The following is a 55,779-nucleotide window of genomic DNA, read 5'->3' on the forward strand; positions in this document are numbered from 1 at the left end:
TCGGCCTCGCGCTGGGTTCCTACGCGCATTTCACCTCACCGATCCGCCGCTATGCCGACCTGATCGTCCACCGCGCGCTGGTCGACAGCTATCGCCTCGAAGTGCCCGGCAAGTCCAAGGGCCTTCCCGAACGAACCGGACTCGGCGACGCCGACCGCAAGGGCTTGTCGCGGATCGGCGAGGCGATCAGCGCACTCGAACGCCGCGCGATGGAGGCCGAGCGCGAGACGATCGACCGCTATGTTGCGGCCTATCTTGCGACCAAGACCGGCGAGATCGTGCCGGCGCGGATCACCGGGGTGCAGCCCTTCGGCTTCTTCGCGACCGTCGACGGCCTCGGCGGCGACGGGCTGGTACCGGTGTCGACGCTGGGCAGCGAGCGCTTCTTCTATGACGAGGCGGCGCGGACGCTCGACAGCGAGCATGGCCGAGTGAGCTATTCGATCGGGCAGCGGCTCGAACTGCGGTTGATGGAGGCGAACCCGATCAGCGGCGCCTTGCGCTTCGAGCTTCCCGACGCGCCCGAAGGCGGCTTCCGCAATCGTCCACCACGCCGCGACGGACTGAAGGGCAAAGGCCCCAAGAAAGACGGGGCCGGCAAGCATATGGTCGGCAAGCGCGGGCGGCCGGGGAACATCCGCCATCAGGGGCGCAAGCGCTAACTCGCAGCGAATTTCCGCAACAACGCCGCACTCTCCGCATCCGCCGGAAAGAACGCCTCGATCGCCAGCTCGGACAATGTGATATCCACCGGCGTCCCGAAGATTGTCACCGTCGACACGAAGCTGATCCGTCCCGCGGCCGTATCGAGCACCAGCGGCACCGCGATGCTGCTGACCGCGCCGACTTCATTGTCGTTCGCTTCGATCGCGTAACCCGCAATCTCCTCGCGCAACGCTGCAAGCAGCGGATCGGCGCTCGCCTCGATCTGCAGATCGAGCCGGTGCAGGATATGCGCGCGCCACATGCCGTAGTTCACGATGTGCGGCGCCAGCCCCTCGGGATGCAGCGCGATGCGCAGGACATTGACCGGCGGCGCGAGCAGGGCGGGTGACACCTGCTCGATCAGGATTGCGATCGCGTCGTTCGCTGCGATCATGTTCCAGTGGCGATCAACCGCGAGTGCGGGATAGGGCTCGTGCCCTTTCAGTACATGCTCGACGATCGCCCTCATCCCGGCCATTTCGGGGCTGTCGAGCGGGCGCTCCTGGAAATCGGGCGCATATCCCGCCGCGAGCAGCAGCGCATTGCGCGCGCGGTGCGGCACTTCGAGGCAGTCGGCGATCCGTTGCAGCATAGCGGCGCTCGGCTTCGAGCGCCCCGTCTCGATGAAGCTCAGATGCCGCGTCGATATTTCGGTATCGAGCGCCAGGTCCATCTGGCTCATTCGGCGGCGGGTTCGCCATTCGCGAAGCTGCTCGCCGAGGGGTGCGACTTGCATGGCCTTCTCCTTCGCAGTCCGGCCTAGCCGGGCGCCGTTCCGATTTCCATTACCTCCCGCGTAATCGACGCCATTCAATTCGGGGTTCATTTGGTCGGGGTCGAAAGGAGAACCGCCATGTCCTATTTCAATCTCAAGAACACTCTCATCATCGACGCGATCACGTGCGGGGCGCTGTTCCTGCTGTGCGTGTTCGCCACCGCGACGGTCGCCGCGCTGCTCGGCCTCCCCTCGGGCGTCGTGACCGTCGCGGGCTGGATCGGGCTGCCGTCGGCGGTGCTGATGCTGTTCGTCGCCAGCCAGACGGAGCCGAGCAAGGGACTCGCGAACCTGATCGCGATCGGCAATCTCGGCTGGGTTGCGGCGAGTGTTGCGGTCCTCGCGATCTTCGCCGGGCAGATGAGCTGGCTCGGCATCGCCATCGTCGCGGTGCAGGCGCTCGTCGTTCTCGATCTCGCCGTTCTGGAAGCAAAGGGCGCCGCCGCGCTGCCGCGCGCGGTCGCCGCCTAACTCAGCGCATCGAGCCGGGCGATATCGATCCCGCCCGGCACGATCATCACCGGGCAGGGGAGGGTTCCCGCATCCTGTCCGGTGAAGTGCGCCACCAGCGGCCCCGGTGCGCCGCTCGCCGCGGTCGCGAGCACCAGCGCCGCGACCTCGTCATTCTCGCCGATCGCGTCGCGCACGACCTCGACAGGCTTGCCCGAGCGGATCATCGTCTGCGCGACGATATTGCCTTCCTGCATCACCGCATCGGACGCCGCCGCCACAAGCTGCTCGGCATGTTCGCGCGCCTCGGCCTCGATCGTCGCCTGGACGCCGCCGAACGCCACGAAATCCTGCGGCGGGATGATTGCCAGCACCGCGACCCCGCCGCCCGTTCGCGCCGCGCGCCGCGCGGCAAAGCGCAGCGCCAGGCTGGCCTCGGGACTGTCGTCGATCACCACAAGATACGTCCGCATCGCCCGACCCCTCGCTATGCTTTTTGTGAGGCGAGAGTGCGTCACATTCGTATGAAAGGCAAGTTGCCCCGCTGGACCTTGACCCGAGCAAGTCTTATGGCGAGGAACAATCCGTAGCGGCAGGCACCGCCTGCAAGACTCACGCCTGTAAGATCGAGGACAAAAGCGACGATGCCGATCGAACTCAAAATGCCCGCCCTTTCGCCGACGATGGAGGAAGGGACGCTCGCCAAATGGCTAGTGAAAGAAGGGGACGCGGTCAAATCGGGTGACCTGCTCGCCGAGATCGAGACCGACAAGGCGACGATGGAGTTCGAGGCGATCGACGACGGCACGATCACGCAGATTCTGGTCGCTGAAGGCACCGACAATGTGAAGGTCGGCACCGTGATCGCGGTAATCGCGGGCGAGGGTGAGGATGCGTCGAGCGCCAAGGCCGCACCGGCACCGGCACCTGCTCCCGCCGCAGCACCGGCGCCCGCTGCGACGGCCGCACCTGCGCCAGTGCCCGCACCGGCTCCTGCGGTGACCGCTCTGGCTCCCGCCGCATCGGGCGATCGCATCAAGGCCAGTCCGCTCGCCAAGCGCATCGCCGCCGAGAAGGGCATCGACCTTTCGACGATCAAGGGCAGCGGCCCCGGCGGCCGCATCGTCAAGGACGATCTCGATGGTGCTCCCGCTGGTGCCGCCGCTCCTGCCACGGCAGCAGCGCCTGCAGTCGCCGCACCTGCTGCTGCTCCCGCAGCTGCGCCAGCCCCTGCAGCCGCCGGCCTGATCCCCGATTTCGGCATTCCGCACGAGGACGAGAAACTCAGCGGCATGCGCAAGACGATCGCGCGCCGCCTGACCCAGTCGATGCAGGAATCGCCGCACATCTACCTCACCGTCGACATCCGACTCGACGCGCTGCTGAAGCTCCGCGGCGAGCTCAACGCCAGCCTCGAAAGCCGCGGCGTCAAGCTCAGCGTCAACGACATGCTGATCAAGGCGCTGGCGGTTGCGCTCGAACGCGTGCCACAGTGCAACGTCAGCTTCGGCGGCGACGTGATGCGCTTCTACAAGCGCGCCGACATTTCGGTCGCGGTCAGCATCCCCGGCGGCCTGATCACGCCGATCATCACCGACGCGGGCGGCAAGTCGATGTCGAAAATCTCGACCGAAATGGCCGAGCTTGCGGCGAAGGCCAAGGAAGGCAAGCTCCAGCCCAGCGAATATCAGGGCGGCACCGCCAGCATCTCGAACATGGGGATGATGGGGATCAAGCAGTTCACCGCGGTGATCAACCCGCCGCAGGCGATGATCATGGCAATCGGCGCGGGCGAAAAGCGGCCTTATGTCGTCGACGACGCGCTCGCGATCGCGACGGTCATGTCGGCGACCGGCAGCTTCGACCACCGCGCGATCGACGGCGCGGATGGCGCGTTGCTTATGAAGACCTTCAAGGAACTGGTGGAGAACCCGCTGGGGCTGGTGGCGTAAAATGCCCGGGAGGGGCCAAAGCCCCTCTCCCCTTGCGGGAGAGGGGTTGGGGAGTGGGGTCCGCGCCGCGTCCGCGGCGCAGAAGACGCTCTCCGACGTTCTCGCCCGCCAAGCCATGTTGCTGGACCGCGCCCGCCGGATGCGATCGAACCCGACCGATGCCGAACGACGGCTATGGTCGATCCTCCGCGCCGGATGGCTCGAAGGCCTGAGATGGCGGCGTCAGGAGGTCATCGACGATCGCTACATCGCCGATTTCATCTGCTTCGAGCACCGCCTGATCGTCGAAGCCGACGGCGGCCAGCACGTTGAAAATGTTCATGACTTTGGACGCGACGCCTATCTGACGGAGCAAGGCTTCCACATCCTCCGCTTCTGGAACAACGACATCCTCGCCAACAGCGACGGTGTCGCCGCGAGCATATTGGATACCATCGAGTCTTCAGGCGCGCAGACGCGCGCCGCCCCCACACCCCAACCCCTCTCCCGCAAGGGGAGAGGGGCTTTCGAAGGAGCCCATAATGGCTGACACCAACTACGATCTCATCGTCCTCGGCTCGGGCCCCGGCGGCTATGTCGCGGCGATCCGCGCGGCGCAGCTCGGCCTCAAGACCGCGATCGTCGAGCGCGAGAATCTTGGTGGCATCTGCCTCAACTGGGGCTGCATCCCGACCAAGGCGCTGCTGCGTTCGGCCGAAATCTATCATTATATGCAGCATGCGGGCGATTATGGCCTGATCGCCCAGCAGATCAGCGCCGATATCGACGCGGTCGTGAAGCGCAGCCGCGGTGTCGCGAAGCAGCTGAGCCAGGGCGTCGCCTTCCTGATGAAGAAGCACAAGATCGCCGTCCATATGGGCGAGGGCAAGCTGACCGCGCCGGGCAAGCTGGAGGTGAAGGGCGAGAAGGGCACCGAAACCCTTTCGGCCAAGAACATCATCGTCGCGACCGGCGCGCGCGCGCGCGACCTGCCGTTCGCGCCCGCCGACGGCAAACGCATCTGGACCTATCGCCACGCGCTCGTTCCGCCCGAAATGCCCAAGAAATTGCTCGTCATCGGATCGGGCGCGATCGGGATCGAATTCGCGAGCTTCTACAGCGACATGGGTGCCGAAGTGACCGTCGTCGAAATGCTCGACCGGCTCGTCCCCGTCGAGGATGCCGATGTGTCGGCCTTCCTCGAAAAGGCGCTCAAGAAGCAGGGCATGACGATCTACACCGGCGCCGGGGTCGAGGAGCTCAAGGCGACCGCCACCGGCGTCACCGCGAAGATCAAGACAAAGGACGGCAAGACCGAAAGCGCCGAATTCAGCCACGCCATCGTCGCGATCGGCATCGTCCCGAACACCGAGAATATCGGGCTCGAAGCACTCGGCGTGAAGACGACCAAGGGCCATATCGACACCGACGCGATGTGCCGCACCAACGTCCCCGGAATCTGGGCGATTGGCGACGTCACCGCGCCGCCATGGCTCGCGCACAAGGCGATGCATGAATCGGTGATTTCGGTCGAAGCGATCGCGGGGGGCCATCCGCACGCGATGGATCCGCGCAACATCCCGGGCTGCACCTATTGCCGCCCGCAGATCGCCAGCGTCGGGCTGACCGAAGCCAAGGCGAAGGAGCTCGGTTACGAGGTCAAGGCCGGGACCTTCCCCTTCATCGGCAACGGCAAGGCGATCGCGCTTGGCGAATCCGAAGGTTTCACCAAGACCGTGTTCGACGCCAAGACCGGCGAACTGCTCGGCGCGCACATGATCGGCGCCGAAGTCACCGAGCTGATCCAGGGCTATACGATCGGCAAAACCGCCGAGCTGGTCGAGGATGATTTCATCGGCACCGTCTTCCCGCATCCGACGCTCAGCGAAACGATGCACGAGGGCGTGCTCGCGGCATTCGGACGGCCGCTGCACATCTGACATTGCTATCCTCCCCGTCGCGCAGCGATGGGGAGGGGGACCACCCGCGGGGTGGTGGAGGGGCTCGTCCGTCGGCCCCTGCGGGGCCGCCACCTCCCCATGGCTTCGCCACAGGGAGGATTGTCTGGACCGTCATTTGCGATTGCCGATCATCGCGGCGGGGCTGCTCCTCGCGGTTATCCTGCTCGGCCTTGCGGTCGGCGCGGGATGGACCGACGCGGCCGACTGGCGAATCTCGCAAGCGCTCTCGCTGCGCATCGACGAAAGCGACCCGGCCTTCATCTCCTTCATGCAGGGCGTAAGCTGGATCGGTGGCGGCACGCCGCGCTGGATCATCGTCATCCTGCTTTGCGGGCTCGTCTGGCGCTGGTGCGGCCCGCGCTGTGCTGCTGTGCTCGGCGGCGTCTCGCTGCTGTCGAACCTGGCGTCGAGTCTGCTCAAGCTCGGTTTCGGCCGCGCACGGCCCGATCTGATCGACCACCTCGATCATCAGACAAGCTTTTCTTATCCCAGCGGCCATGCAACGAGCGCCGCCGCGGTGTATCTGCTTATGGCCTCGCTCGCGCCGCCGCGCTGGCGAGCGCTCGCTTGGGCGCTTGCGTTCGCCATGATCATCCTCAACGGCTTTTCGCGCATCATGCTCGGCGTGCATTGGGCGAGCGATATCGTCGGCGGCACGATGCTCGGCGCCGCGTTCGCGCTGTTCGGCACATGGGCGGTCGCGCGGCGCGGCCTAAGACAATCGTAAGCATTCTGACCTAAACCGGCACGCATCGGCAGGGGAGTGGCTGCGATGCGTTTGATCGGCGGTGCGTTCAGTTGGGTCTTCGCGCTCATCCCGATCGTCTATATCGGCGCGATGCTCTGGTATTTCGCGGGCGTGGGCGGCAACAGCGCCAAGGGGATCGTCGGCATCGGCCTTGGTCCCACTGTGATCGGCCTCGCGATCGTCGGGCTGTTGCTGGCGTTGCCGCTCGTCATCAAGTTGTTGCGCGTCGTCAGCGGGACCAATCGCGTACCGGGCGCCGGCGCCGCGGCGGGCGAGCCGCTGGCCGATACGCAGGGCTTCGATCCCGATGCCGCCTTTGCCAACTATATGCGGGGCCGCGATTCGGCTCTCCCGCCGCCGATCGCGCCCGACGCCATCGGCGACGACCTGCGCCCCTTCACCCCGCGTCCCGGTGGCTTTGGGCGCAAAGGCGTCTGATCGCCTTCGAAAGCGGGCCATCACTTTCCGCTGTCCTACGGCCGCCGGTTTTGCCATCTAGGTAGCGGGCACCAACAACAGGCGGGTCGGACATGCAATCGCGGGTGAAGTTTGTCAGTTTTCTGCGGGGAATCGCTTGTGGTTCCGCCGCCCTCCTTTCGGCGTCGGCAATGGCGCAGGACGGGACGGGCCAGACGGTGATCACCGCCGCGCGCTATGTCGATGTGCTGGCCGGCAAGACGGTCGAGCATCCCGCGATCTTTGTCGGCGCCGATGGCCGTATCACCGGGATCGCCGACGCGCGTACCGTGCGCTGGGGCTCGAACGTCAAGCATATCGATCTTGGCGACAAGACCTTGCTGCCGGGGCTGATCGACATGCACGTCCACCTCGACGGCCCCGCCGATATCGGCGGCTATCGCGGGCTCGAATTCACCGACAGCTTCTGGGGCATGACCGCGGTCAAGAATGCCCACGACATGCTCGACGCGGGTTTCACGACCGTCCGCAACGTCGGCTCGGACAACCGCAACGATATCGGGCTCAAGGAAGCAATCGATGCGGGTTACGCCGTCGGGCCGCGGATCGTGCCTGCGGGCTATGCGCTCGGCGCGACGGGCGGGCATTGCGACAGCACCTTCCTGCCGCCCAGCCTCGAAAAGAAGGACGGCAAGGAAGAGGGGATCGGTGATACGCCCGACGAGCTGCGCTATCAGGTCCGCCGCCAGCGCAAATATGGCGCCGAGGTGATCAAGGTGTGCGCGACCGGCGGCGTCTTTTCGCGCAACACCGAACCGGGGCAGCAGCAGTTGACCGACGCCGAACTCAAGGCGATCGCCGACGAGGCGCATCAATGGGGCCTCCGCGTCGCCGCGCATGCGCATGGCGCGAGCGGCATTCGCGCCGCGATCGGTGCCGGGATCGACACGATCGAGCATGCAAGCCTTGTCGATGACGAAGGCATCCGGATGGCAGTCGCGCGCAAGCGGCCCGTCTGGTTCTCGATGGATATCTATAACACCGAATATACGCAGGCCGAAGGCGCGAAGAACGGGGTGCTTGAAGATAATCTCCGCAAGGATCGCGAGATTGCGCAGGCCCAGCGCGACAATTTCCGCAAGGCGCACAAGGCTGGCGTGCGGATGGTGTTCGGATCGGACGCCGGCGTGATGCCGCATGGCGAGGTCGGCAAGCAGTTCCGCGTGATGGTCGAGTATGGAATGACCCCGATCGAGGCGATCCAGGCCGCGACGCGCAACGCCGCACAGGCGCTCGACCGCGAAAAGGACGTCGGCGCGATTGCGGTGGGCCGTTACGCCGACATCATCGCGGTCGACGGCGATCCGCTCAGCGACGTTCGCCAGCTGGAAGACGTCGATGCGGTGGTGAAGGGCGGGGTACTGGTGAGGGGCGAGTGAGGCGCTAGGGTCAGGACCCTAGATTACCAGCCGGTCGATCATCGCCTCGCGCTTTTCCGGCGTCAGGTTCAGCACCGTTTCGGCATAGGTCGGGATGTCGCCATGATCGCGGCGCACGGTCGCGAGCGCGGCGTCGAGATAGGCGGGATTGACAGACATCAGCGCGCGGATCGCATCGTCCTTGATCTCGGCGCCATAGCGCATCCGGATATGCGCCGCGCCCTGTTCGATCCGTTCCTCGATCTTGCCGGCGGTGTTGGTGAGCAGATAATCCTGCATCAAATCGTCCTCATGGACGCCGAGGAGCCGGTGAACGACCGCGACGGCAAAGCCGGTGCGGTCCTTGCCAGCGACGCAGTGGACAAGGCTGGGCGCGTCCGTGTCCGCCAGCGCCGCGAGATAGAGCCGCAGCGTCGCGACCAGCGCGGGCCGGTACGGCATCCCGGCGTAGGTATCGATCATCCGCTCGCGCGCCGTCTCGGCATCGATCGCGCCGCCCGCCGCCTGCAAATGCGGCGCGAGGCCGGCGGTGATGCCGCCGGCGAACAGCACGCGCCCTGCGAAATTCGGCGACCGCCGACACGGGTGCAATTGGCGCTCGTCGTCGCCGCGCAGGTCGATCACCGTTTCGAGGCCGAGCGCATCGACCGCAGCAAGGTCGTCGTCGCTCGCTGATTCATGGTGCGCCGACCGCCACAGGAAATTGTCGCGCAGGCGGCCGTTCCCTTCGACGGCATAGCCGCCATAGTCGCGGAAATTGTGAATCCCCGACAGGGGCAGGACACGCTCGGCCAACATTTTCATTCTCCTGTGAACACCGGCTCCCTCTTTTCGACGAAGGCGTTGATCGCCTCTCGATTGTCGGCGGTTTCGTGGACGATCGCCTGATAGGCGGCGCTGAGTTCGAGGATGTCGCTCATCCGGCTGTGCTGCGCCTCGCGGAGCAGGCGTTTCGTCAGGCGCAACGCGCGGGGCGGGTTGCAGACTATGCGTTCGGCGATTGCGATCGCGCGGTCGAGCAATTGATCGTCGGGCACGACCTCGGTGACGAGGCCATAGTCCTTCGCGGTAGTGGCGTCGAAGCGGTCGCCGGTCAGGAAGAGTTCGGCGGCGCGCGGATAGCCGAGTATCTTCTGGAGCAGCCAGGCGCCCCCGTCGCCGGGAACGATCCCGACCTTGATGAAGCTGCACGCGAACTTCGCGCTCTCGGACGCGATGCGGATGTCGCAGGTGCAGGCGAGGTCGCAGCCGAGCCCTATCGCATGGCCGTTGACCGCGGCGATCATCGGCACCTCGCAGTCCATCAATGCACGGATCACCGCCTGGACGCCCTTGCGGTAATTAGCGCGGGTGGAATCGGGCTGGTCGAGGACGCCGATGCCGGTGCGGTCCTGCATCCCTTTGAGATTGCCACCGGCGCTGAAGGCCTTGCCGCTGCCGGTGAGGATGATCGCGCTGACGCCGCGGTCGTCGCCAAGCGCGCGAAGCGTGTCGATGATGTCCTGGCAATCCTCGTGCGTGCCGATCGCATTCATGCTTTCGGGCTTGATCATCGTCAGGATCGCGATCTTGCCCTGTCGCTCGACACTCAGAAACTCACCCATCAAGAACTCTCCTCGATCTCGAAGCAGGCTATGCCTCACAGGTCGGTGTTGCAAGCCAAGGTTGGCGCCCGGACGCGCGCCGGCGCCCGGCCGCCCAAAGCGTCAGCCGACGGCGCCGCTGTCGCGTAGCGCGGCTATGGCTGCTCCGTCATAGCCGAGCCCTGCAAGCAGGCCGTCGGCATCGGCGCCGCATTTGGGCGCCGCGCGTGGCGCATCGTTGACTGTCGCCGAATAGCGCGGGGCGGGGGCGGGCTGGACGACGCCACCGACGGTCAGGAAGGTTTCACGCTCGACATTGTGCGGATGCTGCGGTGCTTCGGCGAGCGAGAGCACCGGTGCGAAGCAGATGTCGGTCATTTCCATGATCGCGCACCATTCGTCGCGCGTTTTGGTCGCGAACAATGCGGCGAGCTTGTCCTTGAGCGGTCCCCACTGCGACGGGTCCATCTGTGCGTCGAACGCCGGATCCTTGTCGAGCCCGGTCTTCTCGCGCAGCAGCGCATAGAATTGCGGCTCGATCGAGCCGATGGAGATGAATTTGCCATCGGAGCAGGTGTAGGTGTCATAGAAATGCGCGCCGGTGTCGAGCATGTTGACGCCGGGCTCGTCCTTCAGGCGTCCGGCGCCGAAGAAACCCCAGGTCATCGCTGCGAGTACGGCCGACCCGTCGGTCATCGCGCAGTCGATCACCTGGCCTTCGCCGGTCTTCGCAGCATGAAGCAACGCGCTCGCCATGCCGAAGGCGAGCATCATGCCGCCGCCGCCGAAATCGCCGACATAATTGACCGGCGGCACCGGCTTCTCGCCCGCCCGCCCTACGGTATGCAGCACGCCCGACAGCGCGATATAATTGATATCGTGCCCTGCCGCCTGCGCGTATGGGCCGAACTGGCCCCAGCCGGTCATGCGGCCGTAAACGAGCTTTGGATTGTCGGCGAGCAGCACGTCGGGGCCAAGGCCGAGGCGTTCCATGACGCCAGGGCGGTAGCCCTCGATGAGGCCGTCGGCGCTCTTGCACAATTCCCGCGCGACTTTCAGCGCCTCGGGATTTTTCATATCGAGAACGATCGACGTCCGGTTACGCGACAGGGGATCGCGCGGATCGAGCGCGGCGCCGGGGCGGTCGATACGGATGACTTCGGCGCCATGGTCGGCGAGCATCATGCCGGCGAAGGGGCCGGGGCCCAGGCCGGCGAACTCGACGATCCTTATGCCTTTGAGGGGACCAGTCACATCATATTCCTTTCGAATGCTTTATCTGGAAGGCGTTGCCAGCCGATGGGCGGTCGGCTGGCAGGATGCCTCCCGTGGTTAAACGGGCACCAGGGTGACGAATTCAGAGTCGTTCGATGATGATCGCCGGCGCCATGCCCCCCGCGGCGCACATGGTGACGAGGCCGTACCGTCCGCCCGAGCGTTCGAGCTCGTCGAGCGCGGTGCCGATCAGGATCGACCCGGTAGCGCCGATCGGGTGGCCGAGCGCCATCGAACCGCCATTGATATTGACCTTCTCGCGGTCGAGATCGAGATCGCGGATGAATTTTTCGGCGACGACGGCGAACGCCTCATTGATTTCCCAGACATCGATGTCGTCCTTCCCGAGACCGGCCTTCTCGAGCACCTTCTTCGCCGCGGGAACCGGGGCGTTGAGCATCAACGTCGGATCGTCGCCGATATTGGCATAGGCGACGATGCGGGCGCGCGGCTTCAGGCCGTGCTTGTCGGCGTACTGCTTTGAAGTCAGCAGGATCGCGGCGGCACCGTCGACGACGCCCGACGAGTTGCCCGCATGATGGAAATGCTGGATGTCGACATCGGGATAGCGGCGGTTGATCTGCTTGCGAAAGGTCACGCCGCCGCCGAGGTCGAAGTCGGCGAGCGCTGCGAAGCTGGGCTTGAGCGCGGCCAGTCCTTCGGCGGTCGTTTCGGGACGCGGGAACTCCTCGTGGTCGAGCGCGACGCTGCCGTCGGGATTGAGCACCGGCACGACCGACTTGGCGAAGCGGCCCTCCTTGATGGCGCGGTCGGCGCGCTGCTGGCTGACGAGCGCAAGCGCGTCGAGATCCTCGCGGCTGATCCCTTCGATCGTCGCGATTGCGTCGCCGCACACGCCCTGGTTCGATTGCGGATGCAGGGCGTCGAGCGCCTCGTGACCCGAACCCATCATGCGCGGGGGTAGCCCGGCGTTCGCCTGTTCGGCCGCATAAGCAGCGGTGTAGCTCATCATTTCGGTGCCGCCGGCGATAACACAGTCTTCCATGCCGCTCATCACGCTGGCCGCGGCGAAGTTCACCGTGCTGATACCGCCGCCGCAGAAACGGTCGAGCGTGGTGCCGCTCGCCTTGATGTCATAACCCGCCGACAGCGCAGCCATGCGGCCAAGGTCGCCGCCTTGCTTGCCGTTCTGCGACGAGGTCGACCAGACGATGTCGTCGACCGTCGCGGTATCGAGATTGTTGCGGTCGCGAATCGCGGCGAGGACGGTCGCGGCGAGGTGCTGAGGGTGCAGGTGCGACAGCGCGCCCTTGCCGGGCTTGCCGATCCCGCGCGGGGTGCGGACGGCGTCGATGATGTAGGCGTCTGCCATGGGGAGTTCCTTTCTTGGGTAATTGTCCAGGTCGTCAGGGGATTGAAGAAGCGTCGTCGGCGTGATCAGCGGGGTGCCATGCGGATCGCGCCGTCGAGGCGCACAGCCTGGCCGTTGAAGTAGCTGTTGCGCGCCATCTCCATCGCGAGGCTGGCATATTCGCTCGCTTTGCCGAGGCGCTTGGGGAAGGGGACCGAGGCTTCAAGGCTCGCCTTGACCTTCGGGTTCATGTTGCCGAGCAGCGGCGTTTCGAACACCCCGGGCATGATCGAATTGACCCGGATGCCAAGGTCCATCAGGTCGCGCGCCATCGGCAGGACGAGCCCATTCACGCCCGCCTTGGCCGAGCCATAGATCACCTGTCCGATCTGCGCATCCTGCGCGGCGACCGAGGCGGTGAAGATGATCACACCGCGTTCGCCGTCCTCGAGTTCGGGCAGTCCCGCCATCCCCTCGGCGGCGATCGAGCCGATGCGGTAGCTCGCGGTCAGGATGCCCGCCACGCCATAGGCATAATCCTCGGTCGGGGTGCGGTGGAACTTGCCGGTCTCCTTGTCATAGGCGAGCGTCTTGCCGCGACGCGAGGTCATCGCGCAGTGAACGCAGATGCGCTCCTGCCCATGTGCCGCGCGGGCCTTGGCATAGCCATCGAGGACCGACTGCTCGTCGGTGATGTCGACATGGACGAACAGCCCGCCGATCGCCTTCGCGACCTCTTCGCCGAGCGCGTCGTTGATGTCGAAGATCGCGACCTTCACGCCCGCTGCGGCAAGTGCTTCGGCCGTCGCGCGGCCGAGGCCGGAGGCGCCGCCGGTTACGACGGCGGCGGTCGAGGAATCGATAATCATGAAGCAGGCTCCTTCAGGCCGGAATCTGGTTGAACGGGATGCCCTTGTCGGGGCGATGGTCCTGCGGCAGGCCAAGAATGCGTTCGGCGATGGTATTGAGCAAGGTCTCGTCCGACCCGCCCGCGATGCGCCCGGTCGGCGCGTTGATCCAGCTCGATGCCCAGTCATCTTTCGGCGAGGCATGTTCGTCGAACAGGAAGCCGTCGGTGCCCTGCAGGTCGAGCGCGAGCTCCGACAGCTTCTGGCGCGACCGCACCGCGACGAGCTTGTTGAGCGAGCCTTCGGGCCCCGGGGTCATCCCCGCCTGCATCATCAGCCGCGCGCGGCGGTTGATCGAGTCGAGCCCGGCGCGCATCGCATAGTTGCGCGCGATCTGATGGCGAATGCGGCCGTCCTCGATCGCCGGCTTGCCGTTGATCTTCACATCTTTGGCGAGGTCGACGAACAGGTCGAGGTGCGGGCCGAAACCGGCGCTGTCGGTGGCGACATATCGCTCGATCATCAGCGTCGTGAGCGCGACCGCGAAACCGCCACCGACCGGCGACATGCGGTGATCGTCGCTGATTCTTACATCGTCGAAGAAGACTTCGTTGACGTGGCTGTCGCCGCCCGCGAGCTTTATCGGGCGCACGGTGACGCCCGGCGCCTTCATGTCGACCCAAAAATAGGTGAGGCCCTTGTGCTTCGCGACCGTGGGATCGGTGCGGACGACGATGACGCCATAGTCCGAATATTGCGCCCAGCTGGTCCAGACCTTTTGACCGTTGATCTTCCAGCCGTTGCCGTCCGTTTCGGCGCGCGTGCGGAGGCCCGCGAGGTCGGTGCCGCCCGACGGCTCCGAGAAGAGCTGGCACCAGATTTCCTCGCCCTGCAGCGCCTTGACGACACGCTCCTTCACAAAATCCCTGTCGGCACCGAACTGCATCAGGACCGGGACGGGCATCCCCAGCGAAATGCCGAAATAGACGTTGGGGAAGCCATGCTTCATCTCTTCCCCTTCAAAGGTGATCTTCTCGATGTGGCCAAGCCCCTGGCCGCCATATTCGGTCGGCCAGTTGATGCCTGCAAAGCCCGCATCGAATTTCGCCTTCTGATAGCGGCGGCCGAGCGCGAGATCCTGTTCGACGCTCAGCCCCTTGCGCGCCGCCTTTCCGAAGGCGGGCACCATCGATTCGCACCACGCAGCGGCTTTCGCGCGGAAGGCTTCAAGATCGCTCATGCGGCTTCTCCTGCCAAGCGGTCGACGAGTATATCTTCCCAGAAGAGGCTGTTTCCCTGTTCGAGCGCGAGGCTGCGCGAACGGCGCATGTGAAGGTGCAGCCCGATCTCCCAGGTGACCCCGATGCCGCCATGGATCTGCACGCAGTCGCGCGCGGCGGTATCATAGGCTTTGGTTGCCGAAAGGCGCGCCGCGGCGGCGGCTGTGATGAAGTCTGCCTGATCCGTGCGTGCTGCGGCATGAATGCAGTTCGCGCGGGCGAGCTCGACCAGTCCGTACAGTTCGGCGATGCGATGCTTGATCGACTGGAAAGCGCCGATCGGCTGCCCGAACGCCTTGCGCGTAACGGCGTAATCGCGGGCGATTTCCATCAAGGCCTCGGCGCCGCCGGTCTGTTCGTGCGCGGTGACGACGGCCTGCAGCGCCAGAATTTGAAGCGCGGCGGCGCGTGCTGCCGGACCCGTCGCGATCACCTCGGCGGGCGTGGCAGCAAAGCGGAGGTCGGCGATCAGGCGGCTGTTGTCAAAGCTGTCGATCGCCGATCGTTCGACCCCGGCGAGATCGACGAGCGCCAGGACCGGCACGCCGGCCTGGTCGGCGAGAACGACGGCGACATCGGCGGCCAGCCCCGCAGTGACGCTTTTTGCGCGCCCCTCGATACAGCCGTTTGCAAAGGTGAGGCCCGGTATGGCGGGAAGCGGATCGGCGCCGGCGGCAAAGGCGACCGCGCCGACGGCTTCGCCGCTGGCGAGGCCAGGCAGCCAACGCTGTTTCAGCGAATCGGCGCCGAGGAGTTCGATCGCTTTCGCGGCGCCGAAACTCGAGGTCAGGAAGGGGGCGCCGCTCAGCGAGCGTCCGGCCTGATGCGCGATCAACCCAAGCTCGACGAGGCCGAGGTCGAGACCGCCATAGGCTTCAGGAAGGGCGAGGGCGGTCCAGCCCTGTTCCTTCGCCGTTTTCCAGAAGCCTTCGTGGTAACGACCGCTTGCCTGCAGCAGCGGCAGCAGGTCGTCCTTGCTGATCCGTGCTTCGAGAACACGGCGCGACTCGGTCGCGATCGCCTGCTGTCCTTCATCGTGCAATATCGACATCGGCCCGATTCCTCACCCTGCTCTGTTTGTGCCCATCATCTGTACGTTAACGTAAACGTCAAGTCTTTTGACGTTACGTTTCGGGCGCAGCGGAATCATTCCGCGCCAACAAATTTCGCGGCGCTCAGGCGTGGCCGGCTTTCCAGTCGCGCTTGATCTTCTTGGCGAGGCTCCATTTGTGAACCTCGGTCGGGCCATCGTAGATGCGGAAGGCGCGGACCTCGCGGAACACCTGTTCGACGATCGTCCGGTCGGTCACGCCGGTGCCGCCCATGACCTGAACACAGCGATCGGCGATGCGCATCAGAGCTTCCGACACCGCCACCTTCGCCATCGAGCTTTCGACGGTGCCGAGCGATCCGGTGTCGAGGACGCCTGCGCACCAGTCGATCATCAGTTCGGCCTGTTTGAGATCGATCATATTTTCCGCGAGCATGAAGCCGACGCCCTCATGCTCGATCAGCGGCTTCCCGAACGCCTCGCGGCGGTTGGCATAATCGGTCGCGATCTCATGCGCCCGGATACAGCAGCCGAGCCAGCGCATACAATGCGACAGGCGCGCCGGCGACAGGCGTATTTGCGCATAGCGAAAGCCTTCACCCGCCTGGCCCAGCATCTGGTCGGCGGGAATGCGCAGATTGTCGATTGTCAGCGTGGCGTGGCCGCCGGGCATCGAGCTGTCGATCGTATTCGGAATCTCGTCGATGCGGATCGCGGGGTCGGGCAAGTCGACCAGAAACATGCACGCTCCTTGCTCGGCCTTAGCCATGATGATGCCGACCCGCGCGCCTTGCGCGCCGGTGATGAAGGTCTTGCGACCGTTGACGACCCAGTGATTGCCGTCGGGGTGGCACGTCGTCTTCATCATCGACGGGTCGGAGCCCGCGCCACCATCTTCGGCAGGCTCGGTCATGAAGAAGGCCGAGCGCACATGGCCATCGACCATCGGCTTGAGGAAGCGGGCCTTGAGCTCGGGGCTTCCCTCCTTGCCGAGCAGATACATATTGCCCTCGTCGGGCGCCATCGTGTTGCAGGCGAGCGGGCCGAGCGGCGACAAGCCGCTGTTGATCAACACCACGGCGGTCTCGCGCTGGTTAAGGTGGCTGCCGTCTTGCAGGATGTGCGGCGTCAGCACGCCCGCAGCGCGTGCTTGCTCGCGCATTTCCATGACCAGCTCGTCGGTCGGAGCGCCATGATGGTCGCGGCGGGGATCGCGTTCATAGGGGATGACGGTTTCCCGGACGAAGGTCTCAACCTTTGCAGCAATCGCCAGCGCCCGATCCGATATGCCTTGGTTCGTCGTCATCCCGATTCCCTTCGCCGCTTCTGCAATCGCTCAACCCGACGTTGACGTAAGCGTCAAGTTAATTCATGTGCAAAGACGACGGTGCCGTAAGGGTAATAAAATTAGGGAAGGACGTGGCATGGCTTTCAAGACGCGTATCACCGAGATGCTGGGCATCGAACATCCGATCGTTCAGGGCGGTATGCAGAGCGTCGGCTATGCCGAGCTTGCGAGCGCGGTGTCGAATGCGGGGGGCCTCGGCATCCTGACCGCGCTGACCCAGCCGTCTCCCGACGCCCTGCGCGCCGAGATCGAGCGCTGCCGCGCGATGACCGGCAAGCCCTTCGGCGTGAACATGACGGTGTTTCCGACGATCAACGCGCCCGATTACAAAGCCTATGCGCAGGCGATCATCGACGGCGGGGTGAAGATCGTCGAAACCGCGGGCACGCAGGCGGTGCGGGAGATCTGGGAGATGCTGAAGCCCCATGGCGTCACGATCCTCCACAAATGCACGGCGGTCCGTCACGCGCTGTCGGCGGAGAAGGCGGGCTGCGATATCATCTCGATCGACGGCTTCGAATGCGCCGGCCATCCGGGCGAGGACGATATTCCGGGCCTGATCCTGATCCCCGCCGCCGCCGACAAGGTCAAGATTCCGATGCTCGCCTCGGGCGGCTTCGGCGACGGGCGCGGCCTCGTTGCCGCGCTGTCGCTCGGCGCCGAGGGCATCAACATGGGCACGCGCTTCTGCGCGACCGTCGAGGCGCCGATCCATGACAATGTGAAGCAGGCCTATATCGACAATGACGAGCGCGGCAGCTTTCTGATCTTTCGCAACTTCAAGAATACCGCGCGCGTCGGCCGCAGCCCGGTGAGCGAAGAGGTCGCGCGTCGCCTCGCCAATCCCGATGCGCAGTTCAGCGACGTGCAGGAGTTGGTGTCGGGCGCCGCAGGGCGCGAACTGCTCCAGACCGGCGACCTGTCGAAGGGCGTGTTCTGGGCCGGGATGGTGCAGGGGCTGATCCACGATATCCCGACCTGTCAGCAACTGATCGACCGGATTATCGGCGACGCCGAAGCGATCATCGACCAGCGGCTTGCCGGTTTCAGGAGCTGACGCCCGCCCATCCTTGCGCTCCGTCCTTGCGGTCCGGCAACGGGTGCCGCTATGCTGGCAGGGTCCAACCTGCCGGCCTCTTTACTCGCCGGCCCGTCGAGGGGGCTGCTTGGCTATCATCGAATATAAGGGATTTGGCGGCCTTCGTCTGTCCGCCGATGTTCTGGGCGACGAAAATGATCCCGCCGTCCTGCTGCTCCCCGAACCGGGGCAGGGGCGCGAGGTCTGGCGCGCAGCGGCCGAAGCGCTCGTCCTGTCCGGGCGACGCGTCGTCAATGTCGAACCACGTGCCTCTGCAATGGAAGCGGGCGATATCGCTGCGCATGTCGAGGATCTGCGCGCTATCCTGGCGCAGATGGGGTCGCGCCCCGTCGTCGCGACCGCGCGGCGAGGGGGATTGGTCGCGACGCAGGCGCTGGCCCCTGATGGCGCGCATCTCGCGGCGGGGTTGATTCTGGTCGACATGCCGGTGAGCGATGAGGCGGTCGCGGCGGCGCCGCGCCTCGCGCTTCCGACGCTGGTCGTTCGCGGCGGCTTTTCGCCCGCCGAATGCACCGCGGCGAGCGACGCTTTCACCGCGGCGCTGCCGATCGGCGAAAGCGCCGATATCGAGGACAGAGACCTGGCGTTCGCGGTCGATCGCAACGAGGCACTGCTCGGCCAGCTGCTCGAATTCCTCGAACGGCGCCAGCCGCGCGAAGCGATGGAGTTCAAGGCCGGATCGGACCCGCGCACGCTGCGCGATGCGATGGGCTGTTTCGCCACCGGCATCACGATCGTCACCGCGCTCGACGCGTCGGGGGCACCGGCGGGGCTGACGGCGAACAGCTTCACCTCGGTGTCGCTCGACCCGCCGTTGCTGCTCGTCTGCATCGCCAATACGTCGGGGACCGCGCCGATCCTGCGCGACGCGGTACATTTCGGCGTCAACGTCCTCCAGATCGGGCAGCAACCGGCGTCGAACCGTTTCGCGTCGAAGGGCGAGGACCGCTTCGCCAACCTGCCATGGGCGCCTGGCCAGACCGGCGTGCCGTTGCTCGGCGGCTCACTCGTTTCGTTCGAATGTCAGCGCGAGTCGCTGCATGAAGCGGGCGACCATTTTATCCTCGTCGGGCGAGTGGTGCGCGCGCAGTTCGAGCCGCACCGCGACCCGTTGCTCTATTTTCGCGGCAAGTACCGGCGGCTCCATTTCGCCTGACCGGGTGGCTCGCAGCTTCGAATCAGGCCGGAGAACCGAGCTTGCCAGCGCGAATTTCGCGCTTCAGTACCTTGCCGACTTTCGACCGCGGCAGGTCATCCCAGATTTCGAGTTCCTTCGGCGTCTTGACGCTGCCGATGGCCGCCTTGACGTGCGCGATGATCTCTTCGGGCGCTGCCTGCCGGCCCGCGCGAAGCTGCACGACCGCGCAGACTCGCTCGCCCCATTTGTCGTCGGGAAGCCCGAACACCGCGCCGTCCTGAATCGCCGGGTGCGACAGCAGCGCCGCCTCGACCTCGGCCGAATAGACGTTGAAGCCGCCGGTGATGATCATGTCCTTGGCGCGGTCGACGATGTAGAGGAAATTGTCGGCGTCGAGATAGCCGATGTCGCCGGTGCGGTGCCAGCCGTTCAGCGTCGCTTCGGCGGTCGCTTCGGGGTTCCTGTAATAACCGGCCATGACAAGCGAGCCCCTGACGACGATCTCGCCGCGCTCGCCCTGCGGTAGTTCGCTGCCGCTTTCATCGATGATGGCGACTTGCACGAGCGGGCCGGGCTTGCCCGCTGACGACAGGCGGTGGCGCGCAACCGACCCGTCCGGGTTGAAATGATCGTTCGGTGCCATCATCGAGATCATCATCGGTGCCTCGGTCTGACCGAAAAGCTGCGCCATGACCGGCCCGATCTTGTCGATCGCCTCTTCGAGCCGCGCGGGCGAGATGGGCGCCGCGCCGTACCAGAAGCACTGGAGCGACGAGAGGTCGGTGGCGCCGAGCGCTGGATGATCGAGCAGCATGTAGATCAGGGTCGGCGGCAGGAAGCTATGCGTAACGCGGTGCCGCGACACCAGCGCCAGGAACTCTCCGATATCAGGATAGGGCATGATCACGACCTCACCGCCATGCGCCATGATCGGGAAGGTCAGCACACCGGCGGCGTGCGTCAGCGGTGCCATCGCCAGATAGACCGGGCGTCCCTCGAACGGATAGCCCATCAGGGTCAGCGCGGTCATCGCCTCGAGATTGCGGCCCGTCAGCATGACAGCTTTCGGGTGGCCCGTCGTCCCGCCGGTGCCGGGGAGCATCGCGAGGTCGCTGACCGGTTCCGCCTGAAACGGGCCGTCGGGGACGCCCGCGAGCCACTGGTCGAGCGACGGCGCGAAAGGCTGCTCGGCATCGAGGCAGACGAGCAGCTCGAGTTTCGGCAACTGCCGGCGAAGTTCGTCGACCAGATCGGCGAACTTCGAATGAAAGAGCAATGCCGCACAATCGAAATTGTCGAGAATATAGGCGTTCTCGGCCGCCTCGTTGCGCGGATTGATCGGACACCAGACCGCCGCGGCGCGCGAGATCGCAAGGACGCAGGCAAAGGCGACGGGATCGTTGCCCGAGAGGATCGCGACATGCTTTCCCGGCGTGATCCCCGCGCCGTTCAGCCTGCGCGCGACGCGGTGCGTCAGGGTCTGGACCTCGGCATAGGACAGGCTCTTGCCGTCCATCGTCAGGCAGGGGGCGCCGGCGCCCAGCGACGCCCCCTTGTCGAGCCAGTCGACCAGCCGCATCCGCCGCCTCCTCAGTCGTGAACCGTGACGACCGGTTTCAGCACCAGCCCGAACTGGCGCAGCGCGCCGAATATCTCGCGATGCCCGAACGCATGGCACGCTGACGCAAAGCCGACGCGGCGCGGCGATTGCTGGAGCAGGTTCATCGCTGCCCACGCCTGCATCAGGCCGGTCTGCTTATAGTTGCAATTGCCGTGAAGCAGCACATGCACGCGGCCGAGCGGGCCCGAGGCGTAAACCGAATCGATGCTGGTGTTGAGCCGTGGATTTTCGCGCGGCGGCATGTCGCCCTGAACCGATTCCGCCATCTTGGCGAGCGCCGCCTCCTGTTCCTTGAAGGGGAGCGGCTTGATGTCGGTATCGATCATCTTGGTCATGTTCACGACATTGTCCATCACCTCGCGCGCGAAAACGCCGCCATAGACCTTGACCGTCGAGACGCGCGGGTCGTCCTTGAACCAGAGCGGGTGCGATGTCCCGCCCCACGGCAGGGTCAGCGCGGTCGCGTGCTGGCCAGGGACATGGCATTCGGTGGTCGTCAGCGTCGGCCATTGGACATACTGATTGTTCTCCAGATAATACCAGTCGGCCTTCAGGATCGTGAAGATCGTCTGGACCGAGGCATAGGTCGGGAAGCCCTTCCACAGCACGAGCATGTCGAGCGTATCGAGCCCCGGCATGGTTTCGAGCGCGATGTTCGCCGCGATCTCGCCCGTCGTGTACATATGCGCGACGCACGGTGAGAGCAGCAGGCCCTTTTTCGCGAAACCCTCGCCCCATTTTTCCTGCGCCAGCATCATCCAGTCCTGCTCGCCGGTGGTGTCGAGGTAATGGCATCCCGCTGCGAGGCTCGCCTCGACGGTTTCAGGGCCATATTTGATGAAGGGGCCGACCATGTTGCACACGACCTTCGCGCCCTTGAATAGCTTCGTCAGCGCTTCGGCGCTATGCTCGACCTCGGCGACCTCATAGTCGGCGGTCTCGATGCCGGGGACCTTGTCCATCACCTCCTGCACGCGCTTCGCGTCGCGCCCGGCGGCGATGAACGGAATGCCGAGTTCGCGCAGATATTCGCAGACGAGGCGGCCTGTGTAGCCCGAGGCGCCATAGACGATGACCGGTTTCTTGCTCATGGAATGTCGTCCCTGTTGTGTAGGATTTGGATCAGACGGCGGTGTAGCCGCCGTCGACGATCAACTCGCTGCCGCACATGTAGGCGGCATCGTCGCTGGCGAGGAAAAGGAGGGGGCGGGCGATCTCGCGCGTCGTCGCCATCCGGCCGAGGGGAATGGCGCCGACCGTCGCGCTCGCGAAACCCGCGGCCGCGTCGCCGAGACTGCCGACGGCGTCAGCGACGAGTTTGGTCTCGCAATATCCGGGATGGAGCGAGTTGATGCGCACCGGCCAGCCCTTGCGTGCGCAATCGACGGCCACCGCCTTGGTGAGCATCGCGACCCCCGCCTTGCTGGCGTTGTACGCGGGGAAAAGCGGTTCGGCGACGTTCGCCGCGATCGAGGCGACATTGACGATCACCCCGCCCTTGTCCCTCATCGCGTCGATGCCGGCGCGCACGCCGAGGAAGACGCTTTCCAGATTGACCGCCATCAGCCGTTGCCATTCGGCAAGGTTCGTATCGACGACCGATTTCAGGAAACCCATGCCGGCGTTGTTGACGAGGATGTCGAGCTTTCCGTCGCGCGTGACGATGTCGGCGATCACCGATTTCCACTCCGCCTCGTCGGCGACGTCCTGACGCCGGGCTTCGGCTTTCAGTCCCTCGGCACGGATCGCGGCCGCCGCGGCGTCGGCCTCGTCCGCGTCGATGTCGGTGATCGTCACCGATGCGCCCTCGCGGGCAAATTCCTGCGCGGCAGCGAGGCCGATTCCACGCGCGGCGCCTGTGATCAGAACGCTCTTGCCGGTAAAACGCATCATCCGATGCTCCTTGCGAAATGATAAAAAAGGGTCGGGGGCGGCGCGGGAGGAGGGGACGCCGCCCCCAGGGGGGGGCCTCAGAATTTGGCCGTCAACTCGACACCATAGGTGCGCGGCGTGCCGCGGTTGAGATAGTCGAGCCCGAAGATGTCGATGTTGAGCCCATAGCTGTAGTAATATTTGTTGGTCAGGTTCTTGACCCACGCGCTGACCGCATAGTTGCCGTGCTCGAAGGTCAGGCGGCTGTTCACCAGCCAGTATCCGGGGTTGCCGCACGTGATCGCGGGGCCGGCCGGACGGACGTTGCCGGGCGCGCCGGGACGGTCGCACGGGGTCTGACCATAATCGCCGAACGGGTCGAAATAATATTTGCCCGTATAGGCGGCGTCGCCGCGCAGCGTCAGCTTGTTGTCGCCGCTTTCAAAAACATCCCAGTCGAACCCGGCCGAGAAGGTCGTGCGCGGTGCGTTCGGGAAAGGATTGCCGTTGACGTTGCGCGTCGGGCTCGACGGGTCGGTCGGGTCGATGACATTGCCCTTATATTTGCTGCGCAGCAAACTCATCGAGGCATCGAGGCGCAGGCTGTCTGCGGCCTGGATCGTCAGCTCGGCCTCGCCGCCGTAGAGGCGGCCATTGGCGCTGCGGGTGAAGGTCGTCGCGCCGATGACCTGCGTCACCTGGTGGTTCTTATAGTCGTAATAGAAGCCCGCGAGATTAAGCTGCACGCGCCGGTCGAAAAAGCGCATCTTCAGCCCGCCTTCATAGGCGTTGATCTGCTCGGGCTCGATATAATAGACCTGATTGGTGCCCTGATAGGCGAGGCCGTTGAAGCTGCCGCTGCGATATCCGCGGCTATAGTTCAGATAGCCCATGACATCGTCGGCAAAGTCATAGCTGACGTTGATCCGCCCGGTCAGGCGATTGGCCTTCTCCTTCTGCCGCAGCGCCGGAGCGCTGGCATCATAAGGGAAGGTATAAGGAATGGTGCTGGCGCGGATCGTGCCGCCAAGGTCGTAAAGCACCGTCCGCCCGTTCAGATATTTGACCTTGTCCATCGTGTAGCGAAGGCCGACGCTGACCGTCAGCGCATCGGTGATGTCATAGCTCCCGTCGAAGTAGATCGCCGCCGAAGGCCGCTTGATCGTGTAGCGCTGTTCGCCCTCGATCGGACCGAATGGCGGCGCGCCCGCGGCGCGGCATGCGGACGAAATCGCGCCGCCGAAACCGCCGCCACCCGAATTGTTGACCTGGATGTCGGTCAGCAGCGCGATCAGCGACCGGGCATCGAGGAAGCCGTTAGGGTTGCCCGTCGGCACCGCGGCGCAGCTCGCCGGATTGGTCGGGTCGAGCGTCGGATCGACCGCGAAGGCGGGGACGAACGCCGCTGCCTGCGGTGCCGACACCGGGGCGTTGAAGAAGCTGTTGGGAACCCCCGCGCCCTGCAGGATCGGCTTCAGCACGCCGAAGAAGTCGATCTCGTTGCGCGTGTCGATCTTGTCGACGCCATAATAGAGCCCGGCCACCGCATTGAAGCGGTCGCCCTTGAAGTTCAGGCGCAGATCCTGGTTGAAATTCTTGCTGAACGAATTGTAGCGAAGCGCGCAGACGCTGTTGGGCGAGCCGTCGCAGTCGAACGGCGAGTTGCGATATTTGCCCGTGTCATAGCCGGTAATCGAGGTCAGCGAGAGGCTATCGCTGAGTTCGATCGCGACATTGAGCGCAAAGCCCTGCGACGAGGTGTAATAGCGTCCGCCCGTGTCGGCGGCGACTTCATTCTTGCCGAGCGGGGCACCGCCATTTTGCGCGGGGTCGAAGCGCGAGTAGCCGAGCACGTCGCGGCCCTCGGCCAGCTGGCCGAGCGCATAGGGATTGGGGGCCAGCGGATTGTCGCGCGCGAAATAGCCTTTGAGGTTGATGTCGACCGTTTCGGTCGGTTGCCAGCGGAGCGAAGCGCGCCCTGCAACCGTGTTCGTCGTGCCGACATGGCGGTCCTGCACCGGATTATACTGCCATCCGTCGCCCTTCGCGAACGTGCCTGCAAAGCGGATGCCGAGCTTGTCGGGGATCAGCGTCGCCTCGACCGCGCCCTCGACCGTCTTGGTGTCGTAATTGCCATAGCCGAGCGTGATCGTGCCCTCGTTGCCGTCGAGCTTCGGCTTGTTGCTGAAGAAGCTGATCGCGCCGCCGGTTGTGTTGCGGCCATAGAGCGTGCCCTGGGGGCCGCGCAGCACCTCGACGCGTTCGAGGTCGTAGAGCTGCTGGCCGTGGCTCGCGCGGAAGCTCTGATAGACTTCGTCGACATAGACGCCGACGGGCGAGGCCGTGGAGGCGGAAAATTCGTTGGCGACCGATACGCCGCGCAGCGAGAAGTTCGGCTGGGTGCGGCCATAAGGCGTCGTGATCTGGAGGCTGGGCACGAAGCCTTGCAGGTCGGACGTCTCGCTGATCCCGCGCGATTCCAGCTCCTCGCCCGCCAGCGCGGACACCGCGACGGGAACGTCCTGCAGGTTCTGCGCTCGCTTCTGTGCGGTGACGACGATTTCGGCGATGCCGCCGCTACTTGCCTCTTCTGGGGCAGAGGTTTCCTGTGCGAAAGCGGCGCCCGGCCATCCCATCAGCATCGTCGTCGACAGGCAGGTCGCCAGAAAAGCTTTGTGCATCACGCTTTCTCTCCCTTCGCTCGGTCCCGTTCTGTGCGGAACCTTCGTCCTCCGGGAGGCTATGGCGGCGGCGCGGCGGGCAATAGACAAGGCGTCGGGGGGAGCGATGGGGGGGTAGGTGCCTGCCGCTTGCCCCCGAATGGCCAAAGCGATAGCTTCCGATCATAGATGGGGGGCAGAATGACCGTCCAACAGGGATCGGGGAATATCGCCAAACCGCGCCTGCGGGCCGTGCCGAACGAAGGCGCATCCGCTTTGCGTCCCCGCCATTCGGCGCCTCCCCGCTTTCCCGCCGACCTTGTCGGACTGGCGACGCAGCGGGTTTGGCTGGACAAGCTGTTCCAACATGAAATCGGCATCGTCTGCGCCCCTGTCGGGTACGGGAAGACAGCGTGGTGCGCGACGCTGTTTACAGAGGCGGTCGCTGCGGGCTGGCGGACGGCGTGGCTGTCGGTCGATGCCGAAACCGATGCCGCGATGCTGCTCGCCGCCTTTGGGCTCGATCTTTCGGAGGATATTGGCGCGCCGGCGAGCGCCGACGCCCTGGCGAGGCTCATCGACGCGGACCCGCGTCCCATGTTGTTCGTTGCCGACAATGCCGACCGTCTTGCCGATCCCGTGGCGCGCGAAATGCTCGCCCGGCTTGTTCAGCACCCGCCCGACCGGCTGCGGCTGTTGGTCGTCGGCCGGGCTCGACCCGATATCCCGCTTGGCGATGTAGAAGCGCGCGGCATGGCGCTCGCGATCGGACGCACCGATCTCGGGCTTTCCGATACCGCTATCCAGCAGTTCCTCGCCGCGTCGGGTATCGCGCTCGATGCGAACGAAGCGCGTGCGCTCAATCGCTTCCTGCTGGGCTGGCCCGCTGGCGTGCGAATGGCGGCCCAGTTTGGCGGCGATCTGCGCGCGATGGCAGCGGCGGGCGATTGGCCGCCGCTTGCACGGCGCTTTGCGGCGATCGTTGATCCGGTGGTCGACGAGTTGCCCGCCCCGATGCGCGAGATGCTGGTGCGGGGCGCAGTGGCGCCCCGGCTCGACGACGCGCTTTGTCTGCTGCTGGCCGGCGGCGACAGCACGACTTCTGTTAGCGACTTCGCGTCGCATTCGCCCTTCCTGGAAGCGGACGGCGACGGCGGATTTGGTATCCTCCCCGCCCTGAGGGCGGCACTGAAGATCCGGCTCGATCTGGCGAACTCGCTACAGCTGCACCGTGTCGCCGGGCGCTATTACGCGGCAAACGGAAGAACAGCCGACGCCGTCGACCAGTTTCTCGCCTGCGGCGATCTTGACGATGCGGCGGGGCTCATCGCCGACCTTGCGATGCCGATGATCAGGAGTGGCGCGATCGATCGCCTGACGGCCTGGATCGACCAGCTGCCGCCGGAGACGGTCACTGCGCCGCCGCGTCTTGCAAGGGCACGCGCCTGGCTTGCGCTGTTGCGCGGCGAAAGCGGCTCGACCGACCTTGCGGGACCGGATGAGTCGCGCGCGCTCGAACTGCTGCGCCGTGCCTATATCGAGGACCGGCCCGACGACATCGTCGAGGCGAGTGACCGGTTACTGGCGGCGTCGGCAGAGGAAGACGATTTCGTCACCGATATGGTCAGGGTCGCGCTGGCCGACGGCGCCGCCAGCCGCGGCCTTTTCGGGCTTGTTCACGATGCGCTGCGTCCCGTCATGCTGCACGGTGCCGGGCGGGCGCTCGACCTGCCGGGTGCGCTCGCCGCAAGGGTGAAGGCCCGCGTGTCGCGCGCGCAAGGGCAGTTGGGAGAAGTCGAACGGCTGCTGCGCGAAGCGAAGGCGCGGCAAGGCGGTTCGGATCTTGCATCGGCCTTCATCAATGCTGCGCTTGCGCGGGCCTGCTACGAAAGGGATGCGTTGGAGGATGCGGCCGATCTTGCCGCCGAAGCGTTGCCGCATCTCGAGGGCAGCGTTTTTCAGGATGCGCTGATCGACGTTTTCTTGGTCGCTATTCGTGTTGCGGCGAGTGCAGGGCAGGGCGATCGCGCCGCATCGCTGATCGACCGGGCCGAGTTGCTCGCCTTCCGCCGCGACTGGGCACCGCTCAAGGCGCTGTGCATCGTCGAACGCGCGCGGCTTCGCCTGCCGCAGACGATCGATGCCGAGACCGTCGTGGCGATCGGTGAAGAGGAGCACGCCATAATCGACCCGCTTTCGGCGCAGGGGCGGGCCTTTGCCCTGCTGTCGGAATGGCGCGCCTACGAAGCCATTGCGAACGGTGACCGACCGCGCCTCACCACCGTCGCCGACCGGCTGCTGCGTCTTGCGTCGAGCAGCGACAGCGCCGAACTGCGCGCGAGCGCGACGCTGTTCAATATCCTGCCGCAACTCAGCGGGCGCTGCGACAAGATGGTCGAACTTGAAACGGTGCGCTTCCTCAACCATGCGGCGAGCCGTGGCTTCCGGCGTACAATCGTCGATGTCCTCGACGTCACCGGCGTGCGGGCGGTGCAGAATTTCTGCAGCGAAGCCTATTCCTCCGACTGTTTTCTCGCATTGTTGAAACTGGCCGAACCATCACGGCGCAACCCCGCGCTCGAGGGCGGGTACAGCGCAGCGCCCGGCGAGGCCTTTTCGTTCCTGACCGAGCGCGAGATCGAAATCCTCAGCGCGCTCAATGTCGGCGAGTCGAACAAGGAAATCGCCCGAACGCTGCACCTCGCGCCCGAAACGGTGAAATGGCACCTCAAAAATGTGATGCGCAAATTGCGCGCGGGCAGCCGCGAGGAAGCGGTCGTCAACGCGACGATGCTTGGCCTGAAGCTGATCGAAAAGGCGCCCGCGCCGTAGCTGCGAAATATGGTGAGCCCTGCTGGGTTCGAACCAGCGACCTACTGATTAAAAGTCAGTTGCTCTACCGACTGAGCTAAGGGCCCATCGTGGCGCCGAAAGCGTCGACGCCCGAAGAGAGCCGTCGCCCTAGTGCGCCTCGGCGTTCCGGTCAACCGGCTTGGCGCGGATCAGGCGTGCGGCGAGTTGGCGGACCGTTCGCCCGCTGACCGGATCGCGCCATTCGGGGGCGACGGTGCGGAGCGGGCCAAGAACGAAGGCGCGCTCGGCCATTGCGGGGTGCGGGACGGTGACGTCGGCGTCGCTCCACGCGCCGCCCGACCAGAGCAGAATATCGAGGTCGAGCGTCCGCGCGCTCCAGCGCTGGCCGGTGCGGCGGCCGAACTGCGCTTCGATTTCGCGCAGCCGGGCGAGCATTTCGGGCGGCGTGAGCGGCGAGGCGACGAGCGCGACGGCGTTGGCATAGCGCCGGCGCGACGGCCCCACCGGATCGCTGGCGATGATCGGGCTGGCATCGACCGGCTCGATCTCTTCGCTTTCGAGCGCCGCGAGCGCCGCAACCAGAATGTGGCGCGGATCGCCATGGCGCGCATGGCGTCGGTTTGAGCCGAGGCCGATGGCATATAGAGCAAGGGGCGTTGCGCTGGTCATGGCGGAGCGCCTATCGCAGCCGCGTGGAGATTGTAAGCCCCTTGCCGGGAACCGAGCCGTCCCGCGATTGCCCGCGCTGTCCGCGGCTTGTCGCGTTTCGGCGCCAATGTCAGGTGGAGCATCCCGACTGGTGGAACGCCCCGGTTTACGCCTTTGGCGATCCAGATGGATGGCTTGCGTTCGCAGGCCTCGCGCCCGGAAAGCATGGGGCGAACCGGACGGGGCGTCCATTTACCGGCGACTATGCTGGCGACCTGTTGTTCGCGACGCTTGCCGAGTTCGGATTGAGTGAGGGCATTTACGACGCGCGCGTCGACGATGGGCTGCGCCTTCAAGGGGCGATTATCGTCAACAGCGTCAAATGCTTGCCGCCCCAGAACAAGCCGACGCCCGCCGAAATGGCGAACTGCCGCCCCTTCTTCGAACGGCAGCTCGCCGCTTTGCCAAATCTGCGGGTCATCATCGCGCTCGGTCGAATTGCGCATGACGCGGCGCTTCGTGCTGCCGGTGCGCGACTGGCGGCTTACCCTTTCGCGCATGGTGCGGTCCATGCGCTGGCCGATGGACCGTATCTCGTCGATAGCTACCACTGCTCGCGCTACAATACGAACACCGGGCGCTTGACGCCGCCGATGTTTGCCGATGTGTTCCGTACCGCGCTTATCCTCCGCGATCAGACGAGTGAGCGGAATTCCTCGACCACGGCGCGATAGAGCTGGCGCTTGAACGGCACGATCAGCATTTCGAGCTCATCGAGTTCGGCCCAGCGCCACGCCCGGAATTCCTGGTGCTTGGTTGCGATGTCGACATCCTTGTCCTCGCCCATGAAGCGCATCAGGAACCAGTGCTGCCGCTGGCCGCGATATTTGCCGCCCCACATTTTGCCCATGAGGTGATCGGGGAGGTCATAGAAATACTCGGTCTTGCTGCGCGCGATGATCTCGACCAGCCCGCCATGGACGCCTGTCTCTTCGCCAAGCTCGCGGATCGCCGCTTCCTCGGCATCCTCGCCCGGATCGATTCCCCCTTGCGGCATCTGCCAGGCGTCCTCGGACGAATCGAGCCGCTGGCCCACGAACACGAGGCCGTCCCGGTTCGCGAGCATCACGCCGGCGCAGGGGCGGTAGGGGAGATTGTCGTCACTCATGCACTGGCTTCGGTGACGATAGCCTTGAGCACTGTCAAGGCATCGCGAATATCGGCCTTCGCGCTCGGAATGCCCTGCGACAGGTTGATGAAGCCGTGGATGGTGCCGCGCGCTTCGCGATAGGTCGTGGGCACGCCCGCCTCGATCAGCTTCGCCGCATAAGCGCGGCCCTGATCGCGGAGAGGGTCGAGTCCTGCGGTGATGAGCAGCGTCGGCGGCATCCCCTCCGCGGGGAAATCGAGCGGCGCGGCGCGGCGGTCGGTCGGGTCGGGGGCATAGTGGCCCGAGAACCAGGTCATGCTGCTCTCCGTCAGCAGATGCCCTTCGCCGAAATCGCGATAGCTTTGCCAGTCGTCGCTGGTCGTCACGGCGGGATAGATCGGGTGGATCGCGATCACCGGCTTCGACGCGGGATTGTCGCGCAGCGCAAGCGCGGTGACGATAGTAAGGTTGCCGCCCGCGCTCTCGCCTGCCAGCACAAGCCCGGTGCACGGGATATTGTCGGCGACCCAGCGCGCCGCGGCCTCGCAATCCTCGGGGGCGGCGGGGAAGGGGTGCTCGGGCGCCAGGCGGTAGTCGATCGCGACCACCGGAATGTCGAGAATGCGCGCCGCTTCCGCACAATAGGCGTCGTGCGTGTCAAGGTCGCCGATCACCCAGCCGCCGCCGTGGAAAAAGACGAGCACCGGTCCCGGTGCGCGATCGGGCCGATTGTCATAGACGCGGACGCGAATCTCGCCCGCCGGTCCCGGAATGACGCGGTCCTCGACCTTCGCAACCTCGCCGCGTGGAGAATCGGCCATTTGGGTCATTGCCCGGAACATCTCGCGCGCGCCGGCGGCAGGCAGTTCCTCCATCTTGGGACCTTCCTGCGCGTTGAGAAACGCAAGAAAAGCGGCCACGTCGGGGCGGGTGTAGTGGGTCGTGCCGTCGGTCATCCTGTCCATCCCTTTGTTGTTTTCTGCCGTCCGGATATTCGGCATCGGCCAGCCAAATTCAATCGCAAATCGAAACCGACCACGTCCTGCCGCTTTGCGGCGCACAATTTTTTCTCAATTGCGGCTCGTGCCGTACAGGCCTAGGCCAATGTCACAGGTTCGCAAGATTCAAAGGCAGATACGAAAAATGGCGACAGCGGTAGAGGACCGGGCCGACAATCGGCAGTCCCCCCTTTCGGATGCAGTTGTAGTCAGGTTTGCAGGCGACAGTGGCGACGGGATGCAGCTGACCGGCGGTCAGTTTACCTTGTCGTCGGCGCTTGCCGGCAACGACTTTGCGACTTTCCCCGATTTTCCAGCCGAGATTCGCGCCCCGCAAGGGACATTGTTCGGCGTCTCGGCCTTCCAGATCAATTTCGGGTCTTCGGCGATCGAGACCGCGGGCGACGCGCCCGACGTACTCGTCGCGATGAACCCCGCGGCGCTCAAGACCAACGTTCCGCAGCTCAAGCCGGGCGGCCTGATCATCGCCGACGAGGGCGAATTCAACGACCGCAACCTCGCCAAGGCGAAATATGACGCGAACCCGCTCGACGACGGCAGCCTTGCGAAATGGCAGTTGCTCAAGCTGAATATCAGTCAGCTCACCATGGATGCCGTGAAACCCTTCGGCCTCGGCAACAAGGAAGCGCTACGCTGCAAGAATATGTGGACGCTGGGGCTCGCGCTCTGGATGTTCGACCGCGACCGCCAGCCGCTGATCGACTGGCTCAACGGCAAGTTCGCGAAGGACCCGAACCTTGCGGCCGCCAATGTTGCGGCGCTGAACGCCGGCCATGCCTATGGCGAGACCGCCGAGCTTGCGGGACCGCTCAAGCAGCATCATGTCGATCCCGCGCCCGTCGCTCCGGGCCTCTATCGCACGCTGACGGGCGCCGAGGGGATCGCGCTTGGTCTCGTCGCGGGCGCGCAGCTTGCGAAACTGCCAATGTTCTTCGGCGGCTATCCGATCACCCCGGCATCGGCGATCCTGCATCACCTGTCGCGGCTCAAGGAATATGACGTCACGACCTTTCAGGCCGAGGACGAGATCGCGGCGATCTGCTCGGCGATCGGCGCGAGCTATGGCGGTTCGCTCGGCGTCACGAGCTCGTCGGGTCCGGGCATCGCGCTGAAGGGCGAGGCGATGGGTCTCGCGATCATGACCGAGCTACCGCTCGTCATCGTCAATTCGCAGCGCGGCGGTCCCTCGACCGGCTTGCCGACGAAAACCGAGCAATCGGACCTCTATCAGGCGGTCTATGGCCGGAACGGCGACGCGCCAATGCCGGTGATTGCCGCGCGATCGCCCGGCGATGCGTTTGAATGCGCGATCGAGGCGTGCCGCATTGCGGTGCAATATATGACCCCGGTGATGCTGCTGACCGACGGCTATATCGCCAACGCGGCCGAGCCGTGGAAGGTGCCCGATCTTGAGAGCTACGATGATTTCCCGGTCGAGTTTCTGACCGAAGTGCCCGAGGGCGGGTTCAAGCCCTATGGCCGCGACGCGAATCTCAAGCGCCCGTGGGTCAAGCCCGGCACGCCCGGCCTGCTTCACCGCATCGGCGGCATCGAAAAGGAAGTCGACACCGGCCACATCAACTATGCGCCCGACAACCATCAGGCGATGACCGATATCCGCAAGGCGAAGGTCGATGGCGTGAAGGTGCCCGACCAGGTGGTCGAACTCGGCGCCGAGGGGGGCAAGCTGGCGGTCGTCGGCTGGGGGTCGACCTTCGGCCCGATCCATCAGGCGGTGCGCCGCAAGCGCGCCGAGGGCGCCGACGTCAGCCATGTCCACATCCGCCATATCTGGCCGCTGCCCGCCAATCTGGGCGAGCTGCTCAAGAGCTATGACAAGGTGATCGTGCCCGAAATGAACACCGGCCAGCTCAAGACGGTGCTGCGCGACCAGTATCTGGTCGACGCGAAGCCCGTAAACAAGGTGTCGGGCCAGCCGTTCACCATCGCCGAAATTGAGGCCGCGATCGAGGAGGCGCTGGCGTGACGACGGTCACCAGCACCGAGTATTTTAATGCGGCGGTCAATGTGGAATTGGCTGCGGGCCCGCACATATGTCCTGTGTGCAGCGAGTTCGAGTTTTCCGAGCAGGGCAGTTATGAGATTTGCGAAGTTTGCAATTGGGAGGATGATCCCGTCCAACTGAACCAGCCTGATTTGGCCGGAGGCGCAAATCAGTTTTCGTTGATCCAAGCCCGTCAGCTTTGGCAAGATTCTGGGAAGAAGACGAAATGAACGAGATGACCACCATCGCGCGGACGACCACGCTCAAGGATTGGGAAACCGATCAGGAAGTTCGCTGGTGCCCCGGCTGCGGCGACTATGCGATCCTCAAAGCCGTGCAGCGCACGATGCCCGAAATCGGCACCGCGCCCGAGAACACCGTGTTCATCAGCGGCATCGGCTGCTCGTCGCGTTTCCCCTATTATATGGAAACCTATGGCTTCCACACGATCCACGGCCGTGCGCCGGCGTTCGCGACGGGGCTGAAGCTCGCCAATCCGGACCTCGATATCTGGATCGTCACCGGCGATGGTGACGGGCTCTCGATCGGCGGCAACCACACGATGCACCTCATCCGCCGCAATCTCGATTGCCAGATCATGCTGTTCAATAACGAGATCTACGGCCTCACCAAGGGGCAATATTCACCGACCAGCCGCGTCGGCACGACAAGCCCGTCGACGCCTTACGGCTCGGTCGATCGTCCGGCGCAGCCTGCGGCGTTCGCGCTGGGCGCCGGTGCGCGGTTCGTCGCGCGCGGCTTCGACGTATCGAAAGAGCTGCCCAACGTGCTGAAGGCCGCTCATGCCCATAAGGGCGCGGCCTTTATCGAAATTTTCCAGAACTGTATCGTCTACAATAAGGACGTGTTCGAGGATTTCGCCGCACCGAAGGGCGCCGAAGATCGCCAGCTCTGGCTCAAGCAGGGCGAACCCATGCTTTACGCCAAAGGTACCAAGGGCATCGCGCTCGACGCCGACGAACTGCACCTCAAGACCGTCGACGTCATCGATGGCGATTGGAAAGAAGCGGGCGTGATCGTCCACGACGTGACCAACCGCAGCGTCGCGCACATGCTCGTCGAAATGCGCTTCGGCGAATTCCCGATGGCGCTCGGCGTCCTTTACGACGATCCGCGCCCGACTTTCGAGGCCGACGTCGTCCGCCAGAACAAGGCGGCGAGCGAAGGCAAGACGGCCGATCTGCAAGGCCTGCTCAAGAAGGGGCAGACCTGGACGGTGACCGAGGGCGGTCCCGAACTCTGACGTCTTGCGAAGGGCTTGCCGGTCGGGTTTATAGGCCCGGATGGACAACCTGACGCACAGCCTCGTCGGCGCGGTACTCGGTCAGCTCGGTCTCAAGAAAAGGACCGGGCTAGCCGTGCCGACGCTAATTATTGCGGCGAACCTGCCTGACATCGACGCGGCCTGTGCGGTCTATGGCATCGAGTCGCTGTCGATGCGGCGCGGGATCACGCACGGGCCGATCGCGCTCGTCCTTCTGCCTATTGCTCTTTGGGCTCTGATGATCGCCTTCGACCGCGGGCAGGAACGACGACGCACGCGGCCCGCGAACCGATTGCCGATCGACAGGGGCTGGCTGCTCGCGCTCGCCTATATCGGTTGTCTCAGCCATCCGGCGCTCGACTGGCTCAACAATTACGGCATCCGGCTGCTCGAGCCGTTCAGCCATCGCTGGTACTACGGCGATACGCTGTTCATCATCGATCTCTGGATATGGATCGCGCTCGGCCTGTCGCTGTGGCTGTCGCTGCGCCGCGAACGGCGCGGGACGGCGAATTGGCAGCGCCCGGCATGGGTCGGTTTTACCGCCGTCTGCGTCTATATTTTTACCAACGGGCTGATGACGGGCCGCGCCGAAGCGCAGGCGGCCGAATTGTTGCGAAAGGCGGGGCAAGACGGTGCGCTCGTTGTCGCCAGCCCGCCGCCGCTGGCGTTCTGGAGGCGCGACATCGCCTGGCGCCGCGACGGCTACTACGGCGGCGGCGCCTATGCACTGGGTTCCGGTAGTACGGTCGAGCCCGGCATCCCAGACGGGATGAGCGATCTACGACTCCGGGCGTGGGTAAAGAACGACCCTGCCGCGCTCGCCTTCCTCTTCTGGTCGCGGATGCCCGTCGCAGAAACTGAGGGCAGCGCGATCGTGCTACATGACCAGCGCTATATGCAGCCGGTAGCGCGCGACCGTTTTACGGTCCGCGTGGAGGATCCCCGCGCAGCAACTATTGTCGAATAGGCGCGCGTTCATCCTGCCGCCTATCGCAATAAAATCTCTGGGAATCAAAAGGCTCGCACGCCTGCCTCGGCGGCTTGTGACGCCATGAAGGCTCGCGACAACCGATTGTCAGGCCGCTGCTTTTGCGGCAGAAAGCGGTATATGAACACGCATGTCAGTCCCCGCCGCGGCAAGGCGCTACTGCGCGCAGACCGGGCGTTTCGCACCGGCGGGGGGCTGGCGCGCCTGATGGCGCTTGCGCCGGCGAACTTTTTCCACCGCCAGCTAGACCGCATCGACGCCGGGCTCGCCTATGGCACGCTCGAAGGTCATCTGCCCGACGGCAGCGTGCGCATCCTCGGCGGTCGCGGCAAGGGGCCGACCGCGATCGTCCACCTGAAAAGCTGGGCCGCGCTCGTGCGGCTTGTGCTGTCGGGTTCGGTTGGGTGGTACCGCGCCTGGGAGGCCGGGGAGTGGAGTTCGCCCGATCCGGTCCCGCTGTTCGACCTGTTCATGCGCAATGGCGAGACGCTCGGCAATGCGGGGCGGTCGCGCGGCCCGCTGCACTGGCTCAACCGCGCATCGCATTTCCTCAACCGCAACAATCGCACCGGGGCGCGGCGGAACATCCACGCGCATTACGACCTTGGCAATGACTTCTACAGCCTGTGGCTCGATGCGCAGATGAACTATTCGAGCGCGCTCTTCGCCGATGCAGGGCAGACGCTGGAGGAGGCGCAGACATCGAAGCTCGATGCGATTCTCGACCGGCTCGACCTGCGCTCGGGCGGGCGCCTGCTCGAGATCGGTTGCGGCTGGGGGGCGCTTGCCGAACGCGCGGTCGAGCGGCACGACGTCATCTACACCGGGATTACCCTCTCACCGTCGCAAGCCGAGATTGCCGATCGGCGTCTGCACGCGGTCGACCTGTCGGGGCGATCGCGGATCGAGCTCTGCGATTATCGCGATGCGCAGGGCCCCTATGACGCGATCGCGAGCGTAGAGATGGTCGAAGCGGTCGGGCAGGCCTATTGGCCCGTCTATCTCGACACCATCGCGCGCCTGTTGCGCCCCGGTGGCCGCGCGGCGATCCAGTATATCCTGATCAGCGACGCGCTGTTCGAGCGTTACGCGGCCAGTACCGACTTCATCCAGGCCTATATCTTTCCGGGCGGCTGCCTGATTTCCGAAAGCCGTTTCCGCGCGTTGGCCGAGGAGCGGGGGCTTGTGTGGCGCGACGTTCTCCATTTCGGGCTCGGCTATGCCGAAACGCTGCGCCAGTGGCGCGAGCGGTTCGATGCCGCGGTGTCCGACGGGCGCCTGCCGGCAGGGTTTGACGACCGCTTCGTGCGGCTCTGGCGCTATTATCTTCAATATTGTGAGGGGGGCTTTCGCGGCGGCGGTATCGACGTCGCGCAGGTGACACTCGAAAAAACAGCCTGAAAACAAGCAGGGAGAAGGCAATGCGAAGATTTTTGGCAGGCGCGCTGCTGTGCGCAGCCGTGGGGATAGCTGTCCCCGCACCCACGCAAACCACCGCGGCTCGGGCGACCGACAATCTGCCAAAGGATCTGAATGTGCTGTTTTGGAGCCAGGACCAGCGTGACACCGCCTTCCGGACGATGGAGACGGTCCCGAAAGTCGTCGTGCACACGATCAAGGCGGGCGGTCGCGCCTATCCCATGCCGCAAGGCAAGCCGATCGACCTCGGGCTCGATGTCGACGCCCATATGGCGGCGCAGCGCAACGCGGGGCTGATCATCGTCCAGGACGGAAAGGTGCGACTGGAGAAATATGCGCTCGGCTATGGCGCCTCCGGCCGCTGGACGAGCTTTTCGGTGGCGAAAAGCTTCACTTCGACCCTTGTCGGCGCGGCGGTGAAGGACGGCTATATCAAGAGCCTGGACGACAAGGTTACCGTCTATATCCCGGGACTCAGGGGCTCGGCCTATGACGATGTCAGCGTGCGGCAATTGCTGACGATGACCTCGGGCGTCAAATGGAACGAGGATTATACCGATCCCAAATCCGATGTCGCGCAGTTCAATCTGCAAAAGCCGGTGCCGGGCGAAGACATAACGGTCAGCTATATGAAGACCCTGCCGCGCGAAGCGCCGGCGGGGTCGAAATGGGTGTACAAGACCGGCGAGACCAATTTGATCGGCGTGCTGGTGTCGAGCGCGACCGGCAAGACACTCTCGGATTATCTGTCAGAGAAGGTCTGGAAACCGTTCGGCATGGAGCAGGACGGCGTCTGGATGCTCGGGCCGACGGGGCACGAGATCAGCGGCTGCTGCATGTCGGCGAGCCTCAAGGATTATGCACGCTTCGGCCAGTTCATCCTGAACGGCGGCGTCGCGGGCGGAAAAAAGGTTCTGCCTGACGACTGGCTCGCCGCGGCGACGACCAAACAGGCGGGGATCGACATTCCCGGCCGCGGTTATGGCTATCAATGGTGGACGAACGACGATGGCAGCTTCGCCGCGCAGGGAATTTTCGGTCAGGGCATCTTCATCGACCCGAAACGCAAGCTCGTGATTGCCTCGAACGGCAATTGGCCGACCGCGACCGACCCCGAAGGCGTCGGCAAGGCGCGCGAGGCCTTTTACAAGGCGGTGCAGGCTGCGATCGACCGCGAAGCGGCGAAATAAGCGGGGTCAGGCGGCGACGGGAGCCGTCGTCGCCGCGCGCTGGGCGAGCCACGCCGCCGCAAGCGGTATGGCGATGCCCAGCACCATGATCCACCAGGTGTCGGCCAGCGTCACGGCACGATAGAGCCCGGCGCCGATCACCGCCCCGGCGACGGTCCATCCGGAATTTGCGCTGGCGGAGATGCGCATCGCCAGCCAGCTTCCGCCAAAGGTGCCGACGAACCAGCCGATCAACAGGGCGATGGTCGATGCGAGGGGGATAAGCACCTCCCCGGTTTCGAGGTCATAGACGTCGGGCGACAGCTCGTTTCCCGCATATTGCGCGAGCCATAGCAGCGCGAAAGCGACGACGATCCCCACGATGGTTGCTGCGACCGTCCGCAGGATGTTGCGACCCATAACCGTGCCTTTGACCAGATATTTCGGGCCGAAACCTAACGGCCGAACGCAAAGATCGCGTTAAGCATCGACCATCACTTTGGGCAAGGCATGGAAAGCGGTGCTGTCGAAGCCCGCGATCATCAGTTTCGCGACATATTCGCCGACGGCCGCGGGATCCTTGATGCTTTGCGGATCCTCGCCCGGATAAGCGCGCGCGCGCATCTGGGTGCGCGTGCCGCCGGGATCGAGGATCGCGGTGCGGACGTTCGAGATATTGCGCATCTCGGCGCCATAGCTCGTCACCAGCACTTCAAGTGCGGCCTTCGACGCGGCATAGGCGCCCCAATAGGCGCGCGGATCGCGCGCGACGCTGCTCGACAGCGCGAGCAGGCGGCCACCCGGCGCGCGGCGGAGCAGCGGATCGAAATTGGCAATCAGCGCCTGCTGCGCGACAAGGTTCAGCGTCAGCAGTTTGTTGAATTCCTTGCCGTCGATCGCGCCGACCGGGGTCAGCGTGCCCAGCATCGCCGCGTTGAGGACGAGCATATCGAGGTGCTGCCAACGTTCGGCCATCGCGGTGGCAAGCCGCGCGATACTGTCGCCGTCCGTCAGGTCCAATGGCGCGATCGTTGCGCTGCCGCCGGCCTCGTGAATGCGATCTTCGAGTTCCTCGAGCCCGCCGGGGGTGCGTGCGGTGATGACGACATGCGCGCCGCGCGCTGCAAGCGCTTCGGCGATCGCCGCGCCGATACCGCGGCTCGCCCCGGTCACGAGTGCGACCTGACCCGCCAAATCTTCAGATACCATGATCACTCCGTCAGACAACGCGCTCGGCAAGCAGCGAAAACTGGTCATCGACCGCTTGCTCGTCGAAATCGGTCAGCGTGGTCGGATAATCGCCCGTAAAGCAGGCGTCACAATATTGCGGGACGTCGTCGTTGCGCCGCGCCTCGCCCAGCGCGCGATAGAGCCCGTCGATCGTCAGGAAAGACAGGCTGTCGGCGTTGATGAAATTCGCCATCTGGCCGACGGTCATCTGCGCCGCGAGCAATTTGGCGCGCTCGGGCGTGTCGACGCCATAGAAACAGCTATGCTGGGTCGGCGGGCTCGCGATGCGCATATGCACCTCGGCTGCGCCTGCATCGCGCATCATTTGCACGATCTTCAGGCTGGTCGTGCCGCGAACGATCGAATCGTCGATCAGCACGATGCGCTTGCCGCTGATCAGCGCGCGGTTCGCATTGTGCTTCAATTTCACGCCCAGGTGACGAACCTTGTCGCCCGGCTGAATGAAGGTGCGGCCGACATAGTGCGAGCGGATGATGCCCAGTTCAAAGGGAATGCCCGATTCCTGGGCATAGCCGATCGCGGCGGGGGTGCCCGAATCGGGCACCGGGATGACAAGATCGGCCTCGACCGGGTTCTCGCGCGCGAGTTCGGCGCCGATCGCCTTGCGCACCGAATAGACGCTGGTGCCGTCGACGATCGAATCGGGGCGCGAGAAATAGACATATTCGAAGATGCACGGTCGCGCCGAGCGTTCCGCGAAGGGGCGGTGCGACGAAAGCTGGCCATCACGGATGATCACCAGCTCGCCCGGATCGACCGAGCGGACGAATTCGGCGCCGACGACGTCGAGCGCCACCGTTTCGGACGCAAGGATGTGCGCATCGCAGAGCTTGCCGATCACGAGCGGGCGGATGCCGAGCGGGTCGCGGCATCCGATCATCCCCTCCGCGGTCAGGCAGATCAGCGAATAGGCGCCTTCGACCTGCTTCAGCGCGTCGATGAAGCGATCGAGCAGGGTGCGATAGTTCGATGTCGCGACGAGGTGAATGATGACCTCTGTATCGCTGGTCGACTGGAAGATCGAACCGCGACGTACGAGAATCTTCTTCAGCGCCGTTGCGTTGGAGATGTTGCCGTTATGCGCGACCGCGAAACCGCCGGTCGACAGGTCGGCGAACAGCGGCTGGACGTTGCGCAGCGCCGTCTCGCCGGTCGTCGAGTAGCGGACATGGCCGATCGCCGACGCGCCGCCCAACTGGCGAATGATGTCGTCGCGGTCGAAATTGCCGGCGACATGTCCCATCGCGCGGTGGGTATGAAAATCCTTGCCGTCGAAGGCAGTGATGCCCGCGGCTTCCTGGCCACGGTGCTGCAGGGCATGAAGGCCCAGCGCCACGACCGCAGAGGCGCTGTCGGCGCCGTGAATACCAAATACGCCGCACTCCTCGCGGAGCTTGTCGTCATCGAAAGGGTGGGTCGTCAGCATGACATTCCAGGGGCAGGGGCCAAGGGGCGGGGGCAGTGACTGCGGCGCATATAGGGAGGCTTGCCGCAAATGTCGCCCCCCAAACTTCACATGATTGTCACAGGGCGAACCCGGACGGGTGACAAGCGCAGCAAAGCTGCTCTAAAGGCCCATCATGGACCAGAAAGCCGACACGACCGACCGCTTCCAGCCGCGCTTCGACCCCGCCGGTCTCGTCACCGCGATCGTCACCGATGCCGCGACGGGCACGCCGCTGATGGTCGCGCATATGAATGCCGAAGCGATCCGGCTGACCCAGGAAACCGGGCAGGCGCATTTCTGGTCTCGCTCGCGGCAAGCGCTGTGGCGCAAGGGGGAGACCTCGGGAAACGGACTGACGCTGGTCGAGATGCGCGTCGATTGCGATCAGGATGCCCTGCTGCTGCGCGTAACGCCCGCGGGACCCGCTTGCCACACGGGCCGGCGCTCCTGCTTCTATCGCCGTGTCGAGGCAGATGGTGGCCTGACCTTCCTCCACGACGATGCGTAGGGGGCTTGCCGCCTTCGTGTTCGGCGCGCTGTTGCTCGCGGGCTGCGATCGGCACCCGCAGGCGGGCGGCGACCAGACGGTCGACGCGAACAGCCCGCTCGAACTGGCTGCGCGCGAGCGCGGGATTGTGCGACCCGATACAGCCAGCCCGACGGGCGTGTTCGAACGCTCGCACGAACTCGGGCGCGACGCGATGTGCGTGGTGCCCGACGGCGCGGGTCAATGGCGCTTTGCGTTGTCTGCGTCTTTCGGTCCCGGCCTGCGCTGCGCCGCGCGCGGGACGATCGTGCGCGAGGGGCAGGGATGGCGGATGCGCTTCGCGGACGTCGAGGGGTGCGAAGCGCTGGTCCGTGAGGAAGAGGACGAGCTCCGACTGCCCGGCAGCCTGCCCGCGCAATGCCAGACGATCTGCTCCGCCCGTGCGTCGCTGTCCGGGTTGCGGCTGCCGCGCGCAAGCTGGTCCGAGGAGGACGCGAAACGCTTGCAGGTCGCGGATCCGCGCGGCAATATGATCCAACCGTGCGGTAGTTGAGACGCGCCGATTCCCGGCACCTCCCGCCCTTGACGTTCACGTCAACGGAAACTATTCTGGCCCGTATGACCGAAGAATACGGCCACGCCCACATCGATACGCCCGATCATCTCGGCCGCGACCAGTTCAGTATCACCGACCTGTCGACCGAATTCGGCGTCACCGCCCGCGCGCTCCGCTTTTACGAGGACGAGGGGCTAATCAGCCCGTCGCGCCGCGGCCTGTCTCGCATCTATTCGAAGCGCGACCGTGCGCGGCTCGCCTGGATCCTGCGCGCCAAGCGCACCGGCTTCAGCCTTGCCGACATTCGCGAGATGATCGATCTGTACGACGTCGGGGACGGCCGCAGGCTGCAGCGCCAGGTGACGATCGAGAAATGCGAGCAACGCATCAACCTGCTGCAACGCCAGCGCGACGATATCGACAGTGCGGTCGAGGAACTGACGCGCTTCATCGATATGGTCAAAAAGGTCGACGCCAGTCAGAAAGTGCGCTGAGCCTCGACTCTCGCGCCTCCCCGGACGAGATATTGCTAACCCCGCTTTCCAGAAAGATGAGTCATGCCCGCCTACCGCGCCCCCATCCAGGATACGCTCTTCCTGATCAACGACGTCCTCGGCGTCGAGCGCTACGCCAAACTGCCAGGCTTCGCCAATGCGACCCCCGACATGATCGAGGCGGTGCTGACCGAAGCGGGCAAATTCTGCGAAGAAGTGCTGTTCCCGATCAACTATTCGGGCGATCAGGAGGGCTGCACGCGACACGAAGACGGATCGGTCGCGACGCCGAAGGGGTTCAAGGAGGCCTATAAGGCCTATTGCGACGCCGGCTGGACGACGCTGACCCAGCCGGAGGAATTCGGCGGACAGGGCTTGCCGCACATCATCGGTTTCCCGGTCGAGGAATATCGCATGGCGGCGAACCAGGCCTTTTCGATGTACCCCGGCCTCACTCAGGCGGCGGTCGCCGCAATCCTCGTCAAGGGATCGGAGGAGCAGAAGGCGACCTATGTCCCGAAGATGATTTCGGGCGAGTGGGGCGGCACGATGAACCTCACCGAACCGCACTGCGGCACCGATCTCGGCCTCATCCGCACCCGCGCGGTGCCGAATGCCGACGGCAGCTATGCGGTGACCGGCACCAAGATCTTCATCTCGTCGGGCGAGCATGACCTCACCGAAAATATCGTCCACCTCGTCCTCGCGAAGACGCCCGATGCACCCGACAGCGTCAAGGGCATTTCGCTCTTCATCGTGCCCAAATTCCTCGTCAACGAAGACGGCTCACTCGGCGCCCGCAACACGCTCCAGTGCGGCTCGATCGAGCACAAGATGGGCATACACGCCAATTCGACCTGCGTGATGAACTATGACGGCGCGAAGGGCTGGATGGTCGGCGAGGAGAACAAGGGGCTTGCCGCGATGTTCGTGATGATGAACGCCGCGCGCCTCGGCGTCGGCATCCAGGGGCTGGGACAGGCCGACATCGCATTCCAGAACGCGGTCCAATATGCGCACGACCGTCGCCAGGGCCGCGCGCTGACCGGGCCGCAGGATCCCCAGGAAAAGGCGGACCCCCTGTTCGTCCACCCCGATGTGCGCCGCATGTTGATGGACGGCAAGGCAGTTGTCGAGGGGCTGCGCGCGCTCTGCCTGTGGGGTGCGCTGCAGGTCGACCTCGCGCATGTGGCCGAGACCGAGGAAGAGCGCCAGCATGCCGACGATCTCGTCAGCCTGCTCACCCCCGTGATCAAGGGCTATGGCACCGACAAGGGCTATGAGGTCGCGACCAACGCGCAGCAGGTGTTCGGTGGTCACGGCTACATCGAGGAACAGGGCATGTCGCAATATGTCCGCGATGCCCGCATCACGATGATCTATGAAGGGGCGAACGGCGTGCAGGCGATGGACCTCGTCGGCCGCAAGCTTGCGCAGAACGGCGGCCGCGCGATCCAGACCTTCTTTGCCATCGTCGACGCGGAATGCGCCGCGGCGAAGGACAAACCCGCGTTTGCGGATTTCGCGAGCCGTCTTGAAAAGGCGAACGGCGAACTCAAGGCCGCGACGATGTGGTTCATGCAGAACGGCATGACGAACCCGAACAACATCGGCGCGGGCGCGCATCACTATATGCACATCATGGGGATCGTCGCGCTGGGGCTGATGTGGCTGCGCATGGCCGAAGCGGCGCAGAAGTCGCTGGACGACGGGCGCGGCAACAAGGATTTCCTTGAAGCGAAGCTCGTCACCGCGCGTCACTTCGGTGAACGTTTTGTCCCCGACGCCGGCGCGCTGCGCCGCAAGATCGAAGCGGGCAGCGAGGCGATGATGACGTTGACGCCGGAGCAGTTCTTCGCGGCTTGACCGGCGCCTTTGCAACCATCGCCGCCGCCATGCGTGGAGGCGGCGATGAGCGACCTCGTCCCGATCGTCATTGAAGGCCGCAACTGCTGGCGGATCGAACGCGCCGACAAGGCGCGGATGATCGTCGATGCTGCCGATTATTATGCGCTGCTTGAACGGCTGATGGCCGGTGCCAGGGAGCGCATCCTGCTTATCGGTTGGGATTTCGATCCGCGGATCGCGCTGAAGCCCGACAGGGATGGCAACGGCGAGTCGCTTGGCGACTATCTGCTGCGCCTTGCAAAAAATTGTCCTCACCGCGACATCGACATCCTCCGCTGGAATTTCGGGGGCCTGAAGCAGTTCGCGATGCCGCGCATCGTCGCAATGATCGCGCGGTGGAAGATCACGCGCTCGATCAGTTTCCGGCTCGACAGCGCGCATCCGGTCGGGTGCAGTCATCATCAGAAGGTGGCGGTCTTCGACGACCATCTGGCGGTATGCGGCGGCATCGACGTCGGGGCGCGACGCTGGGACACGCGGGGGCACAAGGACGACGATCTGCATCGGACGGCCCCCGACGGAAAGCCCTATATGCCCTGGCACGACAGCACGATGTTGCTTTCGGGGCCGGTCGGCAATGCGCTTGCCGATCTGGGTAACGAACGCTGGCAGCGCGCGACGAAGAAGCCGCTCCGCGAAATCAACGGATCGGGGGAGGGGTGGCCCGACGATCTGGAGGCCGATTTCGAGGGTGTCGACGTTGCGATCTCGCGGACCCGCGCCGAGTATGACGGCTATGAGGAAATACGCGAGGTCGAGCAGCTTTATCTCGACATGATCGCTGCGGCGAAGCGCTTCATCTATTTCGAGAATCAATATTTCACCTGCGGCAAGATCGCCGCCGCGATCGCCGAGCGGCTCAACGAGGATGATCCGCCCGAATTCGTGATGGTGATGCCCGAGACCGCCGACGGCTGGCTCGAACAGATGGCGATGGACGCCGCGCGCGTGCAACTGGTGCGCGAAATCGCCAAGGCGAAACACGGCGACCGGCTGCGGGTCTATTATCCGCGCACCAAGCGCGGCGAGGCGATTTACGTTCACGCCAAGACTGCAATCGTCGACGATCGGGCGATTCGTGTGGGATCGGCCAATCTGAACAACCGTTCGATGGGGCTCGACAGCGAGTGCGATGTGACCATCGACTCGGCGCTGCCGGCCAATCACGCCATCGAGCCGGTCATTCGCCGCCTACGCGAATCGCTGATCGCCGAGCATCTGGATGTCGATCCGCTAGACGTAGCGCGCCGGTTCGAAGCCAGCGGTTCGCTGATCGAGACGATCGAGGGATTGCGCGGCCAGGGGCGCTCGCTCGAACTGCTCGACCTCGTTTCGCCGGGTCCGATGGACGAATTCATTGCCGAGAACGAACTGCTCGATCCGACGAGCCCCGACGCGATGTTCGAAAGCCTGACCGAGCGGGGTCTCAGGAAAAGCTGGCATCGCGGCCGCGACTGGATGCGGCGCCACCGGCCTTTCCGGCGAAAAGCCTAGTCCGCCAGCGACAATATGTGCTGCGCCTGCTTGAGATGCGGCGCGTCGACCATCTTGCCGTCGACCTGCAGCACCCCGACACCGGGATGGGCGGCAAAGGCATCGACGATCGCCTGAGCACGCTGGACCTCTTCGTCGGCAGGGGTGAAGGCGGCGTTGATCGGTTCGACCTGCGACGGATGGATCGCCATCATGCCGGTGAAGCCGTCGCGCCGCGCGCGGGCGGCATAGGCGGCAAGCCCGGCCTCGTTCTTGATCGCCGGGAACACCGTGTCGATCGCCGCGACGCCTGCGCCGTGCGCCGCGAACAGCGTGAGAGCGCGCGCAACCTCATAGGGTGAGGTGTAGCTGCCATCGTCGGTGCGGCTCGTCGTCGCGCCGATGGCGGCGGGCAAGTCTTCTGCCCCCCAGGTCAGGCCGACGAGGCGATCCTTCACTTCGCGATAGCTGCCGAGCGTGAAGATCGCCGCGGGCGTTTCGGTCGCGATGGGCAGGATCGGCGGCAGCGAGGCGTCGCGCGCGGATTCGCTGCGCAGAATCGTGTCGAGTTGCTGGATGCTCGGCGCGCCCTCGGCTTTGGGCAGCATGATCGCGTCGGGCCGTCCCCCGACGATCGCCGCGACATCGGCCGCAGTCATATGCCCGTCCAGCGGATTGACGCGTACCAGCGTGATGACTTCGCGTGTCCCGGTCAGATAGTCGGCCACCGCGGCACGGGCGGTCTCTTTGTTCGCCGGCGACACCGAATCCTCCAGGTCGAGGATGATCGCGTCGGCGCCCGATACTGCGGCCTTGGCGAAGCGTTCGGGACGGTCCCCGGGAACGAAGAGGAGTGAACGCAGGCGCATCAGGCGGCCTTTCCTTTGATCAGCGCGGCACGTTCGCATTGGCAGACGATTTCGTCGCGCTGGTTGATGCAGCGGTGGAGAAAGGTCACGATACCCGATCCGGGACGCGATTTGGACTCTTTCAGGCCGATGACTTCGGTCTCGGCGCGCAACGTGTCGCCGATGAACACCGGCTTCGGCATCACCAGCTTGTCATAGCCCAGGTTCGCGACGAGCGTGCCAAGCGTTGTGTCGCCGACCGACAGCCCGACCATCAGGCTGAAAGTGAAGGTGCCGTTGACGAGAATCTGCCCGAACTCGGACGCCTTCGCCGCCTCGGCATCGAGGTGCAGGGGCTGCGGATTGTGCGTCATCGTCGAAAACAGCAGATTGTCGGTCTCGGTCACCGTGCGCCGGATTTCGTGCGCGATCGTCTCGCCGATCTGCCACTCGTCGAAAAACTTGCCTGCCATCTTCAGTCCCTCAAATGCAATTTCATGCCGACATGGCTCTGCACGAAGCCGAGCCGGGCGTAAAAGCGGTGCGCGTCGGTGCGTGTAGCTGACGATGTGAGCTGAACCAGCTTGCAATCGCGCGCGCGGCATTGCTCGACCGCCCACAGGATCATCTGTTCGCCGAGCTTTTGCCCGCGCAGGTCGGCGGCAATCCGTACCGCCTCGATCAGCCCGCGCCAGCTTCCTTTGAAGGAAAGCCCCGGCAGGAAGCTGAGCTGCATCGTGCCGACGACGCGGCCGTTTACCTCGGCGGCAATCAGCCGCTGGTTCGGATCGGCATCGATCGCTTTGAACGCTGCGAGATAGCGCGGGTCCGACGGATCGGCCTCGCGGTTCGCGGGAATCGTATCCTCCGCGAGCATGGCGAGAATGGCGGGAAGGTCCGCCACCGTCGCGTCGCGAAGGATAAGCTCGCTCACTCGGCGGCCTCGATCTTCGCGAGCAGCGCTTCCACCTGCACCTGCGCGCCGGCGGTCGCGTTGAGCTCCGCGACCACGCCGTCGAACGGTGCGGTCAGGCTGTGCTCCATCTTCATCGCCTCGAGTGTCAACAGCTTCTGGCCCTTGGTGACCTTGTCGCCCGCTGCGACGTCGACCGCGATGATCTTGCCCGGCATCGGCGACAGGATTGCACCGTCGCTGGCGCCGCCGCCGGAGCCGCCAGCGGCACGCCAGGGGGTAAGCTGCCACACGGCGCCTCTTTCGGCGACGAGCATCGCGGGGGCAGGTTCGTCGGCGCCCGGCCCGTGCAGCGTCACGTCGACGCGTTTGCCATCCAGCAGGAAGGGCGCTGCGCGCACGTCGGGGGCGTTGAGGCGGAAGCCCGATTGCAGCGAGCGCGGGACCATCGCCATTGCGGCGTTGGTCAGTGCCTGCTCCGACGGTGTCGGTTCGGCGGTCATGCTGTCGCCGTCGCGGCCGATCAGCCCGGTATCGACGGTGCCCGCGATGAAATCGGGGTGATCGAGCGCGGCAATCAGGAAGGCCGAATTGGTCTTCACCGGCCAGATCGCGCTATCCTCCAGCATTTCCGAAAGCATCGCGCGCGCTTCCTCGCGATCCTCGCCATAAGCGATCACTTTGGCGATCATCGGATCATAGAAGGGTGAGACCTCGGCGCCCTCATAGACGCCGGTGTCGATACGGCCGAGATGGTCGGGAAGCTGGAATAGTTCGAGCGTACCAATGCTCGGCAGAAAGCCCTTCGCGGGATCCTCCGCATAAAGCCGCGCTTCCATCGCCCAACCGTTGATCGCCAGCTCGTCCTGCGACAGCGGGATCGGCTCGCCGCTCGCGACGCGCAGCTGCCATTCGACGAGGTCGACCCCGGTAATCTCCTCGGTCACCGGATGCTCGACCTGCAGCCGCGTGTTCATCTCCATGAACCAGATGCGGTCGGCGCGCAGGCCTTCGCTGGCGTCGGCGATGAACTCGATCGTCCCCGCGCCGACATAATCGACCGCCTTTGCCGCGCGCACCGCGGCGGCGCAGAGTTCGGCGCGCGTCGCTTCGTCCATGCCGGGGGCAGGGGCTTCCTCGATCACCTTCTGGTGGCGGCGTTGCAGCGAGCAGTCGCGTTCGAACAGATGGACGACATTGCCGTGCGTGTCGCCGAACACCTGCACCTCGATATGGCGCGGGGTCAGGATATATTTCTCGATCAGCACATGGTCGTTGCCGAACGACGCCGCCGCCTCGCGCTGGCACGAGGCGAGCGCGTCGGCGAAATCGGCCGCAGCATCGACCTTGCGCATCCCCTTGCCGCCGCCGCCCGCGACCGCCTTGATGAGCACGGGATAGCCGATCTGCACCGCCTGTTCGGCGAGAAAGGTCGGATCCTGATTTTCGCCCATATAGCCCGGCGTCACCGGCACACCTGCCTCGGCCATCAGCTTCTTGGCGGCGTCCTTCAGGCCCATCGCGGTGATCGACGAAGGCTTCGGCCCGACCCATATAAGCCCCGCATCGGCGACCGCCTGCGCAAACTCGGCATTCTCGGACAGGAACCCATAACCCGGATGAATCGCCTCGGCCCCGGTCGCCTTCGCGGCGGCGATGATCTTCTCGCCGATCAGATAGGATTCGCGCGCCGCCGACGGCCCGATATGCACGGCCTCATCGGCCTCGCGCACATGCAGCGCGCGCGCATCGGCGTCCGAATAGACCGCGACGGTCCGAATGCCCATCTCGCGCGCGGTGCGAATGATGCGGCAGGCGATCTCGCTGCGATTGGCGATGAGGAGAGACTTAATCATTTAGGCGGTCTTCCATTGTCAGGCGGACGATTTGCCATTCCGGCCAAGGGTTCTCTAGATCGATGTCGGCATAGCCGCGTTGCGCGGCAAGCTGCTCTCTCATGCTAATCCGCATCGTCATGCACACTGCGCCGTCACGAATTTCGATGACCTCGGTTTCGGTTAGGGGCACTCCCTTCTTCTTTTCGAGATCGAAAAGAAGATTGATCAGCGGCGGAATGGGCACCGGCACGATCGGCTCCGTCGGTTCGTCGGGAGTGACGGCGGCGTTGCCTTCTTTGCCGAAAATCTTCTTCAGAAAGTCCATCCTAATTACATCCTGAACACGCCGAACCCGCGGTCTTCGACCGGAGCGTTCAGCGTTGCAGCAAAGGCCAGCCCTAGCACGTCGCGCGTCTGCGCGGGATCGATGATGCCATCGTCCCACAGCCGCGCCGTCGCGTGATAGGGGTTGCCCTCATCTTCATATTTCTGGCGGATCGGTGCCTTGAAAGCTTCGGCTTCCTCCGGCGTCCATTTCTCAGCATCACGGTGCACCGTCGCCAGCACGCTCGCTGCCTGTTCGCCGCCCATCACCGAAATCCGCGCATTGGGCCAGGTGAACAGAAAACGTGGCGAATAGGCGCGCCCGCACATACCGTAATTGCCCGCGCCGAAGCTGCCGCCGATTAGCACGGTGATCTTCGGCACCGTCGCCGTGGCGACCGCGGTCACCAGCTTCGCGCCATGCTTCGCGATGCCTTCGGCCTCATATTTGCCGCCGACCATGAAGCCGCTGATGTTCTGGAGGAAGAGCAGGGGGATACGCCGCTGCTGCGCCAGCTCGATAAAATGCGCGCCCTTGACCGCAGATTCGCTGAACAGCACGCCATTGTTCGCAAGGATCGCGACCGGGATGCCCCAGATATGCGCGAAGCCGCACACCAGCGTGCTGCCGTAGTTCGCCTTGAACTCGTGGAACTCGCTGGCATCGACGATGCGCGCGATCACTTCGTGCACATCGTAAGGTGCGCGCACATCCTCGGGGATGATGCCATAGAGCTCCTCCGCATCATATTTCGGCGGACGCGGGGCCTTCATCGCGACGGCGAAGTCATCGTCGACCCCGAAGGTCGAAACGATGTCGCGTACGATGGTCAGCGCATGTTCGTCATTCTCGGCCAGATGGTCGACGACGCCAGATTTCTTCGCGTGCAGGTCGCCGCCGCCAAGGTCTTCGGCGCTGATTTCTTCGCCCGTCGCAGCCTTCACCAGCGGCGGGCCGGCGAGGAAGATCGTGCCCTGATTGCGCACGATCACGGTTTCGTCCGACATCGCCGGGACATAGGCGCCGCCCGCGGTACAGCTGCCCATCACGCAGGCAATCTGCGGGATGCGCTTCGCCGACATGTTCGCCTGGTTGAAGAAGATGCGCCCGAAATGGTCGCGGTCGGGGAAGACCTGGTCCTGATGCGGGAGGTTCGCGCCGCCGCTGTCGACGAGGTAGATGCAGGGCAGGCGGTTGGTCTCGGCAATCTCCTGCGCGCGGAGATGCTTCTTCACCGTCATCGGATAATAGGTGCCGCCCTTCACGGTCGCGTCGTTGCAGACGATCATCGTCTGCCGCCCCGATACGCGGCCGATGCCGGCGATCATCCCGGCGCCCGGCACCTCCCCCTCATACATGTCGCACGCCGCAAGCTGGCCGATCTCAAGGAAGGGCGAGCCCGGATCGAGCAGCCGCTCGACGCGTTCGCGCGGCAGCAGCTTGCCGCGGCTCGTATGCCGCTCGCGCGACTTTTCATTGCCGCCAAGCGCCGCCTCGGCGACGCGGGCGTAGAGCTTGTCGCGCAGCGCCCGATTGTGCGCAGCATTGGCGCGAAAGCCATCGCTGTCGGGGTTTATCATGGTTCCCAATATTGGTGCGCTCACGTCGCAATCTCTCCTTTGTGGGCAGGTCGGATTATCCTGCCGCTCGTCGACGAACAAGCACCACAGGCCGAAAATGGTTGGCATTGAAACCATCTGGCCGCAGGCCTATGCCCGCCGCGTGCCCCCTGAAAAACAAGGTTAGTCCTATGAAAAAAACCGTCTTTGCCATTTTGCTCTCGACCGCCGCGATCGTCGCGGGGCCCGTCGCCTGTTCGAAGGGTGACAAGGAAAGCGCCGCCTACACCGTCGGGACCGAACTTGGCATCAGCAAGGCTGCGATGGATACCAGCGTCAAACCGGGCGACGACTTCTACGCCTATGCCAATGGCAACTGGCAGAAAACGACCGAAATCCCGGCTGATCGCTCGTCCACCGGCGCCTTCTACATCGCGTTCCTCGAAACCGAGAAGCGCACCCGCGAACTGGTCGACGCGATCGTCAAGAGCGGCGGCGACCCCACGACCGACGACGGCCGCATCGCCGCTTTCTACAAGGCCTACACCAACACCAAGGCGATCGACGCCGCGGGCATGAAGCCGGTCGAAGCCGACCTCGCCCGCTTTGCGGCGATCACGGACAAGGCGGGGCTGGCGAAAGTGCTGGGCGAACAGACGCGCGCCGACGTCGACCCGCTCAACGCCACCGACTTCGAAACCGAGAATCTGTTCGGCATTTTCGTGACGCAGGGTCTCGCGACGCCGGGCGAGGTCATTCCCTATGTCCTGCAGGGCGGCCTCGGTATGCCCGAGCGCGAATATTATTTGTCGGCCGACCCCAAAATGGCCGCGCTGCGCACGCAATATCAGGCCTATATCGGCAAGCTGCTGACCGCGGCGGGGCAGAGCGACGCCGAGGCGAAGGCGAAGCGCATCTACGACCTCGAGGTCAAGATCGCAAAGGCGCACGCCAACCGCGCCGATAGCGAAGATTTCGCGAAGTCGGCGGGCGTCTGGACGAAGGCCGATTTCGCGAAAAAGGCGCCGGGGCTCGACTGGGATGCCTATTTTGCCGCCGCCGGCCTTGGCAATGCGCCAAAATTCGGCGCCTACCACGCCCGCGCGATCACCGGCCTGTCGGCGCTTGTGGCGTCGGAGCCGCTCGATACGTGGAAGGACTGGCTGGCGTTCCACCAGATCAACACGCACACCGACGTCCTGCCGTCGGCGCTCGATAAGGCGCATTTCGCCTTTTACGGGACGGCGCTTGCGGGCACGCCGGAGCAGCGCAGCCGCGACAAGCGCGCGCTCGACGCGCTGAACATCTATCTCGGGGACGCGGTCGGCCGCGTCTATGCCGAGAAATATTTCCCGGCTCCCGCGAAGGCCGAGGTCGGCGACATGGTGAAGGGGATCAAGGCGGCCTTCGCGAAGCGCGTCGAGACGATCGACTGGATGGCCCCGGAAACCAAGAAGGAGGCGATCAAGAAGGTCGAAACGATCGTCGTCGGCGTCGGCTATCCCGAAAGCTGGCGCGACTATGGCCGCTACACGGTCAGCGCGACCGACGCCTATGCGAACATGATCGTGGGCGAGAAGGCCGAATATGCTCACCAGCTCGCAAAGATCGGCAAGCCGCTCGACAAGGGCGAATGGTGGATGGTGCCCCAGACGGTCAATGCGGTGAACCTGCCGGTCCAGAATGCGCTCAATTTCCCCGCCGCGATCCTGCAGCCCCCCTTCTTCAATGCCAAGGCCGATCCGGCCTATAATTACGGCGCGATCGGCGCGGTCATAGGTCACGAGATCAGCCACAGCTTCGACAATAATGGCGCCGCGTTCGACGCAAGTGGCGCGCTCCGCAATTGGTGGACCGCTGCGGACCTTGCGAAGTTCAACGCCGCGGGTGCAGCGCTGGCGGCGCAATATGACGGGTACAAGCCGTTCCCCGACCTTGCCGTCAACGGCAAGCTCACGCTGGGCGAAAATATCGCCGACGTTGCCGGGCTCCAGGCGGCCTATGATGCCTATCGCGCGTCGCTGAACGGGCAGGAAGCGCCGGTGATCGACGGCTTCACCGGCGACCAGCGTTTCTTCATCGCCTATGCGCAGACGTGGGCGACGAAGATGCGCGACGAGGCGCTGCGCGCGCGGATCGCGACCGACGGCCACGCGCCGGGTATGTACCGCGCGCTCACCGTCCGCAACCTCGACGCCTGGTACAAAGCCTTCGATGTCAAGGAAGGCGACAAGCTCTACCTCGCGCCCGACCAACGCGTGCGAGTCTGGGGCTGATCCGAAGGGGCGGGGCGTCATGCTCCGCCCTCATTCCTTTTGGCGGGCTTCTTGCGGATCAGGTGGCTGTAAACGCCGACGAGATTGATGCAGAGCAGCGCAACATTCTGCCAGCCGATCCCCTCGCTGTCAGGCTGCAGGAACCCCCAGGCGATCAGCGCAAGGCTGCTCGTCACGAAGATCACGAAGGCCCAGCCGGTCCACCGCTCGCCGAGATTGAGCGAGACGAGCAACGCCGCGAGCGTCGAGGCGGCGGCGCCATAATATTGCAGCGCGTCGAGCAGGGTATCGGTCATGCGCCGGTGGCCCCGAACACGAACTCCAGTTTCAGTCCGTCGGGGTCGGCGAAGAAGACGGCGTAATAGGTAGGTCCGTAACGCGGATAGTCGGCAGGCGCATCGAGCACGGTCGCATCGATGCTGCGCAGCAAATCGTGGAGTGCATCGACATCGTCGCGGCTTTCGGCGGTCCATGCAAGGTGATGAAGCCCCGGAGAGTAGCGATCGTGTGGCCGCTCGGCACCTGCGCCGCGTGCCTCCAAAATCCCGATCGAATGGAAGGGCTCGCCTTCGCGGTCCCAGTCGCTGCCATGGTCATAATCGGCCGCGCGGCGATAGCCGAGGAAGCCAAGCACCGCGTCGTAGAAGACACGCGACCGCTCCTTGTCGGTGACCGTCAGGTCGATGTGATGGACGAGGCCGCGCATACTAAGCCAACGCGCCGATGACTGCGAAGATGCCCGAGGCGGTCAGGAGCGGCCAGCCGATATGCTTGCCGCGCGTATAGACCGCATCGAACAGGCCGGTCGCGGTCCAAGCTACGCCAATCAGCAGGATAAGATCGCGCGGTGTGCCGGTCCAGATGACCGCCGCCGCCGACACCAGCATCAGCACCGACAGCGCATGCCACGCCAGCCGGAACACCCTGCGCGCCAGATCGATGCCCATCACGCCCTGATCGAGCGTCATCAGCGGCCGGATCAGCCGCCTTTCGCCCAGAAAGCCGTGAACTGCGGCCGTCGACGCCATGCAGGCCGCCGACAGCCAGAGCCAGATCACGCCCCGGCGCCGATCAGCTCGCGGCCGATCAGCATGCGGCGGATTTCGTTCGTGCCCGCGCCGATGTCGAGCAGCTTGGCGTCGCGCCAGTAGCGTTCGACCGGCCAGTCCTTCGTGTACCCCGCGCCGCCGAGCGCCTGGATCGCCTCGCCCGCGACCTTTACCGCATTCTCGCTCGCGAGCAGGATCGCCCCCGCAGCGTCGAAGCGGGTCGTCTGCCCCGCGTCGCACGCCTTGGCGACGTTATAGACATAGGATCGTGCCGACTGGAGCATCACATACATATCGGCGACCTTCGCCTGCATCAGCTGGAACGAGCCGATCGGTTTGCCGAACTGTTTCCGCTCGCGAACATAGGGAATGACCGTGTCGAGGCACGCCTGCATGATCCCGAGCTGAAGCCCCGCGAGCACGACGCGTTCATAGTCGAGCCCCGACATCAGCACGCCGACGCCGCCATTTTCGGGCCCCATAACCTGTTCTTCGCTCACCTCGCAGTCGGTGAAGACCAGCTCGGCGGTCGGCGATCCGCGCATCCCCACCTTGTCGATCTTCTGTCCGATGCTGAACCCCGGCATATCCTTCTCGATCAGGAATGCCGTGATCCCGCGCGACCCGGCGTCGGGGCTGGTTTTTGCATAGACGACCAGCGTGTCCGCATAGGTCGCATTGGTGATCCAGAACTTCGTGCCGTTGAGGACATAGCCGCCCTGGACCCTGTCGGCCTTCAGCTTCATCGAAACGACGTCGCTGCCGGCCCCGGCTTCGGACATTGCGAGGCTGCCGACATGCTCGCCGCTGATCAGCTTGGGCAGATATTTCGCCTTCTGCTCGGCATTGCCCCAGCGGCGGATCTGGTTGACGCAAAGATTCGAATGCGCGCCATAGGACAAGCCGATCGCGGCGCTCGCGCGGCTGACTTCCTCGACCGCGATCACATGCTCGAGATAGCCGAGGCCGAGCCCGCCATATTCTTCCTCGACGGTTATTCCGTGCAGCCCGAGCGCGCCCATCTGCGTCCACAGCTCGTCGCGCGGGAACCAGTCCTCGGCATCGGCCTTGGCCGCGAGCGGCGCGATCTGTTCGTCGGCGAAGCGGGCGGTGGTGTCGCGGATCATGTCGGCGGTTTCGCCGAGCGCAAAATCGAAATCGGGGGTGGCGCGCATGAGCATCCCTTCGGTCAGGGGCGGAACATGACCCGGTTGTGCCCCAAAGCACCTTTATATGAAAATTGAAACTTCACACGTTTAGGCATAAACAAAATTTATGATAAAGCGTTCGCACATCCGCCAGTTCCTCGCTGTCGTCGACGCGGGCAGCTTTACGCGTGCTG

55 protein-coding genes and 1 tRNA gene (2 of these 56 running past the window's edge) are annotated in these 55,779 nt (G+C 64.7%); 25 read left to right on the plus strand and 31 right to left on the minus strand.

Features of this window, described 5'->3' with window-relative positions:
- On the plus strand, positions 1 to 662 hold the 3' end of the coding sequence (locus QOL68_RS06605; protein WP_282948011.1) for a ribonuclease R family protein. 1,669 nt of this gene lie to the left of the window's left edge; only the last 662 of its 2,331 coding nucleotides appear in the window; the start codon falls outside the window, past its left edge; the stop codon is at positions 660 to 662.
- Here QOL68_RS06605 and QOL68_RS06610 read toward each other — a convergent pair.
- Positions 659 to 1,441 (minus strand): helix-turn-helix domain-containing protein, encoded by a 783-nt coding sequence (locus tag QOL68_RS06610; RefSeq protein ID WP_282948013.1) that lies wholly within the window; start codon positions 1,439 to 1,441, stop codon positions 659 to 661. The two genes, QOL68_RS06605 and QOL68_RS06610, sit on opposite strands and share 4 nt — an antisense overlap.
- A gap of 117 nt (positions 1,442 to 1,558) precedes the next feature.
- Between QOL68_RS06610 and QOL68_RS06615 the strand changes: the two genes are divergently transcribed.
- The gene (locus tag QOL68_RS06615; protein ID WP_282948015.1) at positions 1,559 to 1,951 is read left to right on the plus strand and encodes a hypothetical protein; all 393 of its coding nucleotides are present in this window, start codon (positions 1,559 to 1,561) and stop codon (positions 1,949 to 1,951) included.
- Here QOL68_RS06615 and QOL68_RS06620 read toward each other — a convergent pair.
- Positions 1,948 to 2,403 carry a universal stress protein gene (locus QOL68_RS06620; protein WP_058456466.1) on the minus strand — a complete coding sequence of 152 codons (456 nt, stop codon included), beginning with the start codon at positions 2,401 to 2,403 and terminating at the stop codon, positions 1,948 to 1,950. The two genes, QOL68_RS06615 and QOL68_RS06620, sit on opposite strands and share 4 nt — an antisense overlap.
- 171 nt (positions 2,404 to 2,574) lie before the next feature.
- Here QOL68_RS06620 and QOL68_RS06625 point away from each other — a divergent pair, with 171 nt between their 5' ends.
- The 6 genes from QOL68_RS06625 (at position 2,575) to QOL68_RS06650 (ending at position 8,426) form a co-directional block, all read left to right on the plus strand.
- On the plus strand, positions 2,575 to 3,882 hold the full coding sequence (locus QOL68_RS06625) for a pyruvate dehydrogenase complex dihydrolipoamide acetyltransferase (RefSeq protein WP_282948018.1): 1,308 nt from the start codon (positions 2,575 to 2,577) through the stop codon (positions 3,880 to 3,882).
- Between the two features lie 115 nt (positions 3,883 to 3,997).
- A complete protein-coding gene (locus QOL68_RS06630; RefSeq protein ID WP_282948020.1) occupies positions 3,998 to 4,411 on the plus strand; it encodes an endonuclease domain-containing protein in 414 nt (137 codons plus the stop codon).
- Positions 4,404 to 5,801, plus strand: a complete 1,398-nt coding sequence (gene lpdA, locus QOL68_RS06635) for a dihydrolipoyl dehydrogenase (RefSeq protein ID WP_282948022.1) — start codon at positions 4,404 to 4,406, stop codon at positions 5,799 to 5,801. Before QOL68_RS06630 ends, lpdA begins: the two co-directional genes overlap by 8 nt.
- A gap of 136 nt (positions 5,802 to 5,937) precedes the next feature.
- Positions 5,938 to 6,549 (plus strand): phosphatase PAP2 family protein, encoded by a 612-nt coding sequence (locus tag QOL68_RS06640; protein ID WP_282948024.1) that lies wholly within the window; start codon positions 5,938 to 5,940, stop codon positions 6,547 to 6,549.
- Positions 6,550 to 6,594: 45 nt separating this feature from the next.
- Positions 6,595 to 7,008, plus strand: coding sequence for a hypothetical protein (locus tag QOL68_RS06645; protein WP_282948026.1), 414 nt, complete (start codon positions 6,595 to 6,597; stop codon positions 7,006 to 7,008).
- Between the two features lie 92 nt (positions 7,009 to 7,100).
- Positions 7,101 to 8,426 carry a Xaa-Pro dipeptidase gene (locus QOL68_RS06650; RefSeq protein WP_502957378.1) on the plus strand — a complete coding sequence of 442 codons (1,326 nt, stop codon included), beginning with the start codon at positions 7,101 to 7,103 and terminating at the stop codon, positions 8,424 to 8,426.
- Positions 8,427 to 8,444: 18 nt separating this feature from the next.
- On the opposite strand, the gene QOL68_RS06655 is transcribed toward QOL68_RS06650, so the two are convergent.
- The 8 genes from QOL68_RS06655 to QOL68_RS06690 form a co-directional block, all read right to left on the minus strand.
- Entirely contained in the window at positions 8,445 to 9,224 is a 780-nt protein-coding gene (locus tag QOL68_RS06655) for a tyrosine-protein phosphatase (protein ID WP_282948030.1), read from the minus strand.
- Positions 9,225 to 9,226: 2 nt separating this feature from the next.
- Positions 9,227 to 10,030 (minus strand): crotonase/enoyl-CoA hydratase family protein, encoded by an 804-nt coding sequence (locus QOL68_RS06660; protein ID WP_282948032.1) that lies wholly within the window; start codon positions 10,028 to 10,030, stop codon positions 9,227 to 9,229.
- A gap of 102 nt (positions 10,031 to 10,132) precedes the next feature.
- The gene (locus tag QOL68_RS06665) at positions 10,133 to 11,263 is read right to left on the minus strand and encodes a CaiB/BaiF CoA transferase family protein (protein WP_282948034.1); all 1,131 of its coding nucleotides are present in this window, start codon (positions 11,261 to 11,263) and stop codon (positions 10,133 to 10,135) included.
- A 103-nt stretch (positions 11,264 to 11,366) separates the two neighbouring features.
- The gene (locus tag QOL68_RS06670) at positions 11,367 to 12,617 is read right to left on the minus strand and encodes an acetyl-CoA C-acetyltransferase (RefSeq protein WP_282948036.1); all 1,251 of its coding nucleotides are present in this window, start codon (positions 12,615 to 12,617) and stop codon (positions 11,367 to 11,369) included.
- Positions 12,618 to 12,682: 65 nt separating this feature from the next.
- On the minus strand, positions 12,683 to 13,465 hold the full coding sequence (locus tag QOL68_RS06675; RefSeq protein ID WP_282948038.1) for an SDR family NAD(P)-dependent oxidoreductase: 783 nt from the start codon (positions 13,463 to 13,465) through the stop codon (positions 12,683 to 12,685).
- Between the two features lie 13 nt (positions 13,466 to 13,478).
- Entirely contained in the window at positions 13,479 to 14,684 is a 1,206-nt protein-coding gene (locus QOL68_RS06680) for an acyl-CoA dehydrogenase family protein (RefSeq protein ID WP_282948040.1), read from the minus strand.
- On the minus strand, positions 14,681 to 15,775 hold the full coding sequence (locus tag QOL68_RS06685) for an acyl-CoA dehydrogenase family protein (RefSeq protein WP_282948042.1): 1,095 nt from the start codon (positions 15,773 to 15,775) through the stop codon (positions 14,681 to 14,683). Before QOL68_RS06685 ends, QOL68_RS06680 begins: the two co-directional genes overlap by 4 nt.
- Before the next feature lie 124 nt (positions 15,776 to 15,899).
- Complete coding sequence (locus tag QOL68_RS06690) at positions 15,900 to 17,081, minus strand: acyl-CoA dehydrogenase family protein (RefSeq protein ID WP_282948044.1); 1,182 nt, start codon at positions 17,079 to 17,081, stop codon at positions 15,900 to 15,902.
- Positions 17,082 to 17,199: 118 nt separating this feature from the next.
- Between QOL68_RS06690 and QOL68_RS06695 the strand changes: the two genes are divergently transcribed.
- Both QOL68_RS06695 and QOL68_RS06700 read left to right on the plus strand, forming a co-directional pair.
- Positions 17,200 to 18,180, plus strand: a complete 981-nt coding sequence (locus tag QOL68_RS06695) for an NAD(P)H-dependent flavin oxidoreductase (RefSeq protein ID WP_058456480.1) — start codon at positions 17,200 to 17,202, stop codon at positions 18,178 to 18,180.
- 109 nt (positions 18,181 to 18,289) lie between these two features.
- The gene (locus QOL68_RS06700) at positions 18,290 to 19,378 is read left to right on the plus strand and encodes a flavin reductase (protein WP_282948047.1); all 1,089 of its coding nucleotides are present in this window, start codon (positions 18,290 to 18,292) and stop codon (positions 19,376 to 19,378) included.
- Positions 19,379 to 19,400: 22 nt separating this feature from the next.
- On the opposite strand, the gene QOL68_RS06705 is transcribed toward QOL68_RS06700, so the two are convergent.
- The 4 genes from QOL68_RS06705 to QOL68_RS06720 form a co-directional block, all read right to left on the minus strand.
- Positions 19,401 to 20,939 carry an acyl-CoA synthetase gene (locus QOL68_RS06705; protein WP_282948049.1) on the minus strand — a complete coding sequence of 513 codons (1,539 nt, stop codon included), beginning with the start codon at positions 20,937 to 20,939 and terminating at the stop codon, positions 19,401 to 19,403.
- A gap of 11 nt (positions 20,940 to 20,950) precedes the next feature.
- Positions 20,951 to 22,072, minus strand: coding sequence for a DUF5938 domain-containing protein (locus QOL68_RS06710; protein ID WP_282948051.1), 1,122 nt, complete (start codon positions 22,070 to 22,072; stop codon positions 20,951 to 20,953).
- 31 nt (positions 22,073 to 22,103) lie between these two features.
- Positions 22,104 to 22,874, minus strand: coding sequence for a glucose 1-dehydrogenase (locus QOL68_RS06715; protein WP_282948052.1), 771 nt, complete (start codon positions 22,872 to 22,874; stop codon positions 22,104 to 22,106).
- A 77-nt stretch (positions 22,875 to 22,951) separates the two neighbouring features.
- Positions 22,952 to 25,534: a TonB-dependent receptor gene (locus QOL68_RS06720; protein ID WP_282948274.1), complete on the minus strand. Its 2,583-nt coding sequence runs from the start codon at positions 25,532 to 25,534 to the stop codon at positions 22,952 to 22,954.
- A 180-nt stretch (positions 25,535 to 25,714) separates the two neighbouring features.
- Between QOL68_RS06720 and QOL68_RS06725 the strand changes: the two genes are divergently transcribed.
- Positions 25,715 to 28,345, plus strand: a complete 2,631-nt coding sequence (locus tag QOL68_RS06725; RefSeq protein WP_282948054.1) for a LuxR C-terminal-related transcriptional regulator — start codon at positions 25,715 to 25,717, stop codon at positions 28,343 to 28,345.
- Positions 28,346 to 28,355: 10 nt separating this feature from the next.
- Here the strand turns inward: QOL68_RS06725 and QOL68_RS06730 are convergent.
- Positions 28,356 to 28,431: transfer RNA gene (locus tag QOL68_RS06730), tRNA-Lys, on the minus strand.
- Positions 28,432 to 28,474: 43 nt separating this feature from the next.
- Complete coding sequence (folK, locus tag QOL68_RS06735; protein WP_204992886.1) at positions 28,475 to 28,996, minus strand: 2-amino-4-hydroxy-6-hydroxymethyldihydropteridine diphosphokinase; 522 nt, start codon at positions 28,994 to 28,996, stop codon at positions 28,475 to 28,477.
- A 23-nt stretch (positions 28,997 to 29,019) separates the two neighbouring features.
- On the opposite strand from folK, the gene QOL68_RS06740 reads away from it, so the two are divergent.
- On the plus strand, positions 29,020 to 29,709 hold the full coding sequence (locus QOL68_RS06740; protein WP_282948057.1) for a uracil-DNA glycosylase: 690 nt from the start codon (positions 29,020 to 29,022) through the stop codon (positions 29,707 to 29,709).
- On the opposite strand, the gene QOL68_RS06745 is transcribed toward QOL68_RS06740, so the two are convergent.
- Positions 29,670 to 30,143, minus strand: a complete 474-nt coding sequence (locus tag QOL68_RS06745) for an RNA pyrophosphohydrolase (RefSeq protein WP_282948059.1) — start codon at positions 30,141 to 30,143, stop codon at positions 29,670 to 29,672. The genes QOL68_RS06740 and QOL68_RS06745 overlap by 40 nt on opposite strands.
- On the minus strand, positions 30,140 to 31,081 hold the full coding sequence (locus QOL68_RS06750) for an alpha/beta hydrolase (RefSeq protein WP_282948061.1): 942 nt from the start codon (positions 31,079 to 31,081) through the stop codon (positions 30,140 to 30,142). Before QOL68_RS06750 ends, QOL68_RS06745 begins: the two co-directional genes overlap by 4 nt.
- A 187-nt stretch (positions 31,082 to 31,268) precedes the next feature.
- On the opposite strand from QOL68_RS06750, the gene QOL68_RS06755 reads away from it, so the two are divergent.
- The 6 genes from QOL68_RS06755 (at position 31,269) to QOL68_RS06780 (ending at position 38,034) form a co-directional block, all read left to right on the plus strand.
- A complete protein-coding gene (locus QOL68_RS06755; protein ID WP_058455783.1) occupies positions 31,269 to 33,131 on the plus strand; it encodes a 2-oxoacid:acceptor oxidoreductase subunit alpha in 1,863 nt (620 codons plus the stop codon).
- On the plus strand, positions 33,128 to 33,379 hold the full coding sequence (locus QOL68_RS06760) for a CPCC family cysteine-rich protein (protein WP_197410153.1): 252 nt from the start codon (positions 33,128 to 33,130) through the stop codon (positions 33,377 to 33,379). Before QOL68_RS06755 ends, QOL68_RS06760 begins: the two co-directional genes overlap by 4 nt.
- The gene (locus tag QOL68_RS06765; protein WP_282948065.1) at positions 33,376 to 34,413 is read left to right on the plus strand and encodes a 2-oxoacid:ferredoxin oxidoreductase subunit beta; all 1,038 of its coding nucleotides are present in this window, start codon (positions 33,376 to 33,378) and stop codon (positions 34,411 to 34,413) included. Before QOL68_RS06760 ends, QOL68_RS06765 begins: the two co-directional genes overlap by 4 nt.
- Positions 34,414 to 34,453: 40 nt before the next feature.
- Positions 34,454 to 35,404, plus strand: coding sequence for a metal-dependent hydrolase (locus tag QOL68_RS06770; protein WP_282948067.1), 951 nt, complete (start codon positions 34,454 to 34,456; stop codon positions 35,402 to 35,404).
- Between the two features lie 141 nt (positions 35,405 to 35,545).
- Positions 35,546 to 36,826, plus strand: a complete 1,281-nt coding sequence (locus QOL68_RS06775) for a class I SAM-dependent methyltransferase (protein ID WP_282948069.1) — start codon at positions 35,546 to 35,548, stop codon at positions 36,824 to 36,826.
- Between the two features lie 134 nt (positions 36,827 to 36,960).
- On the plus strand, positions 36,961 to 38,034 hold the full coding sequence (locus QOL68_RS06780) for a serine hydrolase domain-containing protein (RefSeq protein WP_282948071.1): 1,074 nt from the start codon (positions 36,961 to 36,963) through the stop codon (positions 38,032 to 38,034).
- A gap of 6 nt (positions 38,035 to 38,040) precedes the next feature.
- On the opposite strand, the gene QOL68_RS06785 is transcribed toward QOL68_RS06780, so the two are convergent.
- Genes QOL68_RS06785 through purF form a run of 3 tightly spaced genes read right to left on the minus strand, consistent with a single transcriptional unit; the run spans position 38,041 to position 40,690 of the window.
- On the minus strand, positions 38,041 to 38,433 hold the full coding sequence (locus tag QOL68_RS06785) for a hypothetical protein (RefSeq protein WP_282948073.1): 393 nt from the start codon (positions 38,431 to 38,433) through the stop codon (positions 38,041 to 38,043).
- A 60-nt stretch (positions 38,434 to 38,493) separates the two neighbouring features.
- The gene (locus QOL68_RS06790; protein WP_058455789.1) at positions 38,494 to 39,222 is read right to left on the minus strand and encodes an SDR family NAD(P)-dependent oxidoreductase; all 729 of its coding nucleotides are present in this window, start codon (positions 39,220 to 39,222) and stop codon (positions 38,494 to 38,496) included.
- 10 nt (positions 39,223 to 39,232) lie between these two features.
- Positions 39,233 to 40,690, minus strand: coding sequence for an amidophosphoribosyltransferase (gene purF / locus QOL68_RS06795; RefSeq protein ID WP_282948075.1), 1,458 nt, complete (start codon positions 40,688 to 40,690; stop codon positions 39,233 to 39,235).
- A gap of 154 nt (positions 40,691 to 40,844) precedes the next feature.
- Between purF and hisI the strand changes: the two genes are divergently transcribed.
- From hisI to QOL68_RS06820, 5 genes are all read left to right on the plus strand, one after another.
- Positions 40,845 to 41,219, plus strand: coding sequence for a phosphoribosyl-AMP cyclohydrolase (hisI, locus tag QOL68_RS06800; RefSeq protein WP_282948093.1), 375 nt, complete (start codon positions 40,845 to 40,847; stop codon positions 41,217 to 41,219).
- A complete protein-coding gene (locus QOL68_RS06805; protein WP_282948095.1) occupies positions 41,212 to 41,751 on the plus strand; it encodes a hypothetical protein in 540 nt (179 codons plus the stop codon). The genes hisI and QOL68_RS06805 overlap by 8 nt, the downstream gene beginning before the upstream one ends.
- A 65-nt stretch (positions 41,752 to 41,816) precedes the next feature.
- Entirely contained in the window at positions 41,817 to 42,248 is a 432-nt protein-coding gene (locus tag QOL68_RS06810; RefSeq protein WP_058455793.1) for a MerR family transcriptional regulator, read from the plus strand.
- 63 nt (positions 42,249 to 42,311) lie between these two features.
- A complete protein-coding gene (locus tag QOL68_RS06815; RefSeq protein WP_282948097.1) occupies positions 42,312 to 44,114 on the plus strand; it encodes an acyl-CoA dehydrogenase C-terminal domain-containing protein in 1,803 nt (600 codons plus the stop codon).
- A gap of 45 nt (positions 44,115 to 44,159) precedes the next feature.
- Positions 44,160 to 45,650: a phospholipase D-like domain-containing protein gene (locus tag QOL68_RS06820; protein WP_282948099.1), complete on the plus strand. Its 1,491-nt coding sequence runs from the start codon at positions 44,160 to 44,162 to the stop codon at positions 45,648 to 45,650.
- Here the strand turns inward: QOL68_RS06820 and QOL68_RS06825 are convergent.
- From QOL68_RS06825 to QOL68_RS06850, 6 genes are read right to left on the minus strand one after another with little or no spacing between them, the layout of a single operon-like run.
- Positions 45,647 to 46,498 (minus strand): HpcH/HpaI aldolase/citrate lyase family protein, encoded by an 852-nt coding sequence (locus QOL68_RS06825; protein ID WP_282948101.1) that lies wholly within the window; start codon positions 46,496 to 46,498, stop codon positions 45,647 to 45,649. The two genes, QOL68_RS06820 and QOL68_RS06825, sit on opposite strands and share 4 nt — an antisense overlap.
- On the minus strand, positions 46,498 to 46,950 hold the full coding sequence (locus QOL68_RS06830; protein ID WP_204992871.1) for a MaoC family dehydratase: 453 nt from the start codon (positions 46,948 to 46,950) through the stop codon (positions 46,498 to 46,500). Before QOL68_RS06830 ends, QOL68_RS06825 begins: the two co-directional genes overlap by 1 nt.
- 2 nt (positions 46,951 to 46,952) lie before the next feature.
- A complete protein-coding gene (locus QOL68_RS06835; protein ID WP_282948105.1) occupies positions 46,953 to 47,411 on the minus strand; it encodes a GNAT family N-acetyltransferase in 459 nt (152 codons plus the stop codon).
- Positions 47,408 to 49,246, minus strand: a complete 1,839-nt coding sequence (locus QOL68_RS06840) for an acetyl/propionyl/methylcrotonyl-CoA carboxylase subunit alpha (protein WP_282948107.1) — start codon at positions 49,244 to 49,246, stop codon at positions 47,408 to 47,410. Before QOL68_RS06840 ends, QOL68_RS06835 begins: the two co-directional genes overlap by 4 nt.
- Positions 49,239 to 49,553 (minus strand): hypothetical protein, encoded by a 315-nt coding sequence (locus tag QOL68_RS06845; RefSeq protein ID WP_282948109.1) that lies wholly within the window; start codon positions 49,551 to 49,553, stop codon positions 49,239 to 49,241. Before QOL68_RS06845 ends, QOL68_RS06840 begins: the two co-directional genes overlap by 8 nt.
- A 5-nt stretch (positions 49,554 to 49,558) precedes the next feature.
- Positions 49,559 to 51,133 carry a carboxyl transferase domain-containing protein gene (locus QOL68_RS06850; protein ID WP_502957379.1) on the minus strand — a complete coding sequence of 525 codons (1,575 nt, stop codon included), beginning with the start codon at positions 51,131 to 51,133 and terminating at the stop codon, positions 49,559 to 49,561.
- A 170-nt stretch (positions 51,134 to 51,303) separates the two neighbouring features.
- Between QOL68_RS06850 and QOL68_RS06855 the strand changes: the two genes are divergently transcribed.
- Positions 51,304 to 53,388 (plus strand): M13 family metallopeptidase, encoded by a 2,085-nt coding sequence (locus QOL68_RS06855; protein ID WP_282948113.1) that lies wholly within the window; start codon positions 51,304 to 51,306, stop codon positions 53,386 to 53,388.
- Positions 53,389 to 53,405: 17 nt separating this feature from the next.
- Here the strand turns inward: QOL68_RS06855 and QOL68_RS06860 are convergent, their stop codons facing one another.
- Genes QOL68_RS06860 through QOL68_RS06875 form a run of 4 tightly spaced genes read right to left on the minus strand, consistent with a single transcriptional unit; the run spans position 53,406 to position 55,612 of the window.
- Positions 53,406 to 53,684, minus strand: coding sequence for a hypothetical protein (locus tag QOL68_RS06860; protein ID WP_058455802.1), 279 nt, complete (start codon positions 53,682 to 53,684; stop codon positions 53,406 to 53,408).
- A complete protein-coding gene (locus QOL68_RS06865; RefSeq protein ID WP_058455803.1) occupies positions 53,681 to 54,094 on the minus strand; it encodes a VOC family protein in 414 nt (137 codons plus the stop codon). The genes QOL68_RS06860 and QOL68_RS06865 overlap by 4 nt, the downstream gene beginning before the upstream one ends.
- A gap of 1 nt (position 54,095) precedes the next feature.
- Entirely contained in the window at positions 54,096 to 54,446 is a 351-nt protein-coding gene (locus tag QOL68_RS06870) for a hypothetical protein (RefSeq protein WP_058455804.1), read from the minus strand.
- The gene (locus tag QOL68_RS06875) at positions 54,443 to 55,612 is read right to left on the minus strand and encodes an isovaleryl-CoA dehydrogenase (protein WP_204992862.1); all 1,170 of its coding nucleotides are present in this window, start codon (positions 55,610 to 55,612) and stop codon (positions 54,443 to 54,445) included. The genes QOL68_RS06870 and QOL68_RS06875 overlap by 4 nt, the downstream gene beginning before the upstream one ends.
- 100 nt (positions 55,613 to 55,712) lie before the next feature.
- On the opposite strand from QOL68_RS06875, the gene QOL68_RS06880 reads away from it, so the two are divergent.
- A protein-coding gene (locus tag QOL68_RS06880; RefSeq protein WP_282948119.1) for a LysR family transcriptional regulator crosses the window boundary here: on the plus strand, positions 55,713 to 55,779 show its beginning. Its footprint extends 830 nt past the window's final position; 67 of the gene's 897 nt are visible here — the first part of the coding sequence; its start codon is at positions 55,713 to 55,715; its stop codon lies beyond the right edge, outside the window.

This window comes from Sphingopyxis sp. Geo25 (genome assembly GCF_949769135.1).
Lineage (GTDB): Bacteria > Pseudomonadota > Alphaproteobacteria > Sphingomonadales > Sphingomonadaceae > Sphingopyxis.

Excerpts from the sequence above, each read along its gene's own strand:
- QOL68_RS06655 (WP_282948030.1), bottom strand. The coding sequence starts at position 9,224 with ATGTTGGCCGAGCGTGTCCTGCCCCTGTCGGGGATTCACAATTTCCGC.
- QOL68_RS06790 (WP_058455789.1), bottom strand. The coding sequence starts at position 39,222 with ATGGTATCTGAAGATTTGGCGGGTCAGGTCGCACTCGTGACCGGGGCG.
- QOL68_RS06650 (WP_502957378.1), top strand. The coding sequence starts at position 7,101 with ATGCAATCGCGGGTGAAGTTTGTCAGTTTTCTGCGGGGAATCGCTTGT.
- QOL68_RS06855 (WP_282948113.1), top strand. The coding sequence starts at position 51,304 with ATGAAAAAAACCGTCTTTGCCATTTTGCTCTCGACCGCCGCGATCGTC.
- QOL68_RS06840 (WP_282948107.1), bottom strand. The coding sequence starts at position 49,246 with ATGATTAAGTCTCTCCTCATCGCCAATCGCAGCGAGATCGCCTGCCGC.
- QOL68_RS06720 (WP_282948274.1), bottom strand. The coding sequence starts at position 25,534 with ATGCACAAAGCTTTTCTGGCGACCTGCCTGTCGACGACGATGCTGATG.
- QOL68_RS06705 (WP_282948049.1), bottom strand. The coding sequence starts at position 20,939 with ATGCGGCTGGTCGACTGGCTCGACAAGGGGGCGTCGCTGGGCGCCGGC.
- QOL68_RS06610 (WP_282948013.1), bottom strand. The coding sequence starts at position 1,441 with ATGCAAGTCGCACCCCTCGGCGAGCAGCTTCGCGAATGGCGAACCCGC.
- QOL68_RS06770 (WP_282948067.1), top strand. The coding sequence starts at position 34,454 with ATGGACAACCTGACGCACAGCCTCGTCGGCGCGGTACTCGGTCAGCTC.
- QOL68_RS06805 (WP_282948095.1), top strand. The coding sequence starts at position 41,212 with ATGCGTAGGGGGCTTGCCGCCTTCGTGTTCGGCGCGCTGTTGCTCGCG.
- QOL68_RS06815 (WP_282948097.1), top strand. The coding sequence starts at position 42,312 with ATGCCCGCCTACCGCGCCCCCATCCAGGATACGCTCTTCCTGATCAAC.
- folK (WP_204992886.1), bottom strand. The coding sequence starts at position 28,996 with ATGACCAGCGCAACGCCCCTTGCTCTATATGCCATCGGCCTCGGCTCA.
- QOL68_RS06690 (WP_282948044.1), bottom strand. The coding sequence starts at position 17,081 with ATGACGACGAACCAAGGCATATCGGATCGGGCGCTGGCGATTGCTGCA.
- QOL68_RS06850 (WP_502957379.1), bottom strand. The coding sequence starts at position 51,133 with ATGATAAACCCCGACAGCGATGGCTTTCGCGCCAATGCTGCGCACAAT.
- QOL68_RS06785 (WP_282948073.1), bottom strand. The coding sequence starts at position 38,433 with ATGGGTCGCAACATCCTGCGGACGGTCGCAGCAACCATCGTGGGGATC.
- QOL68_RS06725 (WP_282948054.1), top strand. The coding sequence starts at position 25,715 with ATGACCGTCCAACAGGGATCGGGGAATATCGCCAAACCGCGCCTGCGG.
- hisI (WP_282948093.1), top strand. The coding sequence starts at position 40,845 with ATGGACCAGAAAGCCGACACGACCGACCGCTTCCAGCCGCGCTTCGAC.
- QOL68_RS06830 (WP_204992871.1), bottom strand. The coding sequence starts at position 46,950 with ATGGCAGGCAAGTTTTTCGACGAGTGGCAGATCGGCGAGACGATCGCG.
- QOL68_RS06710 (WP_282948051.1), bottom strand. The coding sequence starts at position 22,072 with ATGAGCAAGAAACCGGTCATCGTCTATGGCGCCTCGGGCTACACAGGC.
- QOL68_RS06715 (WP_282948052.1), bottom strand. The coding sequence starts at position 22,874 with ATGATGCGTTTTACCGGCAAGAGCGTTCTGATCACAGGCGCCGCGCGT.
- QOL68_RS06820 (WP_282948099.1), top strand. The coding sequence starts at position 44,160 with ATGAGCGACCTCGTCCCGATCGTCATTGAAGGCCGCAACTGCTGGCGG.
- QOL68_RS06845 (WP_282948109.1), bottom strand. The coding sequence starts at position 49,553 with ATGGACTTTCTGAAGAAGATTTTCGGCAAAGAAGGCAACGCCGCCGTC.
- QOL68_RS06620 (WP_058456466.1), bottom strand. The coding sequence starts at position 2,403 with ATGCGGACGTATCTTGTGGTGATCGACGACAGTCCCGAGGCCAGCCTG.
- QOL68_RS06660 (WP_282948032.1), bottom strand. The coding sequence starts at position 10,030 with ATGGGTGAGTTTCTGAGTGTCGAGCGACAGGGCAAGATCGCGATCCTG.
- QOL68_RS06625 (WP_282948018.1), top strand. The coding sequence starts at position 2,575 with ATGCCGATCGAACTCAAAATGCCCGCCCTTTCGCCGACGATGGAGGAA.
- QOL68_RS06645 (WP_282948026.1), top strand. The coding sequence starts at position 6,595 with ATGCGTTTGATCGGCGGTGCGTTCAGTTGGGTCTTCGCGCTCATCCCG.
- QOL68_RS06775 (WP_282948069.1), top strand. The coding sequence starts at position 35,546 with ATGAACACGCATGTCAGTCCCCGCCGCGGCAAGGCGCTACTGCGCGCA.
- purF (WP_282948075.1), bottom strand. The coding sequence starts at position 40,690 with ATGCTGACGACCCACCCTTTCGATGACGACAAGCTCCGCGAGGAGTGC.
- QOL68_RS06675 (WP_282948038.1), bottom strand. The coding sequence starts at position 13,465 with ATGATTATCGATTCCTCGACCGCCGCCGTCGTAACCGGCGGCGCCTCC.
- QOL68_RS06670 (WP_282948036.1), bottom strand. The coding sequence starts at position 12,617 with ATGGCAGACGCCTACATCATCGACGCCGTCCGCACCCCGCGCGGGATC.
- QOL68_RS06685 (WP_282948042.1), bottom strand. The coding sequence starts at position 15,775 with ATGTCGATATTGCACGATGAAGGACAGCAGGCGATCGCGACCGAGTCG.
- QOL68_RS06810 (WP_058455793.1), top strand. The coding sequence starts at position 41,817 with ATGACCGAAGAATACGGCCACGCCCACATCGATACGCCCGATCATCTC.
- QOL68_RS06745 (WP_282948059.1), bottom strand. The coding sequence starts at position 30,143 with ATGAGTGACGACAATCTCCCCTACCGCCCCTGCGCCGGCGTGATGCTC.
- QOL68_RS06750 (WP_282948061.1), bottom strand. The coding sequence starts at position 31,081 with ATGACCGACGGCACGACCCACTACACCCGCCCCGACGTGGCCGCTTTT.
- QOL68_RS06875 (WP_204992862.1), bottom strand. The coding sequence starts at position 55,612 with ATGCGCGCCACCCCCGATTTCGATTTTGCGCTCGGCGAAACCGCCGAC.
- QOL68_RS06865 (WP_058455803.1), bottom strand. The coding sequence starts at position 54,094 with ATGCGCGGCCTCGTCCATCACATCGACCTGACGGTCACCGACAAGGAG.
- QOL68_RS06765 (WP_282948065.1), top strand. The coding sequence starts at position 33,376 with ATGAACGAGATGACCACCATCGCGCGGACGACCACGCTCAAGGATTGG.
- QOL68_RS06630 (WP_282948020.1), top strand. The coding sequence starts at position 3,998 with ATGTTGCTGGACCGCGCCCGCCGGATGCGATCGAACCCGACCGATGCC.
- QOL68_RS06825 (WP_282948101.1), bottom strand. The coding sequence starts at position 46,498 with ATGCGCCTGCGTTCACTCCTCTTCGTTCCCGGGGACCGTCCCGAACGC.
- QOL68_RS06860 (WP_058455802.1), bottom strand. The coding sequence starts at position 53,684 with ATGACCGATACCCTGCTCGACGCGCTGCAATATTATGGCGCCGCCGCC.
- QOL68_RS06755 (WP_058455783.1), top strand. The coding sequence starts at position 31,269 with ATGGCGACAGCGGTAGAGGACCGGGCCGACAATCGGCAGTCCCCCCTT.
- QOL68_RS06695 (WP_058456480.1), top strand. The coding sequence starts at position 17,200 with ATGGCTTTCAAGACGCGTATCACCGAGATGCTGGGCATCGAACATCCG.
- QOL68_RS06615 (WP_282948015.1), top strand. The coding sequence starts at position 1,559 with ATGTCCTATTTCAATCTCAAGAACACTCTCATCATCGACGCGATCACG.
- lpdA (WP_282948022.1), top strand. The coding sequence starts at position 4,404 with ATGGCTGACACCAACTACGATCTCATCGTCCTCGGCTCGGGCCCCGGC.
- QOL68_RS06680 (WP_282948040.1), bottom strand. The coding sequence starts at position 14,684 with ATGAGCGATCTTGAAGCCTTCCGCGCGAAAGCCGCTGCGTGGTGCGAA.